51 protein-coding genes and 1 pseudogene are annotated in these 52,043 nt (G+C 74.6%); 30 read left to right on the forward strand and 22 right to left on the reverse strand.

From position 1 onward, the window contains the following. Positions 1–53 precede the first annotated feature (53 nt). The gene (locus tag ABTZ17_RS15345) at positions 54–827 is read right to left on the reverse strand and encodes a hypothetical protein (protein ID WP_352196089.1); all 774 of its coding nucleotides are present in this window, start codon (positions 825–827) and stop codon (positions 54–56) included. A 151-nt stretch (positions 828–978) separates the two neighbouring features. Here ABTZ17_RS15345 and ABTZ17_RS15350 point away from each other — a divergent pair, with 151 nt between their 5' ends. The 3 genes from ABTZ17_RS15350 to ABTZ17_RS15360 all read left to right on the forward strand — a co-directional run bounded on the left by ABTZ17_RS15350 (position 979) and on the right by ABTZ17_RS15360 (position 3,638). Continuing rightward, on the forward strand, positions 979–1,707 hold the full coding sequence (locus ABTZ17_RS15350) for a VanZ family protein (protein WP_352196090.1): 729 nt from the start codon (positions 979–981) through the stop codon (positions 1,705–1,707). Positions 1,708–1,767: 60 nt separating this feature from the next. Beyond that, positions 1,768–2,475 (forward strand): response regulator transcription factor, encoded by a 708-nt coding sequence (locus tag ABTZ17_RS15355; protein WP_352196091.1) that lies wholly within the window; start codon positions 1,768–1,770, stop codon positions 2,473–2,475. A 62-nt stretch (positions 2,476–2,537) separates the two neighbouring features. Then, the gene (locus tag ABTZ17_RS15360; RefSeq protein WP_352196138.1) at positions 2,538–3,638 is read left to right on the forward strand and encodes a sensor histidine kinase; all 1,101 of its coding nucleotides are present in this window, start codon (positions 2,538–2,540) and stop codon (positions 3,636–3,638) included. Between the two features lie 75 nt (positions 3,639–3,713). Here ABTZ17_RS15360 and ABTZ17_RS15365 read toward each other — a convergent pair whose 3' ends face one another. The 4 genes from ABTZ17_RS15365 to ABTZ17_RS15380 form a co-directional block, all read right to left on the reverse strand. Then, positions 3,714–4,502, reverse strand: coding sequence for an ABC transporter permease (locus ABTZ17_RS15365; protein ID WP_352196092.1), 789 nt, complete (start codon positions 4,500–4,502; stop codon positions 3,714–3,716). Continuing rightward, positions 4,499–5,575 carry an ATP-binding cassette domain-containing protein gene (locus ABTZ17_RS15370; RefSeq protein ID WP_352196093.1) on the reverse strand — a complete coding sequence of 359 codons (1,077 nt, stop codon included), beginning with the start codon at positions 5,573–5,575 and terminating at the stop codon, positions 4,499–4,501. Before ABTZ17_RS15370 ends, ABTZ17_RS15365 begins: the two co-directional genes overlap by 4 nt. Positions 5,576–5,747: 172 nt before the next feature. Further along, positions 5,748–6,590 carry a DUF4097 family beta strand repeat-containing protein gene (locus ABTZ17_RS15375; RefSeq protein WP_352196094.1) on the reverse strand — a complete coding sequence of 281 codons (843 nt, stop codon included), beginning with the start codon at positions 6,588–6,590 and terminating at the stop codon, positions 5,748–5,750. 160 nt (positions 6,591–6,750) lie between these two features. Further along, positions 6,751–7,329 (reverse strand): hypothetical protein, encoded by a 579-nt coding sequence (locus ABTZ17_RS15380; RefSeq protein WP_352196095.1) that lies wholly within the window; start codon positions 7,327–7,329, stop codon positions 6,751–6,753. 379 nt (positions 7,330–7,708) lie between these two features. Between ABTZ17_RS15380 and ABTZ17_RS15385 the strand changes: the two genes are divergently transcribed. Both ABTZ17_RS15385 and ABTZ17_RS15390 read left to right on the forward strand, forming a co-directional pair. Then, a complete protein-coding gene (locus ABTZ17_RS15385; protein ID WP_352196139.1) occupies positions 7,709–9,217 on the forward strand; it encodes a cryptochrome/photolyase family protein in 1,509 nt (502 codons plus the stop codon). Between the two features lie 100 nt (positions 9,218–9,317). Beyond that, complete coding sequence (locus ABTZ17_RS15390) at positions 9,318–10,277, forward strand: ADP-ribosylglycohydrolase family protein (RefSeq protein WP_352196096.1); 960 nt, start codon at positions 9,318–9,320, stop codon at positions 10,275–10,277. A 46-nt stretch (positions 10,278–10,323) separates the two neighbouring features. On the opposite strand, the gene ABTZ17_RS15395 is transcribed toward ABTZ17_RS15390, so the two are convergent. Further along, positions 10,324–10,920: a hypothetical protein gene (locus ABTZ17_RS15395; protein WP_352196097.1), complete on the reverse strand. Its 597-nt coding sequence runs from the start codon at positions 10,918–10,920 to the stop codon at positions 10,324–10,326. 112 nt (positions 10,921–11,032) lie between these two features. Next, positions 11,033–11,647 carry a TetR/AcrR family transcriptional regulator gene (locus ABTZ17_RS15400; protein WP_352196098.1) on the reverse strand — a complete coding sequence of 205 codons (615 nt, stop codon included), beginning with the start codon at positions 11,645–11,647 and terminating at the stop codon, positions 11,033–11,035. Positions 11,648–11,784: 137 nt separating this feature from the next. On the opposite strand from ABTZ17_RS15400, the gene ABTZ17_RS15405 reads away from it, so the two are divergent. Beyond that, positions 11,785–12,417 carry an FMN-dependent NADH-azoreductase gene (locus ABTZ17_RS15405; protein ID WP_352196099.1) on the forward strand — a complete coding sequence of 211 codons (633 nt, stop codon included), beginning with the start codon at positions 11,785–11,787 and terminating at the stop codon, positions 12,415–12,417. Positions 12,418–12,597: 180 nt separating this feature from the next. On the opposite strand, the gene ABTZ17_RS15410 is transcribed toward ABTZ17_RS15405, so the two are convergent. Both ABTZ17_RS15410 and ABTZ17_RS15415 read right to left on the reverse strand, forming a co-directional pair. Next, a complete protein-coding gene (locus ABTZ17_RS15410; RefSeq protein WP_352196100.1) occupies positions 12,598–13,185 on the reverse strand; it encodes a putative immunity protein in 588 nt (195 codons plus the stop codon). Between the two features lie 105 nt (positions 13,186–13,290). Beyond that, complete coding sequence (locus ABTZ17_RS15415; protein ID WP_352196101.1) at positions 13,291–13,995, reverse strand: nucleoside deaminase; 705 nt, start codon at positions 13,993–13,995, stop codon at positions 13,291–13,293. A 290-nt stretch (positions 13,996–14,285) separates the two neighbouring features. Here ABTZ17_RS15415 and ABTZ17_RS15420 point away from each other — a divergent pair, with 290 nt between their 5' ends. The 9 genes from ABTZ17_RS15420 to ABTZ17_RS15460 all read left to right on the forward strand — a co-directional run bounded on the left by ABTZ17_RS15420 (position 14,286) and on the right by ABTZ17_RS15460 (position 27,304). Next, positions 14,286–15,818 carry a DUF2252 domain-containing protein gene (locus ABTZ17_RS15420; RefSeq protein WP_352196102.1) on the forward strand — a complete coding sequence of 511 codons (1,533 nt, stop codon included), beginning with the start codon at positions 14,286–14,288 and terminating at the stop codon, positions 15,816–15,818. Positions 15,819–16,295: 477 nt separating this feature from the next. Then, positions 16,296–16,463: a hypothetical protein gene (locus tag ABTZ17_RS15425; protein ID WP_352196103.1), complete on the forward strand. Its 168-nt coding sequence runs from the start codon at positions 16,296–16,298 to the stop codon at positions 16,461–16,463. Positions 16,464–16,743: 280 nt separating this feature from the next. Then, positions 16,744–18,381 carry a radical SAM/SPASM domain-containing protein gene (locus ABTZ17_RS15430; protein ID WP_352196104.1) on the forward strand — a complete coding sequence of 546 codons (1,638 nt, stop codon included), beginning with the start codon at positions 16,744–16,746 and terminating at the stop codon, positions 18,379–18,381. A gap of 188 nt (positions 18,382–18,569) precedes the next feature. Continuing rightward, positions 18,570–20,516 carry a carbamoyltransferase C-terminal domain-containing protein gene (locus ABTZ17_RS15435; RefSeq protein ID WP_352196105.1) on the forward strand — a complete coding sequence of 649 codons (1,947 nt, stop codon included), beginning with the start codon at positions 18,570–18,572 and terminating at the stop codon, positions 20,514–20,516. Between the two features lie 85 nt (positions 20,517–20,601). After that, positions 20,602–21,507: a phytanoyl-CoA dioxygenase family protein gene (locus ABTZ17_RS15440; RefSeq protein WP_352196106.1), complete on the forward strand. Its 906-nt coding sequence runs from the start codon at positions 20,602–20,604 to the stop codon at positions 21,505–21,507. Further along, the gene (locus tag ABTZ17_RS15445) at positions 21,497–22,978 is read left to right on the forward strand and encodes an MFS transporter (protein ID WP_352196107.1); all 1,482 of its coding nucleotides are present in this window, start codon (positions 21,497–21,499) and stop codon (positions 22,976–22,978) included. Before ABTZ17_RS15440 ends, ABTZ17_RS15445 begins: the two co-directional genes overlap by 11 nt. Positions 22,979–22,983: 5 nt before the next feature. Then, positions 22,984–24,009 (forward strand): NAD(P)/FAD-dependent oxidoreductase, encoded by a 1,026-nt coding sequence (locus tag ABTZ17_RS15450; protein ID WP_352196108.1) that lies wholly within the window; start codon positions 22,984–22,986, stop codon positions 24,007–24,009. A 40-nt stretch (positions 24,010–24,049) separates the two neighbouring features. Then, positions 24,050–25,033 carry an SGNH/GDSL hydrolase family protein gene (locus ABTZ17_RS15455; protein WP_352196109.1) on the forward strand — a complete coding sequence of 328 codons (984 nt, stop codon included), beginning with the start codon at positions 24,050–24,052 and terminating at the stop codon, positions 25,031–25,033. A 315-nt stretch (positions 25,034–25,348) separates the two neighbouring features. Beyond that, positions 25,349–27,304 carry a carbamoyltransferase family protein gene (locus ABTZ17_RS15460; RefSeq protein ID WP_352196110.1) on the forward strand — a complete coding sequence of 652 codons (1,956 nt, stop codon included), beginning with the start codon at positions 25,349–25,351 and terminating at the stop codon, positions 27,302–27,304. 364 nt (positions 27,305–27,668) lie between these two features. Here the strand turns inward: ABTZ17_RS15460 and ABTZ17_RS15465 are convergent, their stop codons facing one another. The 4 genes from ABTZ17_RS15465 to ABTZ17_RS15480 all read right to left on the reverse strand — a co-directional run bounded on the left by ABTZ17_RS15465 (position 27,669) and on the right by ABTZ17_RS15480 (position 29,932). After that, positions 27,669–28,010, reverse strand: a complete 342-nt coding sequence (locus tag ABTZ17_RS15465; RefSeq protein WP_352196111.1) for an STAS domain-containing protein — start codon at positions 28,008–28,010, stop codon at positions 27,669–27,671. Between the two features lie 149 nt (positions 28,011–28,159). Further along, complete coding sequence (locus tag ABTZ17_RS15470) at positions 28,160–28,621, reverse strand: STAS domain-containing protein (RefSeq protein ID WP_352196112.1); 462 nt, start codon at positions 28,619–28,621, stop codon at positions 28,160–28,162. 79 nt (positions 28,622–28,700) lie between these two features. After that, on the reverse strand, positions 28,701–29,534 hold the full coding sequence (locus ABTZ17_RS15475; RefSeq protein ID WP_352196113.1) for an adenosylcobinamide amidohydrolase: 834 nt from the start codon (positions 29,532–29,534) through the stop codon (positions 28,701–28,703). Between the two features lie 44 nt (positions 29,535–29,578). Continuing rightward, a complete protein-coding gene (locus ABTZ17_RS15480) occupies positions 29,579–29,932 on the reverse strand; it encodes a putative quinol monooxygenase (protein ID WP_352196114.1) in 354 nt (117 codons plus the stop codon). A 179-nt stretch (positions 29,933–30,111) separates the two neighbouring features. On the opposite strand from ABTZ17_RS15480, the gene ABTZ17_RS15485 reads away from it, so the two are divergent. Then, on the forward strand, positions 30,112–30,456 hold the full coding sequence (locus ABTZ17_RS15485) for an ArsR/SmtB family transcription factor (RefSeq protein WP_352196115.1): 345 nt from the start codon (positions 30,112–30,114) through the stop codon (positions 30,454–30,456). A gap of 149 nt (positions 30,457–30,605) precedes the next feature. Here the strand turns inward: ABTZ17_RS15485 and ABTZ17_RS15490 are convergent, their stop codons facing one another. Next, complete coding sequence (locus tag ABTZ17_RS15490; protein ID WP_352196116.1) at positions 30,606–31,382, reverse strand: response regulator; 777 nt, start codon at positions 31,380–31,382, stop codon at positions 30,606–30,608. Then, complete coding sequence (locus ABTZ17_RS15495) at positions 31,379–32,947, reverse strand: sensor histidine kinase (protein WP_352196117.1); 1,569 nt, start codon at positions 32,945–32,947, stop codon at positions 31,379–31,381. Before ABTZ17_RS15495 ends, ABTZ17_RS15490 begins: the two co-directional genes overlap by 4 nt. Before the next feature lie 227 nt (positions 32,948–33,174). Between ABTZ17_RS15495 and ABTZ17_RS15500 the strand changes: the two genes are divergently transcribed. From ABTZ17_RS15500 to ABTZ17_RS15520, 5 genes are all read left to right on the forward strand, one after another. Next, on the forward strand, positions 33,175–34,065 hold the full coding sequence (locus ABTZ17_RS15500) for a DUF2306 domain-containing protein (RefSeq protein ID WP_352196118.1): 891 nt from the start codon (positions 33,175–33,177) through the stop codon (positions 34,063–34,065). Positions 34,066–34,190: 125 nt separating this feature from the next. Then, complete coding sequence (locus tag ABTZ17_RS15505) at positions 34,191–34,961, forward strand: hypothetical protein (RefSeq protein ID WP_352196119.1); 771 nt, start codon at positions 34,191–34,193, stop codon at positions 34,959–34,961. A 303-nt stretch (positions 34,962–35,264) separates the two neighbouring features. Then, positions 35,265–35,843, forward strand: a complete 579-nt coding sequence (locus tag ABTZ17_RS15510; protein ID WP_352196120.1) for a toxin-antitoxin system, toxin component — start codon at positions 35,265–35,267, stop codon at positions 35,841–35,843. A 1-nt stretch (position 35,844) separates the two neighbouring features. Beyond that, positions 35,845–37,053 carry a DUF6545 domain-containing protein gene (locus ABTZ17_RS15515; protein ID WP_352196121.1) on the forward strand — a complete coding sequence of 403 codons (1,209 nt, stop codon included), beginning with the start codon at positions 35,845–35,847 and terminating at the stop codon, positions 37,051–37,053. 312 nt (positions 37,054–37,365) lie between these two features. Further along, entirely contained in the window at positions 37,366–38,544 is a 1,179-nt protein-coding gene (locus ABTZ17_RS15520; protein WP_352196122.1) for an SDR family oxidoreductase, read from the forward strand. On the opposite strand, the gene ABTZ17_RS15525 is transcribed toward ABTZ17_RS15520, so the two are convergent. The 4 genes from ABTZ17_RS15525 to ABTZ17_RS15540 all read right to left on the reverse strand — a co-directional run bounded on the left by ABTZ17_RS15525 (position 38,499) and on the right by ABTZ17_RS15540 (position 41,624). Next, on the reverse strand, positions 38,499–39,632 hold the full coding sequence (locus tag ABTZ17_RS15525) for a helix-turn-helix transcriptional regulator (protein ID WP_352196123.1): 1,134 nt from the start codon (positions 39,630–39,632) through the stop codon (positions 38,499–38,501). The genes ABTZ17_RS15520 and ABTZ17_RS15525 overlap by 46 nt on opposite strands. 55 nt (positions 39,633–39,687) lie before the next feature. Next, complete coding sequence (locus ABTZ17_RS15530) at positions 39,688–40,239, reverse strand: DinB family protein (RefSeq protein WP_352196124.1); 552 nt, start codon at positions 40,237–40,239, stop codon at positions 39,688–39,690. 147 nt (positions 40,240–40,386) lie between these two features. Further along, positions 40,387–41,151 carry a maleylpyruvate isomerase family mycothiol-dependent enzyme gene (locus ABTZ17_RS15535; RefSeq protein ID WP_352196125.1) on the reverse strand — a complete coding sequence of 255 codons (765 nt, stop codon included), beginning with the start codon at positions 41,149–41,151 and terminating at the stop codon, positions 40,387–40,389. A 41-nt stretch (positions 41,152–41,192) separates the two neighbouring features. After that, positions 41,193–41,624, reverse strand: coding sequence for a UBP-type zinc finger domain-containing protein (locus tag ABTZ17_RS15540; protein ID WP_352196126.1), 432 nt, complete (start codon positions 41,622–41,624; stop codon positions 41,193–41,195). 301 nt (positions 41,625–41,925) lie between these two features. On the opposite strand from ABTZ17_RS15540, the gene ABTZ17_RS15545 reads away from it, so the two are divergent. The 5 genes from ABTZ17_RS15545 (at position 41,926) to ABTZ17_RS15565 (ending at position 46,153) form a co-directional block, all read left to right on the forward strand. After that, on the forward strand, positions 41,926–42,630 hold the full coding sequence (locus ABTZ17_RS15545) for a class I SAM-dependent methyltransferase (protein ID WP_352196127.1): 705 nt from the start codon (positions 41,926–41,928) through the stop codon (positions 42,628–42,630). A gap of 386 nt (positions 42,631–43,016) precedes the next feature. Continuing rightward, entirely contained in the window at positions 43,017–44,423 is a 1,407-nt protein-coding gene (locus tag ABTZ17_RS15550; protein ID WP_352196128.1) for a M1 family metallopeptidase, read from the forward strand. Positions 44,424–44,615: 192 nt separating this feature from the next. Further along, complete coding sequence (locus ABTZ17_RS15555; protein WP_352196129.1) at positions 44,616–45,026, forward strand: VOC family protein; 411 nt, start codon at positions 44,616–44,618, stop codon at positions 45,024–45,026. Between the two features lie 64 nt (positions 45,027–45,090). Further along, positions 45,091–45,438, forward strand: a complete 348-nt coding sequence (locus ABTZ17_RS15560; protein ID WP_352196130.1) for an AraC family transcriptional regulator — start codon at positions 45,091–45,093, stop codon at positions 45,436–45,438. A 4-nt stretch (positions 45,439–45,442) separates the two neighbouring features. Next, a complete protein-coding gene (locus tag ABTZ17_RS15565) occupies positions 45,443–46,153 on the forward strand; it encodes a glyoxalase (RefSeq protein WP_352196131.1) in 711 nt (236 codons plus the stop codon). Between the two features lie 108 nt (positions 46,154–46,261). On the opposite strand, the gene ABTZ17_RS15570 is transcribed toward ABTZ17_RS15565, so the two are convergent. Further along, on the reverse strand, positions 46,262–46,963 hold the full coding sequence (locus ABTZ17_RS15570; protein ID WP_352196132.1) for a TetR/AcrR family transcriptional regulator: 702 nt from the start codon (positions 46,961–46,963) through the stop codon (positions 46,262–46,264). A gap of 88 nt (positions 46,964–47,051) precedes the next feature. On the opposite strand from ABTZ17_RS15570, the gene ABTZ17_RS15575 reads away from it, so the two are divergent. Both ABTZ17_RS15575 and ABTZ17_RS15580 read left to right on the forward strand, forming a co-directional pair. Then, positions 47,052–47,495, forward strand: a complete 444-nt coding sequence (locus ABTZ17_RS15575; protein ID WP_352196133.1) for a nuclear transport factor 2 family protein — start codon at positions 47,052–47,054, stop codon at positions 47,493–47,495. Next, entirely contained in the window at positions 47,492–48,334 is an 843-nt protein-coding gene (locus tag ABTZ17_RS15580) for a Rossmann-fold NAD(P)-binding domain-containing protein (RefSeq protein ID WP_352196134.1), read from the forward strand. The genes ABTZ17_RS15575 and ABTZ17_RS15580 overlap by 4 nt, the downstream gene beginning before the upstream one ends. 60 nt (positions 48,335–48,394) lie before the next feature. Here the strand turns inward: ABTZ17_RS15580 and ABTZ17_RS15585 are convergent, their stop codons facing one another. Both ABTZ17_RS15585 and ABTZ17_RS15590 read right to left on the reverse strand, forming a co-directional pair. Continuing rightward, a complete protein-coding gene (locus ABTZ17_RS15585; RefSeq protein ID WP_352196135.1) occupies positions 48,395–49,681 on the reverse strand; it encodes a class I SAM-dependent methyltransferase in 1,287 nt (428 codons plus the stop codon). Positions 49,682–49,790: 109 nt separating this feature from the next. Beyond that, complete coding sequence (locus ABTZ17_RS15590; RefSeq protein WP_352196136.1) at positions 49,791–50,627, reverse strand: anti-sigma factor; 837 nt, start codon at positions 50,625–50,627, stop codon at positions 49,791–49,793. A 488-nt stretch (positions 50,628–51,115) separates the two neighbouring features. Between ABTZ17_RS15590 and ABTZ17_RS15595 the strand changes: the two genes are divergently transcribed. Together ABTZ17_RS15595 and ABTZ17_RS15600 are read left to right on the forward strand one after the other, a co-directional pair. After that, complete coding sequence (locus ABTZ17_RS15595) at positions 51,116–51,355, forward strand: chaplin (RefSeq protein ID WP_352196137.1); 240 nt, start codon at positions 51,116–51,118, stop codon at positions 51,353–51,355. 400 nt (positions 51,356–51,755) lie between these two features. Then, positions 51,756–52,043, forward strand: a pseudogene (locus ABTZ17_RS15600) (fasciclin domain-containing protein); the annotation flags it as partial.

Consider the following 52,043-nt stretch of genomic DNA (forward strand, 5'->3'; position numbering starts at 1 on the left):
GGCGGTCGTCGTCCGTCCGGACCGGATCGGTCCGCCCCGCACCGGCTCGCGGGTCAGCGGTCCGCCGTCGACTTCCGGAGCTGTGCCCTGACGTGCTGCTCGGGCACGGTGGGGGAGGCGGCGATGTCGTCGTACGTGTGGAAGAGCAGGCGGTTGTCCCCCACCGCCGCGTACACGGCCGTCCACCGCTCCCCGCCCGTGCCCCAGGTCGCGTCGAGGAGGAAGGCCACGACGGGGGCCTCCACGGCGGAGAACGGCACCGGCCGCACCGTGTAGGTGGCATCGCCCTCGGGCGTGGGAACGACGGGGACGGGGCAGCCGCCGTGGACGGCACGGGCCAGTCCCGCGAACGCGGCCCGGCCCGCCCCGGGGCTCAGGGCGCCCGCGCTGACGTGCAGCTTCGTCTCCGCCGTGACGTGGACGGACGCCTCGTCCACGAGCGGATGGACGAGCACGGCGGCGGCCAGGGGCGCGCATCCAGGCGAGGCCGCGGAGATCCGCTCGACGGCCGCACGGCTCGCGGACAGCGCCGAAGGATCCCGTGCCACGGCCTCGATCCGCGTCCCCGCGGGCAGTTCCCCGGCGGCCGGCAGGCTTCGCTTCGACTCCGCGGGGGACAGCGGGGCGGCCTCCCGCCAGGGGACTTCGGTCGCGGACCCCTGCCCGCCGCCACCCGAATCCGAGGCAGGCGCGGAGCCGGAGCCCGCACCCGGCCGGTCGACCGGTGCGGTGCCCCCGGCCGGACAGCTCGCGAGCAGCAGCACCGTCAGCAACGGCACCGCCTTCAACGCGCCGTTCCCGCCGCGTCCGCCCTTCGCCGTTCTCATGGGATCCCCCTTCGCCGCGCACCGCTCCGGCCCCGGCGTCCTCCCGTCGACGCCGCTGGATTCCTGCCCGTTCCGGCGGCGGGGGAACGTATCGTCGGCATATCGAAAACCGGATACGCCGGCGCAACGGGCGGGGGCGTTCCCTGGGGGGATGGTGAAGCGAACCGTCGTGCCCGCCGGGCCGTCCCGTCCCCCGCGCGCCCTCCTCGTCCCCGTTCTGGTCCTCGCGGGGCTCGCCGGGGTGCTCTTCCCGCTGCGCCGGATGCTGCTGATGGCGGCCCCGGTGTGCTTCGCGGGGCGGTGGCACGGCTGCGGGGACACCTTCAACGGCGTGGTGCTGATGACGCTCCTGCTGGTCCCGGTCGGTCTGCTCGTGGCCGCCGGCCTCGCCTCCCGGCGGCGGGCGGCGGGGGTCGACCGGGTCTCCGCGTGGCGGCGCTCGCTGGCCGAGGTGGGGATGGTGCACGGGACGGTCCCGTTCGTGTGGCTGATCCTGATGCCCGGCGCCGGGGCCGGCGTGGTGCCCGGCCGGACCAGCCTGGTGCCGCTGCGCGACCTGCTCGTGATGGGCCCGCTGGGCATCGTCGGGAACCTGCTCGTCTTCGCCGCCCTCGGGTTCTTCGCCCCGGTCCGCTGGACCGCCCTCGCCTCCGTACCCAGGGTCCTGGCGCTCGGGGCGGGGTGCTCGGTCCTGGTCGAGACCGCGCAGTACGTGCTGAAGCTGGACCGGGTGTCATCGGTGGACGACGTCCTCCTCAACGCGAGCGGCGCCGCCCTGGCGGCCCTGGCCTCCCACCGCTGGTGGCGCCACGCCCACGAAGCCCCCCTGGACCCGACCCCCGCCCCGCCCTCCGCCCGCCCCACCCCGGCACAGCCGTGACCGCCCCGACCGGGCCGACCCATCCGGGCACCGGAACGCCGCACTCCCTAGGCTGCCACCATGCGCGTACTGATCCTTGAGGACGAGCCCTACCTCGCCGAGGCCGTCCGGGACGGGCTCCGGCTGGAGGCCATCGCCGCCGACATCGCCGGCGACGGCGACACCGCCCTGGAGCTGCTCGACCTGCACGCGTACGACCTCGCGGTCCTCGACCGGGACGTCCCGGGCCCGTCCGGCGACGAGGTGGCCCGCCGCATCGTGGCCTCCGGCAGCGGCATCCCGATCCTGATGCTCACCGCCGCCGACCGGATCGACGACAAGGAGTCCGGGTTCGCCCTCGGCGCCGACGACTACCTCACCAAACCCTTCGAGCTGCGCGAACTCGTGCTGAGGCTGCGGGCCCTCGACCGCAGGCGCGGGCACTCCCGACCCCCGGTGCGCGAGATCGCGGGCCTGCGGGTGGACCCGTTCCGCAGGGAGGTGTTCCGCGACGGCCGGTACGTGGCGCTGACGCGCAAGCAGTTCGCGGTGCTGGAGGTGCTGGTGGCGGCCGAGGGCGGGGTCGTCAGCGCGGAGGACCTGCTCGCCCGGGCCTGGGACGAGAACGCCGACCCCTTCACCAACGCGGTCCGCATCACCGTGTCCGCCCTGCGCAAACGACTCGGCGAACCGTGGGCGATCGCCACGGTGCCCGGCGTCGGCTACCGCATCGACACCGGCGGCGACGGGGGTGGCAGCGCTGGTGCGGGGACGGGCGCCGCCCGATGACTTCCGCGGGCACCGGCACCAGGACAGGGGCCGTGCCGCCGGATCCCGCGCGCCGCCGCGGGATGAGCGTCCGGCTCAAGCTGACCCTCAGCTACGCCGGGTTCCTCGCGCTCGCGGGGGCGCTGCTGCTGGTCGTGGTGTGGCTCTACCTGCTGCGGTACGTGCCCGACAACGACCAAGGGCTGCTGGGGGTGGCGCCGAACCGCTGGCTGCTCGTCCGGATCTTCTTCCCGGCCGCCGCCGTGGCGATGGCGGGGCTGCTGGTGTTCGGCCTGGTCGGGGGCTGGTTCCTGGCGGGCCGGATGCTGGCACCGCTCGGCCGGATCACCGCCGTGGCCCGGACGGCCGGAGGGGCCGACCTGTCCCGGCGGATCGGGCTGACCGGCCGCCACGACGAGTTCCGGGAGCTGGCCGACGCCTTCGACGGCATGCTCGGACGGCTGGAGTCCCACGTGGCCGAGCAACGGCGCTTCGCCGCCAACGCCTCCCACGAGCTGCGCACCCCGCTGGCCGTCACGCAGTCGCTGCTCGACCTGGCCGCCCGGGATCCGTCGTACGACCGGGAGGAACTGCTCGCCCGCCTGCGGACCGTGAACGCGCGGGCGACCGGGCTCACGGAGGCGCTGCTGCTGCTCGCCCGCAGCGACAGCGGGAGCTTCGTCCGGGAGGAGGTGGACCTGTCGCTCCTCGCCGAGGAGGCCACCGAGGAGCTGCTGCCCCTGGCCGAACGGCGCGGGACCACCCTCGACGTGACCGGTTCGGGGGCCCCCACGGGCGGTTCGCCGGAGCTGCTGCTCAGGATGGTGGCGAACCTGGTCCAGAACGCGGTGGTGCACAACCTCCCCTCCGGCGGCACCGTGACGGTGCACACGGAGACGCTCCGCCCCGGTGCGGGGCGGAGCGGGGGAGCGCTGCTGCGGGTGGAGAACACCGGGCCGCCGGTGCCACCGGACCTGCTGCCCACCCTCACCGAACCGTTCCGGCGCGGTGCCGGGCGGGTCCGGAGCGACGAGCACGCCGGCGCGGGTCTCGGACTGGCCCTCGCGCACGGCGTGGCACGGGCCCACGGCGGCACCCTCGACCTGAGGGCCCGCCCCGGAGGCGGCCTCCGCGTCACGGTCCTGCTGCCGCTTCCGTCGAAGGACGCGGTGCACGGGGCGTGACGCGTGGGCCGTGCACCGCGTGGGCCGTGCCGCCTCCGGTCCGCAGGGAGCCGGTACGGGTGGCCGGTACGGGCGCTACTTCTGGTCGCGGTTGTAGACCGCGCGGGACCAGCGGTACCCGAGGACGGTGAGGGCCAGGCACCAGGCGACCGCCAACCAGCCGTTGTGGCCGATCTCCGTGCCGAGGAGCAGTCCGCGCAGCGTCTCGATCGCCGGGGTGAAGGGCTGGTACTCGGCGACCGGCCGGAACCAGCCCGGCATCGCGTCCACCGGGACGAACGCGCTGGACAGCAACGGCAGCATGATCATCGGCAGGGCGTTGTTGCTGGCCGCCTCGGCGTTGGGGCTGACCAGCCCCATGCCCACCGCGATCCAGGTCAGGGCCGTCGCGAAGAGCACCAGCAGACCGAAGGCGGCCAGCCATTCCAGAGCCGTCGCGTCGGAGGAACGGAAGCCGATGGCCACGCCCACCGCGCCGACGAGCAGCACGCTGAGGACGGACTGCAGCACGCTGCCCGCCACATGGCCGATGATCACGGCGCCGCGGTGGATGGCCATGGTGCGGAAGCGGGCGATGATCCCCTCGGTCATGTCGTTGGAGACGGAGACCGCCGTGCCGACCACGGTCCCGCCGATGGTCATGAGCAGGATGCCCGGCACCAGGTAGGCGAGGTAGCGGGCCCGGTCCGCGCCCCCGCCGAGGCCCGCGCTCATCACGTCGCCGAAGACGTAGACGAAGAGGAGCAGGAGCATCACCGGGGTCAGGAGGAGATTGAGCGTCATCGACGGGTAGCGCCGGGCGTGCAGCAGGTTGCGGCGCAGCATCGTGGACGAGTCGCGGACGGCGAGGGACAGGGAACTCATCGGGCGGACTCCTCGGAGGAGGGGCGGGCGGCGGACGCGCCGGCGGGGCTGGTCGTGGCGGCGGTGGGGGTGGTGGGGGTCGTGCCGGCGGTGGGGCCGGTGGTGGCGGTCAGGGCGAAGAAGACGTCGTCGAGGTCGGGGGTGTGCACGGTCAGTTCGTCCGCCTCCACGCCCGCCGCGTCCAGCCAGTCGAGGAGGGCGCGCAGTTCGCGTTGGCTGCCGTCGCTGGGGATCCGCAGCGTCAGCGCCTCCTCGTCGCGGGTGATCTCCCGGGGCCGCAGGGCCTCGGAGGCGGCCCGGTAGGCGGCCGGATCGGCGAAGCGGAGGCTGACGTGCCCGCCCGGGACGAGCCGCTTCAGCTCCTCCGCGGTCCCCTCGGCGGCGATCCGGCCGTCGTGCAGCACGGCGATTCGATCGGCGAGCTGGTCGGCCTCTTCCAGGTACTGGGTGGTGAGGAAGACGGTGACCCCGTCCGCGACCAGCTCCCGGATGATCCGCCACATGTTGTGCCGGGAACGCGGGTCCAGCCCGGTGGTGGGCTCGTCGAGGAAGATGATCCGCGGCCCGCCGACCAGTGTCATGGCGATGTCCAGCCGCCGCTTCATGCCGCCCGAGTAGGTGGCGGCGGGCTTGTCCGCGGCCTCGGTGAGGTCGAAGCGGGCCAGGAGTTCGGCGGCCGTGCGCCGGCCCTCGGCCTTCGGGAGCCGGTGCAGGTCGGCCATCAGGAGCATGTTCTCCGTGCCGGTGATGAGCCCGTCCACGGCGGAGAACTGTCCGGTGACCCCGATGGCGGCGCGGACGGACTGCGGGGCGGCCGCGAGGTCGTGGCCGGCCACCTGCGCCCGGCCGCCGTCGGCCGAGACGAGCGTGGAGAGGATCTTCACCGCGGTGGTCTTGCCGGCGCCGTTCGGGCCGAGCAGGGCGAAGACGGATCCGGCCGGGATGTGCAGGTCGATGCCGTCGAGGACGACGCGGTACCCGTAGGACTTGCGCAGCCCCGTGGCGCTGACGGCGACCGGGGGCGTGGCGCTCCCGTCTTCGCGATGTGATGTGGGCATGACAGAACTGGGCATGTGCCCTCCGTTCAGAGGCTGAAGGGAAGAGAAGTCTCGACTTCGATCGGACGCACAGTCTCGATCTCAAGGAGAGGTTGAGGGTGAGGGTCGGGGCACTCCCCGAGGACCCCGCCCCTGTCCGGCCCCGCAGTTCCGCCGCCGGTCCGCTGCGGGGCGGGTGGGCGGCGGGTCAGGACTTGGCGCGGAGGACCTCGACGTTCCCGTAGCGCGTGCGCGCCCGGACCTTCACGGTCTCCTCGCTCTCCTCCGGCCCCTCGGCCGAGGCGAGCCCGTTCCGTACGTGACCGTTGTCCGACCTGACGTCGAGCCAGGCGGCCGTACCGGCGCGGACTCCGATCTCGATGGACCCGTACGAGGTCTCCAGCTGCGCGGTGCCGCGCGCCACGTCCCCGAGCCGCAGGGTCCCGTGGGCGGTGGTGGCGGTGACCGAGTCCTCGGCGCGCAGGACGTCGATGTCGCCGTTGGCCCCGCTGACCCGCAGTTCCCCGGTCGCGGCGCCGACGGTCGTGCTGCCGTGCGAGTTCTTCAGCACGCCGGTCCCGTCGATCAGGCCGACGCGGACGCTGCCCGAGCTGGTGGTGATCTCGGCCGTGCCCTCGACCCGGTCCACGGTGACGGAGCCGTGCGAGGCCGTCAGCTTCAGCGGGCCGGTGGTGTCCAGTCGCACGTCACCCGCGGAGGTCTTCACGCGGACCTCGCCGAACCGGCCGGAGCCGAGCACCTGCGCCCAGGCGCCGGTGACGTCCAGGCGGGAGCCGGTGGGCAGCCCGATCGTCACGTCCACGGTGCCGGTCCGGCCGAAGAGGCCGGGCTTGGGGGTCCGTACCGTCAGGGCGCCGTTCGCGTAGCTGACCTCGGTCTGGGCGGCGGTCCGCACGTCCAGGTCCTTCTCCGGGTCGCGGGGGCGCACTTCCACGCTGGTGTCGGCGCGGTCCGTCGCGCTGAAGTGGAGGGAACCGGCGTCGACGCGGGCGGTGGCCGCGATGGGTGCGGGGGAGTCGTAAGAAGGCATGGCTGTCCCGTCCTCCTGGGTCGTGGGTCCTGGTTCGTGGATCGTGTTCGGTGGGTCGCCCCGGTTTCCGGGACGGGCGGGGGTCGCTCCGCAGGGTGCGGTGCGGTGCGGTCCGGTGTGGCCTCGGTGATGGGGTGCCGGAGCGTCGTGCGGGGCGGGGTCAGCGCACCCAGCCGGTGATGCTCTGGCCGACGTGCGGGGTGCCCGGGGCGCGTTCCGTCGTGTGCGGTCGGGCCCCGCCCCCTTCCAGAGCCGCCGCGACGGCCCGCGTCAGCCAGGCGTTGACCGACAGGCCCTCGCGTCCGGCGGCCTCCTCGGCGCGGGCCTTGAGGTGGGCGGGCAGGCGCAGGTTGACCCGCGCGGTGCCGCCGTCCTCCCCGTCTGCCGGTGCCGGGCCGCCGGCCGGAACCGGACCCGGACCCGGACCCGGGAGGTCCGCGGGGACCGCGAGGGGATGGGGCGGAGCGTCGGTGCCCGCCGGGGCGCGGCCCTCGGTGGGCGGCAGCGTCACGACGAAATCGGGCTCCAGCCCGCGCAGCCGTACGTCGACCGATCCGGGGGCGAGGTCGCGGGTGATCTCGTCCATGGCGGCGGAGAGCACGTTCAGCAGGGTCAGGCGGGTGGCGGACTCCAGGGGAGCCGTCAGCCGCTCGGCCAGCCTGCGCGCGTCCTCGCCTCCGGCCTCGGCGGCCACCGCGAGTTCACGGTGGAGGGTGTCGACATACGGGGTCAGGTCCATGGCGTCATCATGGCGCCATCATGGCGCCATTGGCAAGGGTGAATGGCGCCGCTCTGGGTTCGAAGGCGCGCTTGCTGGCTCTGAACTGCGAAAACGGCGCACTTGAGTGATCGCCAGATGTGGTTTCGAGGCCGTGAGGGCGTCTGTGGTCCCGCCCTTTGGTGCCACTCGGACGCCATGTGGCGCCATGTGGCGCCATGTGGCGCCATGCGGTGTCGAGGGGTGTCACATGGTCGCGGGGTGGCGCCATGGCGGGTACATGGTGGCGCCACCGCAGTGCTGCTCGCCCGGACGACGCACGGGCCACCCCGATCCCGCCGTCGCCCCGGCGCGGCGCGCCTGGGCCGCGTACCCGCCGGACGCTGATGGGATGGCGGGCATGAGCCCCGTGCACTGGCTGTTCGGCGACCAGCTCGGACCGCACTTCACGGCCACCGCCGACGGCGGTACGCCCCGGAACACCCGCTGGCTGCTGATCGAGTCCAAGGCGGTGTTCCGGCGGCGCCGCTTCCACCGGGCCAAGGCGCACCTCGTGCTCAGCGCCATGCGGCACCGGGCCGCCGAACTCGGCGACAGCGCCCGGTACGTGCGGGCCGAGACCTACCGGGCGGGCCTGGCGGAGGCCGTCGGCGAGGCGCCCGTCTCGGTGCACCACCCCACCTCGCGGGCCGCGCTCGCCCTCACCGACGCCCTGCCGCAGGTCACCGTCCACCCGGCCCGGGGGTTCGTCACCGGCCGTCGGGAGTTCGCGGACTGGGTGGCGGCCCGCGGCGGTCGGCGGCTCCTCCAGGAGGACTTCTACGAGCACACCCGCCGCACCCACGGCATCCTCATGGACGGGGAGGGTCCGGCGGGCGGCCGCTGGAACCTCGACCACGACAACCGCGAACCCCCGCCCCGGGACCGCGCCACCCTCGGCGCCCCCGCCCCGTACCGGCCCCGCGAGGACGCGATCGACGAGGAGGTCCGCGCCGACCTGGACCGCTGGGAACGCGAGGACGGGATCGCCTTCACCGGCCGCGACGGGCCCCGCCTCTTCCCCGCGACCCGCCGCGAGGCCCTGGCCGCGCTGGACCGGTTCGTCACCCACCGGCTGCCCGGATTCGGGGCGCACGAGGACGCCATGCTCGCCGCCGACCCGGTGATGAGCCACAGCCTGCTGTCCTCCTCCCTCAACCTCGGCCTCCTCGACCCGCTGGAGGTCGTCCGCCGCGCCGAGGCGGAATGGCGGGCCGGGCGGGTGCCGCTCAACAGCGCGGAAGGGTTCGTCCGCCAGGTCTGCGGCTGGCGCGAGTACGTCTGGCACCTGTACTGGCACTTCGGCGAGGAGTACCGGCACCGCAACGCCCTGCGCCACACCGCCCCGCTCCCGGACTGGTTCGAGGACCTCGACGCGGACGCCGTCACCGCCCGCTGCCTCGCCACCGTCCTCGCCCAGGTCCGCGACACCGGCTGGACCCACCACATCCCCCGGCTCATGGTCCTGGGCAGCCTCGCCCTCCAGCGCGGCTGGGACCCGGAGCGGGTCACGGACTGGTTCCACCGCAATTTCGTGGACGGCTACGACTGGGTGATGCTGCCCAACGTCGTCGGCATGTCCCAGTACGCCGACGGTGGACTGATGACCACCAAGCCCTACACCTCCGGCGGCGCCTACCTGCACCGGATGAGCGACCTCTGCACGGGCTGCCGCTACCGCCCCGGGGACCGCACGGGCGAGCGCGCCTGCCCCTTCACCACCGGCTACTGGTCCTTCCTGGACCGCCACCGCGCCCGGCTCTCCACGAACCCCCGCATGGCCCGTTCCGTCCAGGGCCTCGACCGCCTCGCCGACCTCGACGAAGTCCTCCGCACCCACCACGCCACGACCACCACCGCCCCACCCTGACCCCACCCCGGCCCCACCCACGTCCCCGACGCGACGCCGCCCGACCCCGCCCACCCCGCGTCCCAGCCCCGCCCCGCCCCGCCACGGATACGCTCGGCCGGTGGACAGCATGCAGCGGGCGGCCGGCGCGATCGTCGGGTCGGCGGTCGGGGACGCCCTGGGCGGGCCCTTCGAGTTCGGCCCTCCGGGAGCCTTCTCGGCCCGTTTCCCCACGCCGGGCGGCGGCGGGGAGATGGCCGGGGGCGGCGGCTGGGACCCCGGGGAGGCCACCGACGACACGCAGATGGCCGTGCTGGTCGGGGAATCCCTGCTGGAACACGGCGGCCTCGACCTGCCCGATGTCTTCGCCCGCTTCCGGCGTTGGGCGGTCTCCGACCCCAAGGACATCGGCCTCCAGACCGAGGACGTCCTCACCAACGGCCAACCGTGGGACCTCGCCGCCGCCGTCCACTTCCAGGTCAACCGGCACGCCGCCGGCAACGGCTCCCTGATGCGAGCGACCACCTCCGCCGTGTGGTTCGCGCCCGCCGGACGGACCGCCACCATGGACGCGGCCCGCCGGATCGCCGCCCTCACCCACGGCGATCGCGCGGCCTGGGAGGGCACGGCCCTCTACCACGAGCTGATCCGCGCCGCCCTGGACGGCGACGATCCCCTCGCCGCGCTCCCCGCCGCACTCGCCCGCCTCCGCCCCGATCACCGGGAGCGCTACGCCACCGTCCTCGCCGACGACTGGCACCCGGACCGGGCCACCGAGTTCAACGGCGCCGTCTGGCCCTGCCTGGGCTCGGCGGTGTGGGCGCTGCGCACCACCACCTGCTACGAGCAGGCCGTCCGCGCGGCGATCGACCTCGGCGGGGACACCGACACGGTGGCCGCGGTGACGGGCGGACTCGCGGGCGCCCGCTACGGCCTGGACGCCGTACCCACCCGCTGGACCGAGCCCCTGCACGTGCCGCTGCCCGACTCGGGCGGCCGCGTCCTCGGACTGCCCGACCTGCTCGGGCTGGCCGCCGCGCTCGCGGCCGGGGGCGCCGCCGCGGCATCCGCCGGCACCTGACCGGCCGGGACGGTCCCCGGCCGCGGTCAGCGCCCGGTCCTCGTGGTCAGCCCGTGGTGGGGTGGTCCGGGGGGTTCGTCGGGGCCGGGGTGTGGGTGGTGCGGAGGTCGTGGAGGGGGAAGGTCGCGGGGGTGGGGCAGGTCGGGTCGTGGAGTTCCACCGGGAGCAGGGCCCAGGCCAGGGCCGCGCCGGGGGCGCGGCGGTCCGGGTCCAGCGCCAGGTGCAGGCGGGTGCCGTGGGGGCGCGGGGCGGGGCACTCCCGCCAGGGGGCGGGGGCGAGCGGCCCGTTCGCCTCGCGGCGGTGGCCGCGGCCGTCCGCCCACACCTCGACCACCGTCCGGACGCTCAGCGCGGCGGCGGCCCCGGCGGCCGGTCCGGGCAGGAGGCGGGTCGGTGGGCCGGGGGCGTGGCGGCGGTCGTCGGTCACGGTGAAGGCCAGGTCGGCGGCGATCTCGACGGCGATCCGCCGGTGCGTGCCGTCCGCCCGGTGCAGGGCCTCGTGGACCACCCGCTGGAGCACCTCCGTCGGCAGTTCCTCGCTGCCCCCGTCCACGCCGAAGTAGCGCTCGGGCCGGGCCCGTACCTCGGCCACGAAGGTCGCCCATCCGCCCGGCAGCCCTCCGGCCCCCGTCTCCCGCACCACCCGGTCCCTCCGTCCGCCGCCCCTGCGTGTCCCTGCCGCCTGTCGCCTGCCGCGTCGCCAGTCGGCCCTTGCCTTCCGGATGTCTTCCGGTGCCGGACCGCCTTCCGGCCGGTCAGGGGCGCAGGAGGCGCTCCACCAGGTGCGTCCAGGTGTCGGCGAAGGCGGCGGCCGTGCCCTCGGGGGGCTCGGCGGGGGTCCGGGGGAGGGCCACGTAGAGCAGGGTCGGGCCTTCGAGCGCCGCGGAGAGCTGTACGGCGAGGTGGTCGAGGTGGGGGAGGTCGGGCACGGCCAGGCCGAGCAGCACGCGGATGTGCTGGCGGCTGAAGGGGGCCTCCCCGGCCGGGACCGTCAGCCCGCGGTCCACGGCGGCCCGCGCCACCGCGTGGTGGGCGAACAGGAACGCGATGCGGTGCCGTCCGAAGGCGGTGAGGCGTTCTTCGGGTCCGGCGCCCGGCCCCAGGGGTGGCGGCCCCTCCAGTACCCGCCGCTGGAACTCCGTCTCGTCGGCGTCCAGGAGCGCGCGGAAGATCCCGGCGCGGGTGCCGAAGCGCCGGAAGACGGTCCCCTTGCCGAGCCCGGCCCGTTCCGCGAGGCCGTCCATGGTGACGGCCTCCGGTCCCTGTTCCGCGAGCATCTCGCGGACGGTGGCCAGGAGGTGCTCGCGATTGCGCACGGCGTCGGCGCGCTCGGGGCGCGGCCTTCCGAGGGGAACGACAGGGAGATCCACGGGAGGAAACCTACCCGCAACACTAAACGGGGTGAAGTCCGTTTAGAGTCGTGGGCAGGGAGGCGCCCCGGAGCGGACGCCGCCCCGAACCGCCCTGCCCTGCTCCGCCCGCACGCCCTGACCGAGGAGACCCGTACATGAGCCTGTTCCGACTGGACGCCAGCATCTTCCCCGCCGCATCCGCCGGTGCGGAGATCGCCGACACCGCCGAGGCCGAGTGGGCCGCCGCACGCCCCGGCCTGCCGTCCGTGCGCCGCCACCTCGGCACGGACCCCCTCCCCTCGGACGCCTGGGCCCTGGCCACCGCCGCCGCCGGCACCCCCGAATCCGACCGGACCCACGCCCAGCGCGACGCCTACGCCCTGGCCGTGTCCCTCGCCGACGAACTCCGCGGCGCCGAGGCCGTGATCCTGGCCGTACCCCTCTACAACTTCGGGGTGTCCCAGCACTTCAAGGCGTGGGTGGACCTGGTCATCGCGGCCGCCGGCCCCACCACGCCCCTCCTCAAGGGCATCCCGACCCTGCTCGTCACGACCCTCGGCGGCGGCTACGGTCCCGGTACCCCCAGGGAGGGCTGGGACCACTCCACGCCCTATCTGAAGCGGATCCTCGCCGACGTGTGGGAGGCCGAACTCGTCCACGTGCAGCGGGAACTGACCCTGGCCGCTACCACCCCGGCCCTCGCGGCCCTGCGGGAGCCGGCCGCCGCGCTCCACGCCCGGGCCCTCACGGACGCCCGCGAGGCGGGCCGCACCCTCGTCCGTCCCTGAGCGGCGGGACGAGGGCTGTCGGCGACCGCCCCGTCCCGACCGTTCCGGCGTGCGCCCACGCGGGTGGCGCGCGCCGACCGCCGACGCGGACGGGGGGCCGGGGCGGACGGGGGCCGGGGCGGACGGGAGCCGGGGAGCGGAGGGGCGGCGCCCGTCCGCTCCCCGGCAGCCCCGCCCCCGTCAGCCGTCGGCGCGCAGGGCCGTGTCCAGGTGGGACATCAGGGCGGCGAGGCGGTTGCGGCCGGTCGGGGCCGGAGGGTAGCGGCGGAGTACGGCGACCACCGTGGGGGAGGCCCGGAGCCGGGCCGCTTCCAGGTGGGCGAGACCGGCGGCCGGATCCTCACCGGTCCCGGCCCCGCCGGGGTCCGCCGCGCCCGTGCCGAGCTCGGCCACGCGGGCGGCACAGGCCGCGGCCCGCAGGATGTGGCCCACCTGCGTGGCCTGCGCCAGGGGGTGCAGGTAGGCGGCGGCCGCGGCGTCCCCGGCGGCCCGCGCGGCGAGCCGGGCGGCCTCGGTGGGGGCCTCCTTCGCGGCCCGGTGCGCCTCCAGGGCGGTGACGCGCTGGAGGCGGGTGCGGTCGGCGCCCCGCGCGAACTCCCATGCGGCGGCCACCGCCGCCCGGGGCCGCGGATCCCCCGCCACAGCGGCCTCGAACACGGGCAGTACCTCTTCGGCGCTCTCCACCGCGTACCGGGCGACGGCCCGCAGCTCGTCCCCGGTCAGCTCGAAGTCCCCACCCGCACCACGCACTCCACCGGCTCCACTCATCCCCCGATCCTGCCGGCACCGGCACCGGCCCTGCCCCCGTGCTCCGCACGCGATCTCACCGACGGGTCGGGGAACGGACGCGGCCCCGGATCCTCCCGGCGGGCTTCAGGCGGTGCTGCTCGCGGGCGGGGCCCCGGTGGCGCGCAGGCGGTGTCGTCGGGCTCGGGCCGCGGCGTCGAGGGTGGGCCAGAAGCCGGTGAACCATGCTTCGGGGGTGTCCGGTGCGGGCCTGCCCGGCGCGACGGCCCCGTGCAGCTCCGTGGTCTCCGGCTCGACGGTGCGGTGGTGGGCGAGGATCCGGGGCTCGCCGGGCTCGTCGGCGTGGGCCAGGGCCACGCTCCGCAGGAACATCACGTTCGCCGCGAGCAGCCAGTGGTCCCCGGCGGTCGGCGCGCCGGCGCCCGCGGAGCCGGTGACGCCCGCCGACAGGCCCCACGGGTCGGGCGCCAGGTACCGGACCTGCCCCACCCCCGTGAACCGGGACGCCGCGGCGCACATCGGGCACGGCTCGTGGGTGCTCCACAGCACCGCGGTGCCGAGGTCCCAGCCCGTGCGGGCGGCCCCGAGGGCGTTCAGCTCGGCGTGCGCCAACGGCGTACCGGTCAGCGGGCCGCTGCCGGGGCCCTCCTCGTAGGCTTCGTTGCGGCCCTCCGCGAGCACCGTGCCCGCGGGGTCCGTCAGGACGGCGCCGACCGCCAGGCCGCCCACCCGCAGGGACGCGTACGCGAGGGTCAGGGCGCGCCGGACCGCTTCGGGGGCCGCGCCCCACGCCGTGTCGAACTCCGCCGCCGCCCGCTCGTCAGATGTCATCGGGTCATTGTCACGGGGCCCGGACGGCACGCGCCGGGCACCCCGTTCCTCGCGCCCGCCCGCCCGCCGTGCCCCGGGCCCGCCCGCGCACGCGCCGCCCCCGCACGGCCCCTCCCCGTGGCGATCAAGGAATGCCGACCCGACGATGGAAGGGCGGGCCCGGAGGCGTTGCCGTCGTGGCGCGGTGCGGTGTCGCGCCGGGCCGTGCGGGCGCCGGGCGGGTACCGGGTACCGGGGCCGGTGCGGGCATCCGTCCCGGCCGCCGCGCCCGGAGACGAGGAGGCGGCACCGTGACGACGAGCAGCCCCGACGATCACCCCGGCGACCCCTCCGGCGACCAACCGCGCGACCGCCCGCGCGACCGCCCCCTCGATCACCCCGGCGACCGCCCCGCGGACCCCTCCCGGACCGGCGATCCGCTCGGGCCCGCCGACGGGCTCCCCGGCGGCGCGCCGAGGGAGCGGGCCGCGTACGGGAAGGCCGCCCGGAGCCGGGTGCCGCGCTCCGGTCACGCCCACCTCGACCTCGCGGCCGACCGGGCCGACCCCGTCGCCGTCCTCCGCGCCCAGTCGGAGACCCGGGTGCCGGACCTGGTGCCCCTGCGCTACGGCCGGATGCTCCAGTCGCCCTTCCATTTCTACCGGGGAGCGGCGGCGGTCATGGCGGCCGACCTGGGGAACGCGCCCCACAGCGGGCTCACCGTGCAGCTGTGCGGGGACGCGCACGTCCTGAACTTCGGGCTGTTCGCCTCCGCCGAGCGCTCCCTCGTCTTCGACGTCAACGACTTCGACGAGACCCACCCCGGCCCCTTCGAATGGGACCTGAAGCGGCTGGCGGCGAGCCTCGTCGTCGCGGGCCGGGAGAACTCCTTCCCGGCCCGCGAGCGCGCCGCCGCCGTCCGCGAGGCCGTCACCGCCTACCAGCAGCGGATGCGCCGGTTCGCGGGCATGCGCGTCCTGGAGGTCTGGTACGCCCAGGACGACGCCGAGGGCCTGCGCGTGATCGCCGCGCAGAGCGGGGACCGGATCCGGCGCCGCACCGACCGGCTCGTCGCCAAGGCCCGCACCAAGGACCACCTGAGGGCCACCGCCCGCCTCACCCGCCGCGTGGACGGCCGGCTCCGCTTCGTCCCCGACCCGCCCCTGGTCGTCCCCGTCTCGGAACTGCTGGACGCCTCCCGGGGCGCGGACCAGCAGACCCTGCTCCGGGGGCTCCTCGACGGGTACGCCGACAGCCTCTCCCCGGAACGCCGCCACCTGCTGTCCCGCTACCGGGTCGCCGACATGGCCCGCAAGGTGGTGGGGGTCGGCAGCGTCGGCACCCGCTGCTGGATCATCCTGCTCACCGGCCGCGACGAGGAGGACCCGCTGGTCCTCCAGGCGAAGGAGGCGGGCCCGTCCGTCCTCGCCCCGTTCACCGGACCCGTGGGCTACGGCAACGAGGGCCGCCGGGTGGTGACCGGCCAGCGGCTCATCCAGGCGGCGGGGGACATCTTCCTCGGCTGGGAGCGGGTCACGGGCATCGACGGCCGCGGCCGCGACTTCTACGTCCGTCAACTCCACGACTGGAAGGGCTCGCTGCCCACCGAGGAGGTCCGTCCCGAGGGCATGCGGCTCCTCGCGCGCGCCTGTGGGGCCTCCCTGGCCCGCGGCCACGCCCGCTCCGGTGACCCGGTCGCCGTGGCCGCCTACCTGGGCACCTCGGACGCCTTCGCCCGCGCCCTCGTCGAGTTCGCCGAGGCGTACGCGGACCTCAACCAGCGGGACTACGAAGCCCTGTCCAGAGCCGCCCGCGCGGGCACGGTCCCCACCACGGACGGATGATCCCGGCCTCCCACCCACCGACCCGCTCGCCGTCCCACCCACCGGCCCGCTCGCCGTCCCACCCACCGGCCCGCTCGCCGTTCGGTCCGTGCGGGACCCCGGGGGCGTACCCACCCCGCGCGGCGGCCGGCCCCGCGCGGCGGGGAGTGCGCCGGTCGGGTCACGCCAAGGTCATCGCCGTACGGCTTCGCGCCACGGGGGTCGGGGTGGCCGAAATCGGTCGGGTGGGGGCGAGGGTCCGGCGCGGTCAGGGAAATGCCGATGCGCCCCGCAAGGAATTGCGATCAAGAAGAGTGCCTGGTGAAAGCATCCGGCTCCGCGAAATACTGTTGAAATAGAAATTTAAGGCCCGCGCTTTGTGTCAGGTCACCGACCGCGCGATCGAGCGTGTCCGGATGACGTCTTAACCGCCCCGGGGCCCTCTGCTTCAGTGGAACGCGTTGTGTCCGTACCAAAGGAAGCAATGGAGGAGGTCCCATGGCCGAAGTCAAGAAGGTCACCCGGCCACCGGTGACCGCGTCGTCGCGGCCCTGCGCGTTCGTTTCACCGGACAAGGGCAACGCGCCGACCATCACGCCCGTCCGCAAGGAGGCGGTGGCCGACACGGCCCCCGCCGAGGCGCGGAAAGAGTCCGCCTCCGCCTGACCGCCGAGGCTGACCCAGGGACCGGCCACCCGCCGGGACCCGGGCCTTCGCGCGGGCCGGACCCCTGTCCCGGGGATTCGGCCCGCGTGCCGGGGCGGCCCCGCACGGAGCCCCCGCCCCTTCCGCCACGCCGTACCGCGCCCGCCCGACCCGCCCCGCCTCCCGGCCGCCCGAGCCGCACCCCCTCCGCGGCCCCGTCGGAACCGGGCCGCGGAAGCCCCGGGAAAGGCCCGCGCACGCCCGTGCCGAAAGCCGTGAGACGCAGGGAGAACTCTTCAGCATGCAGAATTCCGTGTACCAGTCCTCGCGTTACGTCCGTACCCTGCGCACCGCGGGAGATCGTGATTTCACGTCTTTCGGAGGACGCCTCGAATCCCTCGGGGACTTCCCGACCTCCGGCGGCGACGGAGAGCCCGGACGGCCCGGCGGCCCCGAAGAGCGCACCATGGCCTTCCATTCCCTTTACGGAAATGCCCGGATCGTCGACCGCGACATCGTCGCCCTGCTCCGGGACGCGGCGAAGGGCCTCAGCGAACAGGACCTCCGCGCCCGCCTCGACGACGAGTCCCTCCAGGACCTCATCGAGGCCCGCTTCCTCGTCGCCGCCGGCCACGACGAGGCCGGCGAGATCGACGGACTGCTCGCCGACCGCCAGGAGGTCCTGGCCACCGGCGTCTTCCACTCCTCCATCCAGCTCGTCCTCACCAACGCCTGCAACTTCTCCTGCCAGGGCTGCTTCGCCTACAACTTCGACGGCGGCGTGGAGGAGCGGAACACCTCCGGCGAGTCCGTCAAACCCGGCCCCGTGCTCGTCGAACTCCGCCGCAGCCGTGAGGACGGCGCCGTCCCCGCCCCCCGCCAGGACTCCGGCCCCACCCTCGCGAGCGGCGACTGGAACCACGGCTCCGACTCCACCCGCAACCCCTCCATGCACATGTCCCGCGAGGTCGCCGAGAAGACCATCAAGGAGGCCATCGCCCTCCGCAAGGCCAACGGCGGCGGCCACCTCAGCGTCTCCTTCTTCGGCGGCGAACCCACCCTGGCCCGCGGCACGATCCTGCACGTCCTGCGGACCTTCGGAGACCGCCACGACGGAGTGAGCCTCTCCTACGACCTCACCAGCAACGGCTCCCGCATCGACGACGAACTCCTCGCCGCCCTCGCCCGGCACCGCGTGGACACCACCGTCTCCATCGACTACCTGGTGCCCGAGACCGGGGAGTTCCGCGGCGGACAGCAGCAGCGCACCCCCTGGCCGGTGGTCCGCAAGGCCATCCTCGACATGAAGGCCGCCGGCGTCCCCGTCAGCATCACCACCGTCCTCTCCCAGTACACCTGGGACAAGTGGGGCACCCCGCTCATCGACTTCGTCGCCGAGGCGGGCATCCCCGGCCTCGACGTCATCGTCTCCTTCCAGGCCAACGAGTTCTTCGCGAAGCACAGCCCCCACGACGTGGCCCAGAAGCTCCTGGCCGCCGTGGACTACGGCCGCGAGCGCGGGGTCCAGCTCAGCGGCTACTGGTACCAGACCTTCCAGATGATCATCGACGAGGCCAAGTGGGCCGAACAGGCCGACTACAAGACCTGTCCCGCCGTCGGCCGACAGCTCTCCATCGAGCCCAACGGCAGCGTCTTCGCCTGCAAGGCCACCGCCCGCTCCCTCGGCACCATCGACGACTGGAAGGGCGTCTTCGCCTCCCCCGCCTACCAGGACTACGGCATGCGGGCCTACACCAACGGCCCCGGCTGCCAGGGCTGCGAACTCCAGGGCACCTGCTCCGGCGGCTCGGCCGGCGCCCTGGAGGAGGAGAACGGCTCCATCCAGGTCATGTCGCCCGGCTACTGCGCCTACATGCGGGAGGTCGTCCAGGGCCTCCTCGAACGCCACCACGCCCAGTACCTGACCGCCCTCATCTGACCTCAGCCGAGGACCGACGGCCGTCGCCGGGACCCACGGCCCCGGCGGCCCACCGGCACCCTGTACCGCCACCCCGGCCCGAAGCCCCGCACTTCACATCCCGCATCCCGTATCCCGCAACCCGGTAGCCGGCAGTTCGCAGCTCGTAGCCCGCAGTTCGCAGCCCGCAGGGAAAAGGTGACAGCTCCATGGCAACGATCGGCATGCACTTCGGCCACGACGCGGGCGCCGCACTGACCGACGCGCACGGCTACCGGATCATCGAGGCCGAACGCCGCCTCCGGCTCCGCCACGTGTGCGGCGGCAACGAGGGCTTCCCCCGCGCCGCCGCCGACTGGCTCGCCGAACTCCGCGAGGCCGCCACCGGCCCCGTCACCCGGATCGCCGTCGCCGACTGGTACACCCCGGTCTGCGCAGTGCTGCCGCCCGCCCTCGTCGAGCTGGTCAACGAGGACGCCCACTGGACGGCCATCGGCGGCACCGGCCTCGCCGACGCCGTCACCCGCGTCATCAAACCCGTGGACTGGCCCCTCGCCGAAGCCCTCGGCGGCACCGGCACAACATCCGGCACCGGTCCCGCATCCGGCTCCGCTTCCCGCTCCGCTTCCCGCTCCGCTTCCGGTGCCGGCGAGGTCACCCTGCACGCCGTCCGCCACCACTACGCCCACTGCGCCCTCGCCTACTACACCTCCGGCGCCCGCAAGGCCCTCGTCCTCGCCCTCGACGGCACCGGCAACTACGCCGAATGCGGCATGGTCTGCCTCGGCGACGGCGACCAGCTCACCCCCGTCATGTCCTTCACCAACCGCACCGGCCCCCGCTTCGGCCTCGTCTACGAAGCCCTCGCCCGCCGCGTCCACGGCAGCCAGTTCGACACCGGCAAACTCCTCGGCCTCACCGCGACCGGCGAGTCCGACCCCGCCCTGCTGCCCGTCCTGCGCGCCGTGCTCGTCCCGCAGACTACCCGCGTGGCCTCACCCGACCTGTACGAACGGCTCGACGAGGACCAGCTCATCGGATCGGCCCTCCGCTACGCCGACACCTGGTGGGAGTACGAACCCGAGAGCGGCGGCTACCTCGACGCGGGCCTCGCCGACTCCTCCGACGACGACGTGGTCCACTCCTTCGGGTCCGTCTTCCCCGACGAGATCCGCACCGCCGACGGCCGCACCGTGCCCGTCGGGGACTCGCCCGAGGACCGGATCTGCCGCGACCTCGCCGCCACCCTCCAGGACGCCGTGGAACGCGACCTCCTGCGCCTGGTCACCGGCATCAGCGGTCGATTCCCCGGCTACAGCACCCTCTGCTACGCGGGCGGCGTCGCCCTCAACATCACCGCGAACACCGCGCTCGCCGAATCCGGCCGCTTCACCCGGGTGTCCGTGCCCACCTGCTGCGACGACTCCGGCATCGCCCTCGGCGCGGCCCTCGCCGTCGCCGACCCCGCCGACCGCCCCGCCCTCACCGGCCGCTCCGCCTGGGCCCGCCTCGCCTACGCCGGCCCGCCCCTCGAAGGGCTCCGCGGCACCGGCACCGAGAGCCTCCCCGAGCCCGTCCGCCGCCGCGCCGTCCCCGCCCGCCGGCTCCCCGACGACGAACGATTCGTCGACGCCGTCGCCGACCTCCTCGCCGCCCACCACTGCGTGGCCTGGCTCGACGGCGGCATGGAGACCGGGCCCCGGGCCCTCGGCCACCGCTCCCTGCTGGTGTCCGCGCACTGGAACGGCGCCCGCCACCACGTCTCCCGCACCATCAAGCGCCGCGAATGGTTCCGCCCCGTGGCCCCGATCTGCCCCGAGGAACTGGCCGACCGCTGGTTCACCGGCCCCCTCGACCACACCGAGACCATGCTGTTCGCCGTACGCGTCCGGGAGGAGGAGGCCGACCGTCTCGCCGAGGCCCGCCACATCGACGGCACCGCCCGCCTGCAGACCGTACGCCCCGCCACGCACCCGCTGCTGCACCGGCTCTGCCACGCGGTCGGCGCCCGAACCGGGCTGCCCGTCCTCATCAACACCAGCGCCAACGGCGGCGGCCTGCCCATCCTCAACGACCTCGGCCAGGCCCTGGACCTGCTGGCGGATACCCCCCTGCACGCCGTCGTCCTGCCCGGCGCCCGCCTGGTCCTCGGGTGACGGCCGCCGGCCGCACCCGCCGCACCCCGCCCCGGCGGCCCGCCCGCCCCCTCCCGTACCGGCGCCGTTCCCCAGGAGAGTGCACGTGCCCGACACCCCGTTGCGTGACATCCGCAAGACCCGACCGCTGCGCGTCCTGTCCCCCGAGGACTGGGACCACTGGACCGGACGAGGCTATGTGATCGTCCGTCAGGCCGTGCCGCCCGAGACCGTCGCCTCCCTCACGGCCGGGCTCCACGCCTTCCTCGACATGGACCCCGCCGACCCCGACACCTGGACCTCCCCGCACACCGGCAACGACCGCCTGCCCGGCCACAGCGGACTCGTCGAGATGTACAACCACCAGGCCCAGTGGGACGTCCGGCAGAACCCGCGCGTGTACGGGGCCTTCGCCGACATCTGGGACCGCGAGGACCTGTGGGTCACCATCGACTACGCCAACGTCAACCCGCCCAACCACGGCGCCCGCGCCTTCGAGGGCTTCGTCCACTGGGACGTGGACACCAGCGCCGACCCGCCCCAACGGACCTGCCAGGCCGTCCTCTCCCTCACCGAGGGCGACGAGGAGATCGGCGGCTTCCAGTGCGTCCCCGAGATCTTCGCCGACTGGGAGAAGTGGCTCGCCGGACAGCCCGCCGACCGCGACCCCATGACCCCCGACATCACCGGCCACACCATCACCACCCCCGAACTGGCCCCCGGCGACCTCCTCATCTTCAACAGCCTCCTCCCGCACGGGGTCCACCCCAACCTCTCCGAACGACGCGTCCGCATGGCCCAGTACCTGACCATGGCCCCCGCCTGGGAGGAGAACACCGCCCTGCGCGAGGCCCGCGTCCGCTTCTGGCGGGACCGGATCCCCCCGCACCCGCCGGAGGGCGGAGTCCGCAAGGAGGAGGCCCTGCTCCACGGCCCGGCCCGCCTCACCGAGCTCGGCGAACGGCTCCTCGGACGCCGCGACTGGCACGGGGGCGGCCTCCTTGACCAGTAGCGCCCCACCGGGGACCCGCGGCACGGGACGGGTGGACCTCGGCCGCCCGTTCCGTCGCCTGTGGGCCTCGGCCGCGGCCTCCAACGCGGGCGACGGCGTCACCCGGACGCTGCTGCCCCTGCTGGTCGTCGCGCACCACCCCGAACCCGCCGCCGTCGCCGGCCTCACCGCCGTCAACATGCTGCCCTGGCTGCTCTTCGCGCTCCCCGCGGGCGTCCTCGCCGACCGCGCGGACCGCCGCCGCCTCGTCCTCCTCAGCAACGCCGTGCGCGCCGCGGCCCTCACCGCGGCCGCCCTGCTCCTCGCCCAGGACGGCCCCCTGCCCGTGCTGTACGCGCTGGCCTTCCTCCTCGGCACCGCCGAGACCGTCGCCGACACCGCCGCCCCCGCGATGCTCCCCCGACTCGTCGAGGAACGGCACCTCGAACGCGCCAACGGACGCCTCTCCGCCGCCCAGATCGTCCTCGGCGAGACCGCCGGGCCGCCCCTCGCCGGGCTCCTCGTCGGACTCACCGCGGCCGCCGCCCTCGCCACCGGCGGCGCCCTGTACGCCCTGGCCGCCGTGTTCCTCCTCGGCCTCACCCCGCTCGCCCGCCCGGGACCGACCGCCGGCCGGACCACGGGCCCGCCGAGCGACGCGCCGAGCGACGAGCCGAGCGGTGGGGCGACGACCGGGCCGACGGGCGGGCAGAAGGGCGGGCCCGAGGGAGGGCCGAGCGGTGGGGGACCGGCACCCGGCGACACCCCACCCGACTCCGTCGCGCCCGCCCCGTCCCCCTTCGCGGGCGTGCTCACCGACATCCGCGAGGGCGTCCGCTTCGTGCTCCACCACCGCACCCTGCGGCTCACCCTCGCCGCCAGCGCCCTCTACGGCCTGGTCTTCTCGGCGACCTTCTCCATGCTCGTCCTGCTCAGCGACGGCACCCTCGGCCTCGACGGCACCGGCTACGGCCTGCTGCTGGCCGCCGGATCCCTCGGCGCCGTCGCGGGAAGTTGGCTGGCCCCCCGCGCCGCCGAACGCCTGCCCACGGTCCCGCTGGCCCGCTGGTCCCTCGTCGCCTCCGGCGTGGCCTACGCCCTCATCGGAGCCGCCCCCGGCCCCGTCACCACCGGCCTCGCCCTCGCCCTCAACGGCGTCTTCATGATGGGCTGGAACATCCCCGTCATGTCCCTGCGGCAGCGCCTCGCCCCCGAACACCTCCGCGGCCGGGTCATGAGCGTCTCCCGGCTCTGCTCCTGGGGCACCATGCCCGTCGGCGCCGTCCTCGGCGGCCTCCTCGCCGAAGTCCTCTCCGTACCGGCCGTGTTCGTCGTCTCCGGACTGGTCCTCGCCGCGGGCGCCCTGCTCCTCCTCGCCCCGCTCCGCGACACCCCGGCCCCGGCCGTCCCGGCCGCCGCGAGCACCACGGCGGACGCCGAACCCACCGACCCCACCTCCGCACCGCACCCCGACCGTTCCGAGAAGGAGTGACCCCTGTGAGCACGCAGGCCCACGACCCGCGGCACCAGGCCACCGCCCCGGCCCCGATCCCGGCTCCGACCACGGACGCCGGACCCGGCACGGACCCCGCCCCCGACCGCTACGACACCGTCATCGTCGGCGGCGGCCCGGCCGGCCTGAACGCCGCCCTCTACCTGGGCCGGTCCCGCCGCCGGGTGCTGCTCGTCGACTCCGGCGACGCCCGCAACATGGCCGCCGGGGTGATGCACAACGTCCTCACCAACGACGGCGCCGCCATCACCGACTTCCGGGCCCGGGCCCGCGCCGAACTCGCCTCATACGACGTGTCCTTCCGCGACGACGAGGTGGTCTCGGCCACCGGTGACGAACACGGCGTGACCGTCTCCACGAAGGAGTCCGGCACCTTCCGGGCCCGCACCCTCCTCTACGCCGCCGGGGTCCGCTCCCTCCTGCCCCCACTGCCCGGCCTCGCCGAGCTGTGGGGCAAGAGCGTCTTCGAATGCCCCTACTGCCACGCCTGGGAGGTCCGCGAACGGACCCTCGCCGTCTACGGGGGCGGCGAGCCCAGTGAATGCCTGGCCGCCACCCTCACCGTCTGGTCCGAGGAGATCACGTACCTCTCCGACCGCCGCGACCTCCCCACCGACGAGCAGGACCGGCTCACCGCCGCCGGGGTCCCCGTCCGACCCGACCGCGTCACCCGGCTCGCCCCCGACCCGGAAGGACTGCGCGTCGAGTTCGAGGACGGCAGCAGCACCCCCTACGGGGCCCTCTTCCTCCACCTCGACATGGAACCCCGCGTCGAACCCCTCCGCCCCTGGGTGGACGCCCCCGACCTGGAATCCCTCCAGAGCGACGACCGCGGCCGGACCCGCGTCCCCCGCCTGTACGTCGCCGGCGACCTCGGCCGGAACATGCACCAGGCCGCCATGGCCGCCGCCAGCGGCGGACTCGCCGCCATGGCCGTCAACTCCGACCTGATCCGCGAGGACCGCCCCGGCTCCCTCCCCGCACCCCCGCCGCCCACCCCGGCCCCCTGAACCGCCCCGCGCCCCCGGCACCCCCCGGCACCCCCCGGGCATGACGACCGACCGGCACGACGACCGCCCGGCCACCACCGCGCACCCCGACGGGAGTCCCACCGCGATGACCTCACCCCGCGCCCTGCACACCCCGCACATGGAGCACTACACCTTCGTCCTGGAGGACCAGCCCTACCTGGGCTACTTCCAGTACGGCGGCGAGAAGACCCCCGTCTACCACACCGACCGGCACGGATTCCGGATCACCCCCGGCCCGGGCGGGCAACGCGCCACGATCGGGGACGACCGGCCCGAGGGACCCGCCCGACTCCTCGCGGGCAGCTCCGCCGTGTTCGGCGTCGGCGCCACCGGGGACGCCGCCACCATCAGCGCCCGACTCTGGAACGCGTACGCCCCCCGCCTGCCCTGGCTCAACCTCGCCGGCCAGAGCCACAACTCCGCGCAGGAACTCCTCCTCCTCACCCTCTTCCAACACGAACTGCCCGCCCTGGAGGACATCGTCCTGCTCTCCGGTGTCAACAACCTCGTCCTGAGCAGGCTCCCGGAGGAGAAGCAAGGCCGCCACGGAGCCTTCTTCGACTGCGGTCCCGCCCCCGAGAGCGTCCCCCCGCCCGAACGCCGCGTCGCCCACGCCACCGAACTGACCCTGCGCCACCTCCGCGGCTGGAAGACCCTCGCCGACGGGCTCGGGGCCCGCCTCAGCTTCGTCCTCCAACCCCTCGCCCCCTGGGTCCGCGAACAGCCCCTGCCCCTGGAACGGGCCCTCTTCGAGGAACTGGACGAGGTCTCCAACTTCCGGCGCTTCCACCACGACATCTCCACCCTGGCCGTCGGCCGCTCCTACGCCCAACAGCTCGCCGCCGGCTGCGCCGCGCTCGGCGTGCCCTTCCTCGACATGAACGTCGCCCTCGGCAGCGTCGCCGCACCCGAGGACTGGCTGTTCATCGACCGGGTGCACTGCACCGACCTCGGCTACGACCTGGTCGCCCGACAGCTCGCCGACCGCCTGGACCTCACGTGACCGGCCTCCCGAGCCCCGGCGACTGGCTCCGATCCCGTCGGGACCGCACCCGCGGCCGCAACCACAGCCGGGCGGATGAGCGAGCGGCGGGGGAGACGCGGGCGCCGGAGGCCAAGTCGGAGACGGGGACGGGGACGGGGAAAGGGACAGGGGCAGCGGTGGGGACGGGGACGGAGTCGGAGGCACAAGCGCGGACGGAGCCACAAGCGGGAGCGCAGCCGGGAGGCGGGCGAGGGCGGCCGACCGCGACCCCGCCCGCCTCCCGGCTGCGCCCGCAGCCCGAGGACGACGACTCCGTCTACCCCCTCTTCTGACATGGACGCCCACCGCACTCCCCGGGCCGCCGACCCCCGCCCGCCGCTGCGCCCCGGCCCCGTCCTCGGTGTCTCCGCCTACTACCACGACAGCGCCGCCGCCCTCGTCCACGAGGGCGTCCCGGTGGCCGCCGCCCAGGAGGAGCGGTTCAGCAGGATCCGCCACGACCCCGGCTTCCCCACCGGAGCCGTGGACTACTGCCTGCGCGAGGCGGGCCTGCGCCCGCACGAACTCGCCGCCGTGGCCTTCTACGAGGACCCGGCCCTCAAGTTCCGCCGCGTCATGGCCACCTGGCTCGCCACCGCGCCGCACGGGTTCCCCGTCTTCCGCCGGGCCTTCCCCGAGTGGATCCGTTGGAAGCGCCGCGCCCTGGACGACGTACGCGCCCGGCTCCGCCCGCTCGCCGGGGGACACCCGCTGCCGCCGGTCCTGGCCCACCGGCACCACGCCTCGCACGCCGCCTCCGCCTTCCTGCCCGGCCCGTACCCGTCGGCGGCCGTGCTGTGCGTGGACGGAGTCGGCGAATGGGCCACCACCACCCTGTGGCACGGTCGCGGCACCACCCTGACCCCCCTCGCCGAACTGCGTTTCCCGCACTCCCTGGGGATGCTCTACTCCGCCTTCACCCACTTCTGCGGGTTCAAGGTCGACTCCGGCGAGTACAAGTTGATGGGCCTCGCCCCGTACGGGACCCCCCGCTGGGCCCCCCTCATCCGGGAACGCCTCATCGACGTCAAACCCGACGGCTCCTTCCGGCTCGACCTGCGGTACTTCACCTTCCAGTACGGCCGCACCATGACCGGCCGCTCCTTCGAGGAGCTCTTCGGCGGGCCCCGCCGGATCCCCGAGGGCCCGCTCACCGAACGGGAGTGCGACCTGGCCGCCTCCGTGCAGGCCGTCACCGAGGAGGTGGTGCTGCGCCTGGCCCGGACCGCCCTGGCCCGCACCGGCGAACGCCGCCTGTGCCTGGCCGGCGGAGTCGCCCTGAACTGCGTGGCCAACGGCCGTCTGCTCGACGAAGGCGTCTGCGAGGACCTGTGGGTGCAGCCGGCCGCCGGCGACGCCGGCGGGGCCCTCGGCGCGGCCCTGGCCGAATCCCACCGCCGGGGCGCCCCCCGCGCCCACCTGCGCCACGGCACCGACGCCATGGCGGGCGCCCTCCTCGGACCCGGCTACGGCACCGCCGAGACCACGGAGTTCCTGGACCGGGCCGGATACCCCGCGGAACGCCTCACCGAAGAGGAACTGCCCGCACGGGTGGCGGCGGCGCTCGCCGAGGGCAAGGTGGTGGGCTGGTTCCAGGGCCGCATGGAGTTCGGCCCCCGGGCCCTCGGCAACCGCTCCATCCTCGCCGACCCCCGCGACCCCGCCACCCAGTCCACCCTCAACCTGAAGATCAAGTTCCGGGAGTCCTTCCGGCCCTTCGCCCCCGCCGTGCTCGCCGAGGAGGCCAAGGACTGGTTCGACCTCACCCAGGACAGCCCGTACATGCTGCTCACGGCCCAGGTGGCACAGTCCCGCCGACTGCCCGAGCCCCTGCCCCCGCCGGGCGGGGGCTCGGAGCACCCGGAGGTCGCGCGGACGGACCTGCTGCCCCCTCCGACCGCGCCCGGCCGATCCACCGGCCTGGACCGTCTGAAGGTGCCGCGTTCCACGGTTCCGGCGGTGACGCACGTGGACGGCTCGGCCCGGGTCCAGACCGTCACGGCCGCCGACAACCCCCGCTTCCACGCCCTGCTGACCGCGTTCCGCGACCGCACGGGCTGCCCGGTGCTGGTCAACACCTCGTTCAACGTCCGCGGCGAACCGATCGTCCGCGAACCGGCCGAGGCCTACGCCTGCTTCATGCGCACCCGCATGGACCTGCTCGTTCTCGGCGAGCACCTGCTCGACAAGCGCGACCAGCCGCCCTGGCGCGAGGAAGGGGACTGGCGTGACGCGATCCCCGTGGACTGACCGCGGCTCCGACCCCGACCCTGGCCCAGACGGTGACCGTGACCGCGAACGCGTCGGTGACCGCGTCGGTCGGCGGGGCGAGGGCCGTGCCGGGAGGGCCGGTGACCCCCGGACGCGCGCCCGGACCCTCCCGGAACCAGCCACCCTGGCCCTGGCCGCCCTGTACTACGGCGTCCTCACCCCGGCCGGCCGCCTCCTCCGCCTCGTCCGCCACCCCCTCCACCCCACCCGAGACGGGACCCGCCGGACGTACTTCGGGCCCCCGAGCTGAAACCTGTCGAAACGTTCGTCTCCGAACAGCTCCGCGACGAGGCGTGCCACGGGGACGATGCCGCGTTTCCGTGACGCCGGTCGCCGCGCCAGGTCAGGTGGAGTCCGCGGCCGTGCGGATGTCGAAGACGGTGTCGGTGCCCGTGATGCTCAGCAGGCGCTGCATCTGCCGGGCCGGGGCGCGCAGTCGAAGGGTGATCCCCGCGGCCTCGGCCTCCAGACGGGCGCGCAGCAGCTCGTTCAGGCCGGCCGAGGCGCAGAAGGCGACCTGAGCACAGTCCACGGTCAGGACGGTGGGCGCGGGCACACGGGCCAGCTCCACGTCGAAAGCGGCGCGCAGCCGCGGCACGGTGTCCATGTCCATGTCGCCGGACAGCACCAGCACCCGGGCGTCCGGTCCTGACGGCCCCGGGGTGACGCGGAGATGAGTTCCCACAGTGGTTTCCTTCCGGCCCGCAGGCACGACGGCGTTGTGTCCCCGCACAGGTAAAGGTGGCAAGGCGTGCCGCCGAGCACAGCCCCTCCAGCGAAACCTCCGGGTCCGTAAGCGAAACCGGCCGTTCGGTTCGTCGGTCGCGGTCGCGGTCACGCCTCGGTGAAGGAGAAGAGGTGGGACGTTCCCGTCAGCTGGAGCAGCCGCAGCATCTGATGGCTGGGAGTGGCGAGGGTGATCCGTCGTCCGGAGTCCTCAGCGCGCTGTCGGACCTCCAGCAGCGCGTTGAGCCCGGCCGAGTCGCAGAAGGAGGAGTGCCGCAGGTCCACGACCACCTCGCAGCGCTGCGGAGCCCCTGTCAGGGCGGTGGCCAGCGCCGTGCGGAGCTGTTCCGCGTGCCCCAGGTCCATGTCCCCCCACACCCGCACGACCAGCCGCTCCGGTTCCGTGGTGCGTTCGGGCTGCTGCTCGGTCTGCGGTTCGGGGACAGTGGGGTCCTCGGCCGCCGTGGGGCGTCCGCGCGGGGGAAGGTGGTCGGGTGTCGTCCGGGCCGGGCCTTCTGAGGGGGAGTGTACGGAGCCGTTCTCGCGGACGGGCTCCTGGTCGGCGCTCATGGCGCACCTCCTGGTGATCGTAGGCACCTGCCCTCCATCCCCGGGCCCAACCACGGCCACCGGTCCTGAGGGGCCCAGGTCAGCCGGGGGTGTCCGGACCGTGCGGGGCCGGGGGAGTGGCCGTACGGACCGCCCGGTACACGGCGCGCGCCAGCCTGGATCCCCACGGCGAGCGGGGCCCGGCGAAGGCGTGCACCTCCGCCCCGGGCCGCGGCGACCGCGCGGCGACGCACACGGCGTCGGTGGGTGTCCCGGAGCAGTCGTAGCCGGCGTCCAGGAGCGCCTGAACCTTGGCCTCGGTGGCCGTCAGCACCGCGTTGACCAGAGCGGCATCGCTCAGGGCCACGGGCAGGGACACCACGATGTTGATCGTCCCGGGTGCGGGTGCGGGTGGCGCCGAAGCGTCGTCGTGTGGTTCCGCGCCGTCCTGGGGCTGTGAGCCGTCCTCGGGCGGCGCTGCGGCCCAGCCGCGGACGCTCACCCCGGAGGTGACCACGGCCTCCGCGCCCCCGTCGGCCGCGTACCCCCGGGCCGTGACGTCCGCGGCGGTCATGAGCCCGACGCCGGCACCCCGGGCCCCGGCGGCCCGTGCCAGCTCGGCGAGGTGACGGTCCGGGTCGGTCCGCCGGTAGCCGTGCGCCACCTGGGCATTGAGGACCCACTCCCGTTCACCGATGCCCCCGCCCAGCACCGCGCTGCTCACCATCCGCCGGCCGGGACCGGGCACCCACAGGAGTGCGTGCAGGATCTCGCCGTCCTCCGGCCGCGCCAGCTCCCGCAGCGCGGACAGCGACCCCCCGGCCCCCGCTGCGGCCTCCCCGCTCCCGGTCCCGGTCCCGGTCCCGCTCCCGGTCCCGTTCCCGCGCAGGTCGGCCGCCGGGGTCTCCGTCTCCGCCACCGTCTCCATCGCCATGCCGAACACGCTAGGACACCGGTGCCGGCCGGACGGCCCGGGGGTCAGCGGGCCGGGGCCGTGACGACGCCGCCGTTCGCGGCGGGAGCGTGGGCGTACGGGCTGTGCATGGTGAGGAAGGTGATGTCCAGATCGGTCTCCAGGTACTCCATGCGCCGTTCCCAGAAGGCGCGCAGGTGCGGGAGCGCGAGGTGGGCGTCGAGGTCGGCTTGCGAGCGCCACACCTCGTAGAAGACGAACCGGCCCGGACGGTCCCGGTCCTCGTGGAAGTGGTACTCCAGGCAGCCTGGTTCGCGGCGGGTGGGCTCGACGAAGGACAGCAGCAGCTCCTTGAGCTCGTGGGCGCGGTCCGGCCGTGGGTGCGCGGTGCCGACGAGCGTGACGGGGCCTTCGGGCATGGGTGTCCCCCAGGTGATCCTTGATGCGGCGTGAGGTACGAAGATCTTCGTACCTACCGAACGCTAGCGATCACCCAGGTACGATGCAACCCGTACCTTTCGACGCCTTCCGGTGCGGCGCCCCCAAGCCGGACGGGACGGTGCGGAACCGAACGGCGGAAGCCAGGAGAGGAGACGGCGTGCCCGACGCGGAAGGCCACCCCGACAGGGCCGAGATGGATCTCGGCGCCGTGCTGGCCGCGCTCGCCGACCCGCTCCGACGTTCCGTCGTCCGGGAACTCGCCGCCGCTCCCGAGGGCACGGCCCGCACTTGTAGTTCCTTCGCCCTGCCCGTCTCGAAGGCCACGGTCACCCACCACTTCCGGGTCCTGCGCGAAGCGGGCCTGGTGCGCCAGGTGAACCGAGGCAACAGCCGCATGGCCACCCTGCGCCGCGCCGACCTCGAACACCGCTTCCCCGGCCTGCTGACCCTCCTCGCCACCGAGACGAACACCGAGGCGCCCACGGGGCCCGCCGGCGCCTGAATGGCGGGCGTCTGAGCGGCAGGTGCCTGAGCGGTAGGAGCCCCACCCGCCCATGCCCCACCTGCTGGTGGGGCACCACACCCCCGGGCGCCGGGCGCCGGGCGCCGGACGCCGGGCCCGGCGCGAACTGGCCTACAGCCGGTGACGGGTCAGCGCATGAGCCCGCTCTGGTAGGAGATGGCCACGGCCTGCGCCCGGTCCCGGGCTCCGAGCTTGGCCAGGATCCGCTTCACATGGGTCTTGACGGTCGACTCGGCCAGGGAGAGCAGCCCGGCTATCTCGGCGTTGGAGAGCCCGTGGGCCACCTGCCGCAACACCTCGCGTTCGCGCGTGGTCAGCCGTTCCAGCCGGACATCTCCCTGGGCCCCCGCCCCCCTCCCCACCTCCCCCTCCGGCCCCGCTCCCGTCCCTCTCCCAGCCCCAGCCCTAACCCCGGCCCCCGTTCCCGTGCCTGCCCCCGGCTCCTGTCCCCCCGGGTGCGGCTGCGCGGCGAGCCGCGCGAGCAGTTCGCGCGTCACGGCGGGGTCGAGCAGGGCCTCGCCCGCCGCGACCGTCCGCACCGCCTCGATCAGGCGCTCGGGCGACGCCCGCTTGAGCAGGAACCCACTCGCACCTGCCCGCACCGCGTCCCACACGTACGCGTCGTGGTGGAACGTCGTGAGGACCAGGACCCGCGTGGGCCACCCCGCTGCCGTGATCCGGCGAGTCGCCTCCACCCCGTCCACCCCCGGCATCCGGATGTCCATCAGCACCACGTCGGGTGCCAGTTCACGGCACAGCCGGACCGCCTCCAGGCCGTCCCCGGCCTGCCCGACCACCTCCAGACCCTCCTCCGTCCCCAGCACCAGCGCCAACCCGGCCCGCAGCAGGGCGTCGTCGTCGGCGAGCAGCACCCTGACCGGCGCGGCGGGCTGGCGGGTCGTCATCGGACCGGCAGGCACACGCGCACGCGGAATCCGCCGTGCTCGCCGCGCCCGTGGGTCAGGGTGCCGCCCAGGATCGCGACCCGCTGACCGATGCCCAGCAGACCCCGGCCCGGTACGTACCCGGAAACTCCGCCGTGCCCGTCGTCGCTGACCTCGATGTCCAGGCGGCCGGCCGTTCTGCGCACGGTCACCTCGGCCGTCGAGGCCCGGGAGTGCTTGACCGTGTTCGTCAGCGCCTCCTGCACGATCCGGTAGGCCGACACGTCGATGGAGCTGGGCAGCGCCCCGGGCGGCCCGGCCTCGACCCGGGTGTCCACCCGTATCCCGGCGAGGTCCAAGCGGGCCGCCAGCGCCGGCAGGTCGGCCAGCCCCGGTCGGCCGGGTGCGGAGTCGGGATCCAGCAGATCCGCCGTACCACCGCCCGACCACTGCGCCCCGCCCGACCACGGCGCCTCGACCGGCCACAGGGCGCCGACCAGCCATGTTCCCTCGACCGCCGACGCTCCGACGGACCCGGATCTCGCGCCGTGCCCCGGAACACCACCCGCCCCGCGGGCTGCGCCGACCGCAGAGCCAACCTTCGCGCCGACCGCCGCACCGCTCGTCGTACCGCCCGTGCCGCCCGTGCCGCCCGTCCCGCTTGTGCCATCCGTCCCGCCCCCGGCGGGCCCGGGTATCGCCTCGCGCCCCGACCGCAGGCCCACGGAGGCATCCTCGCCCGCCGTCCGCCCCCCGCTCCGTCCGCCGCCCCCGCCACCCACTCCGCCCCCGCCACCCACTCCGCTCGCGCCTCCCGCCGGGTGCGCGCCGGCGGGTGCCGTGGACGAGCGGCGGAGCAGGCCCAGGACGCGGTCCAACTCCTCCAGGGCCTCCCGGCCCGTGTCCTCCACCTGCCCGAGGACCTGGACGGCCCGGTCCCGGTCGCGGTCCAGCAGCCGCCTGGCCGCCCCCGTCTGCACCAGCATGAGATTCACGGTGTGGCCGATCAGATCGTGCAACTCCCTTGCCATCCGCGTCCTTTCCCCCTCCACCGCCTCCTGTCGCAGCCGATGCCTGGCGGCGTCCCGCTCCTCCAACCTCCGCGCCGTGCCGTAGCCGATCGCCCAGGCCAACAACCACAGGAAGAGGACTCCCGCCGGCATGGCCAGCCATATCCGCCGCTCCTCCAGCCCCGTGAAGTAGGCGACCATGCCGAGGTACGCCACGACCGGCCCCCACCACGCCCGCGTCCGACGCCCGTACAGACCCAGCGAGTACAAGCCGACCAGGTTGGCGTACGGGGAGACCGGGCTGACCGGCCCCCACAGCGCTTCCACGGACAGCGCGGCCGTGCCGGCCACGTACGCCGCCAGCGGAGCCGAACGGCGGAAGACCAGCGCCAGGGCGGTCACCAGCGCGGGCAGGAACCCGAGCGCGAGCCCCCACCCGCCCCGCATCACTCCGGCGCCGGCCCGCTCGACGACCATCACCAGGAGGAACGCGAGGGCGACCGACACGTCCACCGTGACGGGGCGCACCCCCAGCCACCGCCCCCGGACCGGCGGGGCTCCCGTCGAACGCTGCATCACGGACGGCTCCTCCCGGCCGACGGCGGACACACGGACCGGTGGGAAGGAACTCCGACCGGTGCTCAGAACGCTAACTCCGGCCCGGCCGGCGGCACATCGTCCCAGGGGGGTACGCGTACCCCCGGTCCCGCTCGGGGTTCTCCCCGGCCTACCCCCTGGGGGGTACCCCGGGACGCCCCTGAGGAGGGCCGTTCCGGAGCCCCGTCCTCCCTAGCGTGGCCGACATGAACCCGACACCCGGCCCACTCGGCCGTCCCGTCGCGCCGGATCCCGCCTCGACGCCCGCCACGCCCACGCCCATACCCACGGCCGCATCCGCAACGGCAACCGCAACAGCATCCGCAACGGAAACCGCACCGGCAACCACAGTCCCGCGCCCGACGGTTCGGACCGCCCGTCCGCCCCGCTTCCGCCGCGCCGGCTGGCTGACGGTCACCCTGCTCGCCGCCGCGATAGCCCTGCTGTCCGCCCGCTACCTCACGGCCGACCCCGACACCTTCCTGGAGGAGCAACGCGCCGTCTACCTCGCCCACCTCGCCCCGCTCCTCCTGCACATCGGCGGCGGCACCGCCGCGCTGCTCCTCGGCCCCTGGCAGTTCGTGGTCCGGCTGCGCACCCGCCACCCGGTCCTGCACCGGATCACCGGGTACGCCTACCTGCTGAGCGTGACCGCGACGGCGGTCGGCGGCCTGGTCCTGGTCCCCGAGGCCCTGGTGCCCCCGATCGCCCCCCTCGGCTTCGCCTTCCTCGACGTGCTGCTCGTCGTCACCACCGTCGCCGCCGTGCACACCGCCCGCAGGCGCCGATTCGACCGGCACCGGGTGTGGATGGTCCGCTCCTACGCGCTCATCCTGGCCGCCGTCACCCTGCGCCTGTGGCTGATCCTCTTCTCGGCGCTCGACGTCCCCTTCGAGGAGTCGTACGCCTCCGCGGCCTGGACCTGCTGGCTGATCAACCTGCTCCTGGCCGAACTCACCCTCAAGGCCCGTCCCCTTCCTCCCGCCCTCGCCCGCGACGCCCGTTCCGCCGCCTCTCCTCCCCCTCCCGCGGCTCTTGCCCCCGCCCCTTCTCGCGCCGCCACCCCGTCCACCGATCGCCCCCTCCCGCGCGAATGACCTCCGACACGTGTCAATCCAGGTTGCGGCGATGTCAACTCTGGTTGCTGGCGGCCCCGCGGGATGGCTACTGTGTGCCGTCCAGCCAGGCGTTCGACGCCGCACCCGCACGGAACGAGGGGCCAGTGAAGAGCGAGGAGTCCTCCGCGGACCCGGTCGGGACGGCCCGGCAGATCACCGCGCTGCTCGGCCGCATCGGCCTCGACCGGGACGAGGTCCTGCGCGTGGAGGGCGAGGGCGGCCTCGCGTACGCCGCCGGCCTGCCCGAAGAGCAGGTGCGCGCGCTGCTCCGCGGCGAGCGACCCGCCCGGGGTGACGGCGGGACCGGGGCCGGGGCCGAGGACGGCGCCGGGGACCCGGACGGGCCCGAGGAGCGGCACCGGCGCGTGGTGTCCCGGATCGTCTTCCTGCGCCGCACCCGACTCCGCACCACACCCGACGGCGGCCGTCGCCCGTACTCCCTCGCCGAGATCGCCAACGGGGCCGGTACCAGCGCCCAGTGGCTCGACAAGATGATCAAGACGGGCAAGGCGCCCAACCTCGACCACGCCTCCGGGATCGCGGCCTTCTTCGGGGAGGGCATCGAATTCCTCGTCGCCGAACCGGCCGAGGCCCTCGACCGGGTCCTCCAGGCGATCCACAAGGACCTGCTGGAACGCACCGTCGCCCGTCAGGACGAGGACATCCGGCGCCTCAGCGGCCCCGGGCCCGCCGGCTCGGCGGACTCCGGACCGGGGATCGTCGCGCACGCCGCCCGCGCCCTGGCCGACGTACCGGACGACACCGCCGGCCCGATCCTCGCCCTCATCGAGTCCATCGCACGGCGCTCGCGCGAGGAACGCTCCCGGGAGGAAGGTGCCCGCGAGGGCGGCCCCGGCCCGACGGCCGGCCCCTGACCGACGGGCGCGATCCGACCGGGCGACGGGCCGTCACGGGACCACGGCCGGCGGGTGTTTGCCCTGCTCGGCGACGTGCCCTACTCTCGCGGGCGCAAGGACGTCCGTACGGGCGCCCGCCCCGCCGCGCGCGGTGCGCAGTCGTCCCGACCGGCGGTTGTGCCCTCGTGGCGTCCCGGCGGTCGGCAGTCGGACGTCAGGAGACGGACGAAGACTTCAGGACGCCTCGTGGCCGGGGGACGTGCCGGGGCGACCTGACGGGGTGGGGACCAGATGTGGGATGAATTGACCGTGTCCCGTGCGATGAAACGCCACCGGGACGAGCTGTTCGCCGGCGCGATGGGGGTGATGGCCGCCCGGGACCGACGGCAGGCGGAGCCCTGCCCGCAGGACCTGATGCGCGCCCTCTGCGGGCACCTCACGGAGACCGGCGGCCGCGAAGTGCGCCTCATGCTGGAGCCCTTCCCGCCGGACACGGTCAGCGGACTCTGGATCGACCTGGGCGACCACGAGGTGGTCGCGGTGGAGAAGAACACCCTGCCGCTCCATCAGATGGTGATCCTGGGGCACGAGTTGTGGCACCGGAAGGAAGCCGAGACCGGACGCGCGGCAGCGGTTCCCGGCGGCGCGGGGCCGGCCGGCGCGACGGGCGGAGCCGGTGCGGCCGCCGCCGCGGCCCGCCTGCTCGGGGACCGGTGGTCCCTCGGCGAGGCCATCGCCCACGTCGCGGCCCGCGCCGACCACGACCCGGACGAGGAGCGGCGGGCCGAGCGCTTCGGACGCCTGCTCGCCGCCAAGTTCCTGCCCTTCCTCCTCGGCACCCGCACCAGCCGGCCCCCCGACGCGCTGGTGGGCCGGATGCGGACGGCTCTGGGGCGCTGACGTGCAGGAAGGAGACTTCTACCTGCCGGCCGCGGTCATGGGCGTGGCCCTGATCGTGAAGTTCCCGGCGTTCCTGCGGGGGTGGCGGAACCCGACGGTGCGAGCGGTGAACGCCATGCTCCTGCTGCCCTGCGTGGGGTTCGTGTTCTCCTCGCCGACCACCGTGACGGCGGTCAACCGCCTCTCCGGCATCAGCAACGTCTCGGCCCTCCTGGTCCACAGCATCCTGACGGCCTACGCCTGCGCCACCCTGGTCCTACTGGCCCTGTGGAGCGGAGAGCCGGCGGAGGCCGAGCGCACCCGCCGCAGGGTCCGGACCTGGAAGATCCTCTGCGGCCTGGTGATCGCGGGGCTGACCGTCCTCTTCTCCCTGGGCGAGGCCCCGCTGGAGCGGACCAAGGACTTCGACACCTACTACGCCGACACCCCGTTCATCCGCGAGATGGTGCTGCTGTACCTCCTCTGGTACCTGGTGGCCGCCGTCGTGACCGCCGTCGTGTGCTGGAACTGGCTCGTCGGCATCGGACGACGGACGGCCCCGGACGGCCACCGGACCACCGCCGACGCGTCCCTGCGCATCGGCCTGCTGGTCCTGGTCGTCGCGGCCATGGCCAACATCGTCTTCGGGTCGTGCCGGCTCGCCACGATCGCGGCACGCTGGGCCGGCCGCGACTGGAACGCCGTGAACCCGTACCTGAGCCAGTTCATCTCCGCCAGCGGCGTGATGATCGGCGTGGGGCTCCTCATCCCGGCGTACGGGCCGGGCCTGGTCACCCGGGTCCTGCACCCGCTGAAGGCGCTGCTCGCCCTGCGCCCGCTCTGGCGGCTCGCCCGCTGCCCCGGCCCGCCCGGTACCGCTCCGCGCGGCGAACTGTTCCCGCCGCCGCCCTGGTACGCGGGTCCGGAACAGGTGCTGCTGTACCGGATGACCACCATCCACGACTGGATGTGGGGACTCCGCACCCACTGCTGTGAGGATCGGCGTGAGCGGGCCTATCGGGACAGTCGGGCGGCCGGGGCGGGGGAGCGCGAGGCGGCGGCCGTCGGACTCGCCGTGATGCTCCGGGTCGCGGCCGCGGACCGGGCCGAGGGCAGACCGACGGCCGGGGCGGGGGGAGCCCCGGCCGTGGCCGCCATACGGGCCGCGGGCGCGGGGGACCGGGATCTGTTGGTCTCCGTCTCCCGAGCCCTGGCCGCGGCCCGGCCCTGAGGGGCACCGGCGCGCGGTCGAGGGCCGCGGGGAGAGCCCGCGCCGGTGAGGGCACCCACCCCCGTAGGGGCCCTCACCGCCACGACCGATGTGTCAACTGTGGCTGATGTCGTCCCAACTATAGTTGATCAAGCCGTCGAAGGCCACCGATGGGCCGGCTCGATCACGACTCGATCCCGGCGGCCTCGGGCGACCGCCCGACGACCTCCGGGCGACCGCCCGACGACCGATCCGATGCTCGACCGGGCGATCGGCCGGGGCGATCGGAAAAGGTGACGTGTTCTGTCAGTTTTGGCAGGAACGATGGATGACATGAGCCAGGACATCAGCCACCAGGACAGCGCCCACCCGGACGACACCCACCCGGACGACACCCACCCGGACGACACCCACCCGGACACGACCGACCGGAACCCCGACACCACCTCCGCCTCCGCCCCCGCGCCCACCTCCGCCACCCCGCTCGCCGGCCGGATCGTCCTCGTGGCGGGCGCCACCCGCGGAGCCGGCCGCGCCCAGGCCGTGGAGCTGGGTCGGGCCGGAGCCACCGTGTACGTGACAGGCCGCACCACCCGGACCCGCGCCAGCGAGGTCGGCCGGACCACCGAGACCATCGAGGAGACCGCGGAACTCGTCGCCGCGGCGGGCGGCACCGGCATCGCGGTCCCCACCGACCACCTCGACGAGGCACAGGTGCGCGCCCTCGTCGAACGGATCGACCGCGACCACGGGCGGCTCGACATCCTCATCAACGACCTCTGGGGCGGCGAACACCTCCTGAACGACGCGGTGTTCGGCAAGAAGAGCTGGGACACCCCGCTCGCCGACGGCCTGCGCATCCTCGAACTCGGCGTCCGCTCCCACGTGATCACCGCCGCGCTGCTGCTGCCCCTCCTCATCCGCTCCGACGCGCCCCTCCACATCGAGGTCACCGACGGCACCGCGCACTTCAACCGCCGCTACCGCGAGAACATGTACTACGACCTCGCGAAGAACGCCCCGATCCGGCTCGCCTTCGGGCTGGCCGAGGAACTCAAGGAGTATGGGGGCACGGCCGTCTCCGTCACCCCGGGCTTCCTCCGCTCCGAGCAGATGCTGGCCCACTTCGGGGTGAGCGAGGAGAACTGGCGCGACGCGATCGCCCAGGACCCCCACTTCGCCATCGCGGAGTCCCCCGCCTTCCTGGCCCGGGCGGTCGCGGCACTCGCCGCCGACCCGGAGCGCGCCACCCGCTGGAACGGCCGGTCCACCTCCAGCGGCGAACTCGCCCGCGCATACGGGGTGACGGACGTGGACGGCAGCCGCCCCGACGCCTGGCCCTACTTCGACGACGTCGTGTACGGCGGTGCGGAGGGCTCCCCCGAGGACTACCGCAACGCCCCGGCGGAAGCCCCCGGCTCCACGGCTCCCGGCTCCACGCACCCGGAGGATTCCAGGGCCGCTGCTCAAATGCCCGGGGCTCCCGGAGCAGAGGCTTCCGCCGCCTCCTGATTACCGGTGCCATAGAGGGCGGCCAGTGCGGTGGCGTGCGCGCGGAACCGGGCGCGCAGCCCGGCCGGGGACAGCACCTCGACGTCCGCGCCGAGCCGCGCCAGCTGGTCGAAGGCCACCTCCTCGGACTCCGTCGGCAGGTCCAGCGCGACCCGGCCGGCGGGGTCCGGCGGGCCCGCGGAGGCGAGGGCGTCCGCGACGGCCGCCCCGTCCACGGCGGTCGGCAGCAGTCGCAGCCCGCGCTCCGACAGCCGCACCCGCACGGTGGTGCGCAGCAGGGCCCGGGCGAAGCCCGCCGAGCGGGCCTCCCAGTGCGCGGCCAGCTCGAACCCGGCGTCGCGGACGAAGGGTTCCGTCGTGCCGGGGGCGGGGTCGACGGCGGTGATCCGGTCCACGCGGTAGGTGCGCCATCCGCCGGCGCGGCCCGCGCCGTGCTCGCTCCCGAGGCTTGTGTTCCCGGGGCTCGTGTTCCCGGGGCTTTCGCTCCCACCGCCCGTACGGGTGCCGGGGACCCGCGCCACGGCGTACCAGGTGCCCGCCTTCAGGACCAGTCCGTACGGCTCCACCACCCGCGTCACGGTGGTGGGCGGCGAGCCGTCCCGACCCGGGCGGGCGTAGGTGAGTGCGACGAGCCGGTCCGCCCAGACCGCTCGGGCCAGTTCCGGCAGCAGGGCGGGGGTGGCGGGCTCCCGGAACCAGGCGGGGGCGTCCAGGTGGAAGCGGCGCACGGAGGACTCCGCGGCCTGCCGCACGGACGGCAACAGGGTCGCGGTGAGTTTCAGCCGGGCGGTCTCCGCCGCGTCCGACAGCCCCAGGTCCCGGAGGGCTGAGGGCAGCCCGGACAGGAAGAGGGTCTCCGCCTCGGTCGGGTGGAGCGTGGTCAGCCGGGTCCGGTGGCCCGCGGCGAGGAAGTACCCGCCCACCCGGCCGCGTTCCGACCGGACGGGGACCCCGGCCTCCTGGAGGGCCTGCGCGTCGCGGATCACGGTGCGTTCGGAGACCTCCAGCTCGCGGGCGAGGGCGGCCGCGGTCAGGCCGGGGCTGGACTGGATGAGGAGGGCCATGCGGATCAGGCGGGCGGCACGCATCCCCCCAGCATCGCCGACCCGGCGCGCGAACGGCGCCTCAGCGCGCTCGCCGGCCTCACAGCGGCGGGTCCTCCCCGGTGAGTCCGTCGACGGATTCCCGGATCAGGTCGGCGTGGCCGGCGTGGCGGGCGTACTCCTCGACGAGGTCCAGGAGGATGCGGCGCAGGTTGGGGCGCTCGCCGTCGCTGGTCGTGAAGGCGCCGAGCTGATCCAGCCCACCCGCGGCGAGGGCCTCCTCGACCACGGCGCGGGAGCGGGCCACGGCCGCCTGCCAGAGGGCGAACAGCTCCTCGGGGGTGTCCTCGGCGGCGGTGCGGTAGGCCCATTCGGGGTCGGTCGCCCAGTCCACCGTGTCCCAGGGCGGGCCCACGGGGGTGCCGGTCCACAGCCGGGCGAAGTGGCTGTCCTCGACGTGTGCCAGGTGTTTGAGGAGCCCGCCGAGGGTGACGCGGGAGGTGCCGAGGGTGGCCCGTGAGCCGGCCGCGTCCACCCCCGTGCACTTCCACGCCACAGTGGCGCGCTGGCGTTCGAGGGCGCCGAGCACGGCCGCCGCCTCCGTACCGGCGAGTGGCGGCTCGGGCCAGGTCTCCGCAGTGAATTCGATCATGACACCCGACCCTAGACCCGAGCGCCCGCCCCGTCCTCGATCCCTCGCTATCCGTCCCCGACCCCTCCCGATCCGGAGGCGACCAGGGGCCGGGACCGCACGGGCGACGCGTTCCGTCCGGGTCGGGAGCGGTGGATCACCGATCGATCAGCCCCAGTTCTGCAGCCGCTGGAGGAGCCCGGCGTCGCCCTCCGTCCGCACCGCGTCGGCCGGGATCCGCATGTACATCAGCAGGGCCGGCTCGCTCGCCGTGCCGTGCAGCGCGGCGGTGGGCTTGCTCAGGGTCGCCTCCGCCGGGGTGAGGCGGGTGAAGCGGGAGCCCGCGGCGTCCACCGTCTGGCGCCAGGAGCGGCCCTCCGTCGCGTGGTAGTCCATGGTGGCGGGCTCGCCCGGCCACGGGACCGTGACGGTGCCGACGGTGGCGAGGAACTCCTCGGCGGCGTCGAGCGCCTCGGTCGTCGGCAGCTCCCGCGGGTCACCGGAGGCCAGTTGGGCGTCATAGGTGTGGATCATCGACTCGGGGACGCGCCGGCGGGCCACCGCGGCCACCGTGTGGGGCGAGGCCAGCGGCTCCCACCAGGCCCAGCAGGACCTGTCGGGGCCGACCTCGCGCAGAGCGGCGAGCAGTTGCTCCGTCGAGTCGGCCAGCCAGGCCATGAGCTCCCCGCGCTCCGTGGGAGCCGCCAGCCCGTCCTTGGTCGGCCGCTCGTCGCCCGGTGCGGTGTTCCGCACGATGTGGGCCCAGAAGCGGTCCCCCTCGCTGAGGTGGTTCGCCAGGTCGTACAGCGTCCACCCCGGGCAGGACGGCACGTCGGCGTCGAGGCGCGGGGCGGCGGTGATCGCGGCGCGGAACGCGGCGGACCGCTCGTCGATCATCCGCAGGAGGGTGGGGAAGTCGGGGTTCTCAGTCACGCGTGATCTTGTACCACCCGGCCGGACGCCCCCGCACCCGATCAACTCGCCGTGGCCCGGACCAGGAAGAGTTCGTCGGGGTAGCACCAGGCCCAGTGCTCGTCCGGTGCCAGGGAGAGGACCAGCGGATGCCCCGTCGCCACGTGGTGGGCGTGGGCGTGACCGGCCCGCGAGCTGTCGCAGCAGCCGACGTACCCGCAGGTCACGCACCACCGCAACCGCACCCACCGCAGGCCGCGGGCCTCGCAGTCCGCGCAGCGGGCGACATCGGGCGGGGGCACCCGTCCCGGAGAGGCCACGGCTTCCCGCGCCGGTACGGGTTCCCCGGCGCGGCGGTCGGTGGAGGCCGTCTCCTCGGAGCGTGGGCGCTCGTGCGGTCGGAGGGCGTGCAGCAGCTCCAGGTGGTCGCAGGTCCGTGCGGACACCCGGCCGCCGTCGGGGGCCACCTGCCACCGGTCGTGCTCGCCCGCCATGGGCCTCTTCCTTCCGTCCGTACGTCCGTGCCTCGCCGCTCGGAGGTGATTTCGTCCGGAACACCGGCCGCGGATGCGGATCCGTGTCCCCGTCCTTGCGGACGCCTTCCCACGGAAGCTCTCCCATGACCGGAGGCCGCGCGCTCCCTCCGCACTCCCTCCGCCTCTCTTCCGCTCCCTCCGCCTCCGGGTCCGTCCTTCGGGGGGTTTGCCGACCGTCCCGGCCGTGGAGGCCGCCTCCTGCCCCTACCCTGCTGTCCTGCCGGGCCGAGCCGGGCCCGCACCAGGGAGGAGGACGGGCGTGGAACGACAGTTCTGGATCGACTCGTGGCGCGAGGGCGGCAGCAAGACCAGCTTCCACCTGCCGGCCGTCCACCCCCACGCCCGCCACCTGCTGGACGGGGGCTTCGTGGACGGGGCACGGGTCCTGGTGCCGCTGTGCGGCAAGTCCGCGGACATGCCCGCCTTCGCCACCCGCGCCGCGGAGGTCGTCGGCGTGGAGCTGGTGGACAGCGCCGTGCACCAGTTCTTCGCCGACAACGGCCTCGAACCCGAGGAACCGGCCCCCGGAGTCTTCCGCTCCGGCAACCTCACCCTCCTCCACGCGGACTTCTTCCGACTGACCACCGCCGACCTCGGCGGCCCCGTGGACCTCGTGTACGACCGCGCCTGCCTCGTCGCCTTCCCCGAGGACATGCGGGAGCGGTACGTGGCGCACCTGACCGCCCTGCTGGATCCGGGAGCCCGCTACTTCCTCAACACCCTCGACTACCTGCCCGAGTTGCCGGAGCCACCCTTCTCCGTGTGCCCCGACCGGGTGCGCGGTTACTTCGGCGGGCACTTCGAGATCGAGCACGTCTTCGACGAACCGCGCCCCGAGCACCGCATGGTGGAGAAGTTCGGCCTGTCCCGCCTGACCGAGCACGGCTTCCTTCTCCGCCGTACCGCCACCCCGATGTCCGTCCCGCCCGTGCCCTCGCCCGCCGCCGAACCGGCCGCCCCCTGACCCCTGCCCTCTGCCCCCGACCCCGCGACCGCCGGTCCGCGGGGCACCGGATCCGGTCGAGCTGCCGCGGAGGACGCGCCTCCTCTGGGCAGGGTCGAGGAGGTCCCGTACCGTCGGGCCCGCTCCGGCCGCCGACCACGGCCGCGAGCGGTTCGGCACCACCACCCACGACCGGCCGGCACGGCCGGTCACGACCGCGGGGGCGGACCATGAGACGCACGGGAACGGGCAGGAGCACGGCAGCGGCGACGGCAGCAGCGGCGGCCCCGGCGGCGACAGCCGCCAGGGCACCCGCGGACGGACACCGGGGCCGGAGCGGGCACGGGTACGTGTACCGGTACGGGCACGGAAGTCGGAACCGGCGCCGTGTCAGCGGGCTGGTCCTCGTGGCGCTCCTCGGGGCGGCGGGACTCGCCGCCCCGGCCGCCGCGGACCCCGGCGGGGGCAGGGTTGAGCCGGCGGCTCCCGCCACTGCTGGTTCGGCACCGGCCGCGCCCGGGCAGGCGACGCCCTCGCGGGCCGAGTACGTCGTCGCACTGCGCTCCGACGGCACCGGGACCCGCTGGACCGGCCGCGAGACCGTGACCTTCGCGAACACCTCCGCCACCCCGCTCCGCGAGGTGTACGTACGGCTCTGGGGCAACGCCCCCGAGGGCTGCCGCACCCCCGCCGACCCGCCCCCGGTACGGATCACCCGGGTCGCCGGCGGCAGGGCCGGCGCGCCCGTCGTCGATTGCAGTGCGGTCCGGATCGCCCTGCCCGCGCCGCTTGCACCCGGCCGCCGGGCCACCGTGGGCTTCGACGTGTCGATCACCGTGCCCGACCGGCTGCACCGCTTCGGCCGCGAAGGCGCCCACCGCTACCTCGGCAACGCCCTGCCCGTGCTCGCCGTCCGCGACGCACGGGGCTGGCACCTGGACCGCCAGTACGACCGGGGGGAGAGCTACTACGCCCTGACCTCCGACTTCCACGTCATCCTCGACCACCCCACGGCCCTGAAGGTCCCCGCCACCGGGACCACCACCACCCGTCCGGGCCGCCCCGGACGCACCGTCACCACCAGCGAGGCCCCGCGGGTCCGCGACTTCGTCTGGGCCGCGGGCCCCTTCCGCACCGCCACCGCCACCTCGCCCGGCGGAGTGAAGGTCCGCTCGTACTGGACCAAGGGCACCCCGGCGGCCACGGTCGCGGCCGCCCGCGCGGACGCCGTCCGCGGCATCGACGGGTTCGGGGCCCGGTACGGCCGCTACCCCTACGGGGAGGTCGACGCGGTCATCAGTGACCGGTTCGACGCCATCGGCAGCATGGAGTTCCCCGGTCTGGTGCTGGTCTGGGCCGAGGGGAACGAGAGCGGCATGCTCCACGAGCTGGCCCACCAGTGGTGGTACGGCATTGTCGGCAACGACCAGTTCGCCTCCCCCTGGCTCGACGAGGCCTTCGCGACCTACGCCGCGGAACGCCTGATCGGAGACACCGGCCTCGCGTGCGCCGACAGCGTCCGCTGGGAGAACCCGAACCAGGCGATCACCAACTCCATGGATTTCTGGGCCGGTTACGGTCGCGGCTGGAACCGCTTCGTCTACCACAACGGCGCCTGCGCCCTGCACGACCTGGAGGGGGTCCTCGGCGCGCGGGCCATGGGCGCCATGCTCAAGGGCTACGCCCGGAACCACTGGTACGGGGTGTCCACCACCGGTGCCTTCCAGCGCGCCGCGCAGGCGGCGACCCGCACCGACCTGACCGCCTTCTGGCGCGAACACCGCATCCTCACGGTGCCCACCGCCGCCCGCTGAGCGGGCGAATCGGGCAGTGTGCCGGGGCGGGCCGCGGTGGGGGAGGTACGCGGCTTCCCCGCCCGGCCCGCTCCTAGAGGTCCCGTCCCGCCCCGTCCCGCTCCGACGCACAGGGGGGCCCGTTCCGACACGCCGCGGCCCGGTCAGAAACGGAGAAGCCGCCTCCGCCGTCGCGGTCCTAACGTGGGCGGCATGAGACTCACCATCCACACCACCGTCCTGCCGCACGACGACCCCGACGCCTCTCTCGCCTTCTTCCGCGACGTCCTCGGCTTCGAGGTCCGCAGCGACGTCGGCCAGGGCCGGATGCGGTGGATCACCGTGGGCCCGGCCGGGCAGCCCGACACCTCCCTGCTGCTGGCCCCGCCCGCCGCGGACCCGGGCATCACCGAGGCAGAGCGCCGCACCATCGCCGAGATGATGGCCAAGGGCACGTACGGCTGGATCCTGCTGGCCACCCCTGACCTCGACGCCGTCTTCGCGAAGGTCCGGGAGGGAACCACCGAAGTGGTCCAGGAACCGACCGAGCAGCCGTACGGGGTCCGCGACTGCGCCTTCCGGGACCCCGCGGGCAACCTCATCCGGATCCAAGAACTCCGCTGATCCGCCCACCGGGGGCGATCCGCACGTCGAGACGTCGAGGCCGATCAACGAGGGGGACACCACCATGTGCAGGCCGGGCTGGGGGAGCGCACGCGCCGAGGCGCGGCGGCTGGAGGGGCTGGCGCGGCTGCGCCGGGTCCGCGACCGGATCGACCGCGACTACGCCCGCCCGTTGAACGTGCCGGCGCTGGCCCGAGAGGCGGGGCTGCCCGTGGGCGTCCTCGTGCTGAGCTTCGGGGAAGCGTACGGGCGCACCCCGCACGCCTACCTCACGGCCCGACGGGCCGAGCGGGCCGCGTACGCCGAACACACCGGGCAGCCCGTACACACCGGGCAGCTTGGGCGGGCCGGCCGGGCCGGGACAACGGTCAGGAATCGAGAAGCAGCCGGGGCGGGGCCGGTCCTACGGTGAAGCCATGGACACCAACGGACGCACCAACGCCGCCACCGCCACCGCTTCCTCCGCCGTCGATGCCACCGACGCCGGTTCCCTCCCGGGTCCCGCCTCGTTCCGGACGGTGACCCTGGAGGCCGCCGACCCGGAGGCGACCCGCGGCTTCCTCGCCGCGCTCGGACTGGACGGAACCATCGGGGTCCGGGCCGCCTCCGCCGCCTCCACCGGCTTCCGGGGCTTCACCCTCGGGATCACCGTCTCCGGCCCCGCCACCGTCGACGGTTTCGTGGCCTCGGCGGTGGCCGCGGGCGCCACCGTGCTGAAGCCCGCGACGAAGTCCCTGTGGGGCTACGGCGGCGTGGTCCGCTCCCCGGACGGCACGATCTGGAAGATCGCCACCTCCGCCCGGAAGGACACCGGCCCGGCCACCCGGACCGTCGACGAACTGGTCCTGCTGCTGGGGGTGGCGGACGTCAAGGCCACCCGGCAGTTCTACACCGAGCGCGGACTCGGCGTGGCGAAGAGCTTCGGCGGCAAGTACGCCGAGTTCACCGCCGCCCCCGACGCCCCGGTCAAGCTCGCCCTGTACAAGCGTCGCGGACTCGCCAAGGACCTGGGGGTGCCCGAGGCCGGCGAGGGCTCCCACCGCGTGGTCCTGGGCGGCGCACCGACTCCCTTCACCGACCCCGACGGCTTCCTGTGGGAGCCCGCCCGGACCGCCCCAGCCGCCTGACACCGCCGTCCCCGCAGATCCGCCGTCCCGCTGTCCCCGCAGTTCCCGCCGACCCGGCCGCCCGCCGCGCCCCGGCGGTGCGCGTCGGAGGTCGAGCGGCGGCCCGCCTCAGGCGCCCCGGGGCCGCGGGCCGCCGAGCACCGTGGCAGTGAACTCGGCCAGGCGGGAGCGGAGTTCCACAGGGGAGTGGCCTTCCGCGGCGAGGTGTCCGACGAGGTCCGCCCGGACCGCCGCGAGCAGGGCGTGGGCGGTGAACCCGGCCCGCTCCACCGCCACCACCAGCCCGGAGCCGTCTTCCACCGCAGCCTCCTCGCCGCCTTCCGCCGCCTCCAGGAGCAGCCCGCTGAGCAGGGCGTGCCAGTCGCCGTACTGCTCGTTGGCGTAGGGGCCGGAAGGGCTGCCGGTGCGCTCCAGGGCCAGCGCGAGGTGGCGGTTGTCGAGCTTGAAGCAGAGCAGCGCGTCGAGGAGGGCGGGCACCCGCAGGCGGGCCGGGGCCCCGGGCCCGAGCGGGGGCGGGCCCTCGGCCACCGCGGTCCGCAGCGGTTCGAGGCGGGCCCGGTACAGGGCCTGGAGAAGGCCGGTGCGGTCGCCGAAGGCGCGGAAGAGGGTCCCCTTGCCGACCCCGGCCGCCGCCGCGATCTCGGCCATGGTCACGTCCTCGGGGTCCGGCCTCTCGGCGAACAGGGCGTCCGCGGCGGCGAACACGGCGGCGCGGTTGCGCAGCGCGTCCTTGCGGGGCCGCCGTGCCGCACCCGCTGCCGGGGAGGCGGTGGTCGGGGCGGGTGTGGGGCCGTTCTGGGGGGCGGGCATGGGGCACCTCCGGTTGCAAAGCGGACCGGCGGTCCGTATCGTCCTTCAAAGCGGACCGCTGGTCCGAATCTTACGGGACGGAGTCCTCATGCCTGCCCCCACCCACTCGGACCTCTCTGACCCCGCCGAGCTCTTCCGGCACTCCCTTCGCCTGCTCCTCGACAAGGACATCGCCGGCTGGACCGCCCTCTGGGCCGAGGACGGGGTGATGGAATTCCCCTTCGCCCCGCCCGCCTGGCCGAAGGTCCTCTCCGGGCGCGAGGCCGTCGCCGCGTACATGCGCGACTACCCCGACCACATCGACCTCCACGAGTTCCGCGACCTGCGCGTCCACCGCACCGACGCCGAGGGGACGGTCATCGTCGAAATGCGCGGTGTGGGCCGCCTCGTGGCCTCCGGCGCCCCCTTCGACATGTCCTACATCGCCGTCGTCACCGCCCGGCACGGACGCTTCGTCGCGTACCGGGACTACTGGAACCCCCTCGCGGCCGTGGACAGCGGCCAGGACCTTCCCGGGAGCACCCTCCGATGAAGACCACCGACCCCGCCGTCCTCGTCGTGGGCGCGACCGGCACCACCGGCCGCCCGACCATCGCGGGCCTCGTCGCCGCCGGTCGCCGCGTGAAGGCGGGCAGCCGCGGCGGGACCCCGCTCGCCGGAGCCGAGGGCGTCCGCTTCGACTGGTACGACCCCGCCACGCACGCCCCCGCCCTGCGGGACGTGGACGGCCTCTACCTCGTGCCGCCGCCGGGGGACCCCGAACCCGCCGCGGTCATGCTGCCGTTCCTGCGCCTGGCCCGCGACGCCGGCGTGACCCGGGTGGTGCTCCTCAGCGCCTCCGCCGTCCCCGCCGGCGGCCCCGCCGTGGGCCGCGTCCACCAGGACCTGCCGGACCTCTTCGACACCTGGACCGTCCTGCGCCCGTCCTGGTTCATGCAGAACTTCACGGGCGACCACCTCCACGCCGAGTCCGCCCGCACCGAGGGCGAGCTGCGCACCGCCGCCGGGCGGGGGCGGATCGGGTTCGTGGACGCCCACGACATCGCGGCGGTCGCCGTCCGCGCCCTCACCGACGCCGAACCCCCGCTCGGCGAACTGGTGTTGACCGGCCCGGAAGCCCTCGACCACGATACGGTCGCCGCCGTCCTCTCCGAGGTGACCGGCCGCGAGATCGTCCACCGCCACCTGACCCGGAACGCCCTGCGCGACCGCCTGGCCGCCCTGATGCCGCCCGCGTTCGCCGAGCTCCTGGCCGACATGGACCGCGCCATCGCCGCCGGCGCCGAGGACCGCACCACCGACACCGTCCACCGGATCACCGGCCGCCCCCCGACCCCCTTCCGCACGGTCGCACGACGCGAACTCGCCTGACGCCGGTCCCGGGGCGGGCCGCGCACGCCGGGCGCGGACGGGCCGCGCCCGGAGTGGCGGTCATGCCTGGTTCCGGGGCGTGTACCAACCGGTGGGGGTGGCCGGCATGGCCGAGCTCCCCTCGCGCGTGGGGCGTACGGAGAGGATCTGGTCGACGCCCATGCGTCGTTCGGCGAAGGCGAGGGAGGCCCCGGCCAGGTAGAGCCGCCACACCCGACCGGTGGTCTCCCCGACGAGATCCTCGACTTCGCTCCAGCGGAGTTCGAGGGTGGCGCGCCAGGCGTCGATGGTGGTCGTGTAGTGCTCGCGGAGGGACTCGGTGGAGCGAACCTCCAAGCCGGCGGCCTCCAACAGGTCGACGGTCCGCCCGACGGGGCGCATGTGCATGTCGGGAGCGATGTAGGTCTCGATGAAGGCGCCGCCGCCGGGCGCGTGGACACCACGGGACATCTGCTGGATCAACAGCCTGCCCTCGGGGCGCAGCGCGTCGTGCAGTTTCCTGGTGAAGGCGGGGTATTCGGCGTCGCCGACGTGCTCGCCCATCTCGACGGCGGCGGCCGCGTCGTAGCCGCCGCCGTCGACGTGCCGCCAGTGCCGGAGGGTGACGTCCACCAGATCGGACACGCCCTCACGTGCGGCCCGCTCGGTGACGAAGTCGCGCTGCGCTCGGGAGAGGGTGACGGCGGTGACACGCGCCCGGTGTTCGCGGGCGGCGTGCACGGTGAGGGAGCCCCAGCCGCAGCCGACGTCGAGCAGCCGGTCCCCGGCGCGGAGTCCGAGCTTGCGGCAGATCAGTTCGAGTTTGTCCCGCTGGGCATCGCCGAGGGTGTAGGCCGGGTCCTCCGGCCGGGTCCAGTAGGCGCAGGAGTAGGCCATGGACGGGTCGAGGAGCAGGGCGTAGAAGTCGTTGGACAGATCGTAGTGGTGGCTGATCGCGGCGCGGTCCCGGGCGGCGCTGTGCGGGTTTCCGGCGAGGCGTGCCCTGCCTTCGGGGCGTTTCGGGGGAGGGCCGACGACCCCCAGGCCCACGGCGAGAGCGGTGGCCGCGGCGATGCCCGCCGGACGGGGCGACGCGGTGGGTCGTTCGCGGACGGCGCGGCCGGCCCGCGACAGGGCGTGGGCGAGGTCGCCCTCGACGTCGAGGTCTCCGGTGACGTACGCCTCGGCGAGGCCGAGTTCGCTCGGCTGCCAGAGCAAGCGGCGCAGTGCCGCGGGGGAGCGGAGCATGACGACAGGGGCGTCGGCGGGGCCGGTGTGGCTGCCGTCCCAGGCGCGGATCCGGACGGGAAGGGGGCCGGAGAGGAAGTGGCCGAGAAGGCGGGCAAGTCTGTCGGCTGCGGGCCTCACGGGCGGGTCCCTTCGGTCCGGCCGGCCATCCCGCCGCCCACGACGGCCGCTGTACTTCGTTTCATTCCAGGTGCTCCCGCCACTCGACACGCCGCCCGGTTGCCGCGCTTCACCCGTACTTCGCAGCGGCCCGGCGGTCGGATGGGAGGAGAACCGGGGATGTGACGGCTGCTCGTGGGCGGGGTCGGGCGGGAAGGGCCAGCAGGAGCAAGGGATCGGTCGTGGGCCGAGGGGAGCCTCCGGCGGGTTCGACGGTGAGCCCGACCGCGTCCGCGTCGGCGGGGTCGCCCGTGAGTGCGACGGTGAGTGCGATGGTGCCGTCGTGGTCGATGAATCCGGCGGGGCGCATGGTCCCGTCGTGGTCGAGCCACAGCTGGTACGTCTTCCCGGTTCCGGGCGCGGGGAGGCCGGCGACGCTGAGGACGGCCCTGTTCTGCCGGTCGGAGGCCACCACGGTGGTCAGCGCGCCGTTGGCGGTCCGCCCGTGGACGGTGCGCGCGTCGGGGGCCGTCAGGACCGCGCTCAGCGTGTCGAGTTGCCGGCGGGTCCGGCTGACCTCGGCCCGGAGGGCCTGACCGTTCTCCGCTTGCCACACCGTGATGCCGCCGAGCGTGGCGGCGGCCACGCCCGCCGCCAGGGCCAACGGCACGGCCCCGCGACGCAGGGTGCCGCCGTGGGCGGGCTTGGAGGCGTGCGTGGGGATTCGCGGCGGGAGTTGGCGCACGCCGTCGATGGCGGCCATGACGTGTGTCTTGGCCGAGAGGGGTGGCGGCCGGGACACGGCCGTCGCGAGGCGGGCCGCGGTCGCTGCGAACTCGGCGGCTTCCCGCCGGCAAGCCGCGCAGGCCCGCAAGTGGGCGCCGAGCGCGTCCCGTTCGTCGCCTTCGAGTGCACCGAGAGCGTACGCGGCGGCGAGGGTGTGGGAGTCGGCGGCGTGGTTCTTCATGTGGTCACCCCCATGGGGTCGCGGGGCCGGATGAGATCGTCGCGCATGCGTGTCCTGGTGGTCGGAAGCGGAGTGCGCACGGCTTCGCCGACTTCACGTGGGTCGGCCCTTGGTGGGAGAGGCCAGGGTCACGGCCTGGCGCTGGAGTTCCGTGAGGCCGCGCGCGGCGGCGGACCTGCTCGGACGCATACCGGTCCTCGTGTCGTCGCCGTACGGGACCGGACCGCCCCGCGGACGGTCCGGCCTGGGAATCCGTGTGCGTGTTTCGCCCCTTCTTCGGAGCCGGCGGGCCTGCGGATGGGAGACCGCCCGTCACCCGTTCACACCGGGACTGACCCGTTGGAGGGAACCCGGGCCCCGGGAGCAAGCCGGTGGGCGAGCAGCGGCGAAGAGCCGCTGTGGGGAGAGGCCGCAGGCGTTCGCGGGACTTCCCCGCCGGCGGCGCGGGACCTCCGCGCCGCCGTGCACCTTCACGGAAGGCGAGAGACATGGTTCGTGTGCGACGAGGTCTGGCCGTCACCCTGGTGGCCGGCGCGATCGTGATGGCGGGCGCGTCGGTGGCGTCCGCCGACGCAACCGCTCAGGGTCTGGCCCTCGGCTCGCCGGGTGTGGGCTCGGGCAACCTCATCCAGGTACCGATCCACATCCCGGTCAATGCCTGCGGCAACACCGTCAGCGTCATCGGGCTGCTGAACCCGGCCTTCGGCAACACCTGCGTCAACGCCTGATCGCCCGCCACGGGCACGGCTCCGGTCCGGCGCCGTCACGACGCGGAGGCATCGCGGCCGGTGACCCGGACCGGAGGGTCGGCCGGCGGGGGCTGTCGGCACCCCCGCCGGCCGACCGTGCCGTGATGGCTGCAACCTCGGGTTGCCCACTCTTTCGGGGGACGTACCAATCCGCCGGGCGGCGGACGCCGAATGCGGGGGTGTGAGCAGCTTCCGCTGGATTCCCTTCCGTGGCGCCCGTGGCGCCCGTGCCGGTGCGGCCGGTGCGTCGACTGACCAGGGGGAGTCCGGGAATCCGGCGAGCCGGGGATCGGCTTCCGGAGCCCCGGGCCGGGAGCAGGACCACACCCGTCGACACCCCTTCGATTTCAATGACATGCTCTTCGAGGAGACCCCGATCATGAACAGCCTGAGGATCCGTCGTACCGCCATCGCCGTCGTCACGGCCGCGCTGCTGCCCCTCACCCTGACCGCCTGCTCCGACTCCGACGGCGACACCAAGGCCGGCGCGTCCGCGGCCCCGGGCGACGAGGCCTCGACCGCCGCCAGTACCCCGGCGGACGACGCGATGACCGGCGACCAGCCCTTCGGCGCGGCCTGTGCGGGCGTGCCGAAGGAGGGTGCCGGTTCCTTCGACGGCATGGCCAAGGACCCCGTCGCCACGGCCGCCTCGAACAACCCGGCCCTG

It is taken from the genome of Streptomyces sp. NPDC097619 (genome assembly GCF_040302735.1).
Classification (GTDB): Bacteria; Actinomycetota; Actinomycetes; order Streptomycetales; family Streptomycetaceae; genus Streptomyces.

What these genes read in the sequence shown, in the direction of transcription:
- ABTZ17_RS15520 (WP_352196122.1), top strand. Translation starts at nt 37,366, where the DNA reads ATGAGCCAGGACATCAGCCACCAGGACAGCGCCCACCCGGACGACACC.
- ABTZ17_RS15375 (WP_352196094.1), bottom strand. Translation starts at nt 6,590, where the DNA reads ATGCCTTCTTACGACTCCCCCGCACCCATCGCGGCCACCGCCCGCGTC.
- ABTZ17_RS15360 (WP_352196138.1), top strand. Translation starts at nt 2,538, where the DNA reads ATGAGCGTCCGGCTCAAGCTGACCCTCAGCTACGCCGGGTTCCTCGCG.
- ABTZ17_RS15475 (WP_352196113.1), bottom strand. Translation starts at nt 29,534, where the DNA reads ATGGCGATGGAGACGGTGGCGGAGACGGAGACCCCGGCGGCCGACCTG.
- ABTZ17_RS15435 (WP_352196105.1), top strand. Translation starts at nt 18,570, where the DNA reads ATGGCAACGATCGGCATGCACTTCGGCCACGACGCGGGCGCCGCACTG.
- ABTZ17_RS15365 (WP_352196092.1), bottom strand. Translation starts at nt 4,502, where the DNA reads ATGAGTTCCCTGTCCCTCGCCGTCCGCGACTCGTCCACGATGCTGCGC.
- ABTZ17_RS15540 (WP_352196126.1), bottom strand. Translation starts at nt 41,624, where the DNA reads ATGGCGGGCGAGCACGACCGGTGGCAGGTGGCCCCCGACGGCGGCCGG.
- ABTZ17_RS15405 (WP_352196099.1), top strand. Translation starts at nt 11,785, where the DNA reads ATGAGCCTGTTCCGACTGGACGCCAGCATCTTCCCCGCCGCATCCGCC.
- ABTZ17_RS15555 (WP_352196129.1), top strand. Translation starts at nt 44,616, where the DNA reads ATGAGACTCACCATCCACACCACCGTCCTGCCGCACGACGACCCCGAC.
- ABTZ17_RS15575 (WP_352196133.1), top strand. Translation starts at nt 47,052, where the DNA reads ATGCCTGCCCCCACCCACTCGGACCTCTCTGACCCCGCCGAGCTCTTC.
- ABTZ17_RS15525 (WP_352196123.1), bottom strand. Translation starts at nt 39,632, where the DNA reads ATGCGTGCCGCCCGCCTGATCCGCATGGCCCTCCTCATCCAGTCCAGC.
- ABTZ17_RS15590 (WP_352196136.1), bottom strand. Translation starts at nt 50,627, where the DNA reads ATGAAGAACCACGCCGCCGACTCCCACACCCTCGCCGCCGCGTACGCT.
- ABTZ17_RS15470 (WP_352196112.1), bottom strand. Translation starts at nt 28,621, where the DNA reads ATGAGCGCCGACCAGGAGCCCGTCCGCGAGAACGGCTCCGTACACTCC.
- ABTZ17_RS15565 (WP_352196131.1), top strand. Translation starts at nt 45,443, where the DNA reads ATGGACACCAACGGACGCACCAACGCCGCCACCGCCACCGCTTCCTCC.
- ABTZ17_RS15430 (WP_352196104.1), top strand. Translation starts at nt 16,744, where the DNA reads ATGCAGAATTCCGTGTACCAGTCCTCGCGTTACGTCCGTACCCTGCGC.
- ABTZ17_RS15530 (WP_352196124.1), bottom strand. Translation starts at nt 40,239, where the DNA reads ATGATCGAATTCACTGCGGAGACCTGGCCCGAGCCGCCACTCGCCGGT.
- ABTZ17_RS15350 (WP_352196090.1), top strand. Translation starts at nt 979, where the DNA reads ATGGTGAAGCGAACCGTCGTGCCCGCCGGGCCGTCCCGTCCCCCGCGC.
- ABTZ17_RS15410 (WP_352196100.1), bottom strand. Translation starts at nt 13,185, where the DNA reads ATGAGTGGAGCCGGTGGAGTGCGTGGTGCGGGTGGGGACTTCGAGCTG.
- ABTZ17_RS15380 (WP_352196095.1), bottom strand. Translation starts at nt 7,329, where the DNA reads ATGGACCTGACCCCGTATGTCGACACCCTCCACCGTGAACTCGCGGTG.
- ABTZ17_RS15345 (WP_352196089.1), bottom strand. Translation starts at nt 827, where the DNA reads ATGAGAACGGCGAAGGGCGGACGCGGCGGGAACGGCGCGTTGAAGGCG.
- ABTZ17_RS15480 (WP_352196114.1), bottom strand. Translation starts at nt 29,932, where the DNA reads ATGCCCGAAGGCCCCGTCACGCTCGTCGGCACCGCGCACCCACGGCCG.
- ABTZ17_RS15455 (WP_352196109.1), top strand. Translation starts at nt 24,050, where the DNA reads ATGACGACCGACCGGCACGACGACCGCCCGGCCACCACCGCGCACCCC.
- ABTZ17_RS15560 (WP_352196130.1), top strand. Translation starts at nt 45,091, where the DNA reads ATGTGCAGGCCGGGCTGGGGGAGCGCACGCGCCGAGGCGCGGCGGCTG.
- ABTZ17_RS15425 (WP_352196103.1), top strand. Translation starts at nt 16,296, where the DNA reads ATGGCCGAAGTCAAGAAGGTCACCCGGCCACCGGTGACCGCGTCGTCG.
- ABTZ17_RS15500 (WP_352196118.1), top strand. Translation starts at nt 33,175, where the DNA reads ATGAACCCGACACCCGGCCCACTCGGCCGTCCCGTCGCGCCGGATCCC.
- ABTZ17_RS15570 (WP_352196132.1), bottom strand. Translation starts at nt 46,963, where the DNA reads ATGCCCGCCCCCCAGAACGGCCCCACACCCGCCCCGACCACCGCCTCC.
- ABTZ17_RS15385 (WP_352196139.1), top strand. Translation starts at nt 7,709, where the DNA reads ATGAGCCCCGTGCACTGGCTGTTCGGCGACCAGCTCGGACCGCACTTC.
- ABTZ17_RS15460 (WP_352196110.1), top strand. Translation starts at nt 25,349, where the DNA reads ATGGACGCCCACCGCACTCCCCGGGCCGCCGACCCCCGCCCGCCGCTG.
- ABTZ17_RS15580 (WP_352196134.1), top strand. Translation starts at nt 47,492, where the DNA reads ATGAAGACCACCGACCCCGCCGTCCTCGTCGTGGGCGCGACCGGCACC.
- ABTZ17_RS15370 (WP_352196093.1), bottom strand. Translation starts at nt 5,575, where the DNA reads ATGCCCAGTTCTGTCATGCCCACATCACATCGCGAAGACGGGAGCGCC.
- ABTZ17_RS15490 (WP_352196116.1), bottom strand. Translation starts at nt 31,382, where the DNA reads ATGACGACCCGCCAGCCCGCCGCGCCGGTCAGGGTGCTGCTCGCCGAC.
- ABTZ17_RS15495 (WP_352196117.1), bottom strand. Translation starts at nt 32,947, where the DNA reads ATGCAGCGTTCGACGGGAGCCCCGCCGGTCCGGGGGCGGTGGCTGGGG.
- ABTZ17_RS15510 (WP_352196120.1), top strand. Translation starts at nt 35,265, where the DNA reads ATGAAACGCCACCGGGACGAGCTGTTCGCCGGCGCGATGGGGGTGATG.
- ABTZ17_RS15415 (WP_352196101.1), bottom strand. Translation starts at nt 13,995, where the DNA reads ATGACATCTGACGAGCGGGCGGCGGCGGAGTTCGACACGGCGTGGGGC.
- ABTZ17_RS15355 (WP_352196091.1), top strand. Translation starts at nt 1,768, where the DNA reads ATGCGCGTACTGATCCTTGAGGACGAGCCCTACCTCGCCGAGGCCGTC.
- ABTZ17_RS15595 (WP_352196137.1), top strand. Translation starts at nt 51,116, where the DNA reads ATGGTTCGTGTGCGACGAGGTCTGGCCGTCACCCTGGTGGCCGGCGCG.